Genomic DNA, 57,671 nt, shown 5'->3' with positions numbered 1-57,671 from the left:
GGAGACGCCGTCGAACATGATCACGCCGATCAAGTCGTTGGGGTCGTACTGGGCGTCGTTGCCGTTGAGGTAGTCATCGGCGACCGCGGTGGCGAAACCGCCGCCCGCGGAGTGCCCGGTGAGCACGAACTTCTCCGGCAGCGCGGTGCCGGTGAACCCGGCAGCTGTGGCGCTGGCCAGCAGGGTGGCCCGGTTGGGGCCGAGCAGCGCTGCGGCGTCCAACTGAGTCAGCTCGCAGGTGAGGCAGCCGCCGGAGAAGGTGATCGGAATGGACGACAGGGTCGGCGAGACCACGATGCTGTTGGTCTGCTTCGCGAGGTTCTGGGCCAGCGCCGAGTAGAACGTGTTGGTTGCGCCGAATCCGTGCTGCAGCCAGATCACGCCCTGGGCGTCGACCGTGCCGTCAGCCTGGGTCGGGAAGTACCAGTCAGCGGCGACGGTCTGGCCGATGAAGGCGCCGGGGAGCTCAAGTCTGGAGTGCCCGATCTGGACGCCGGTGACGCCGTTGGAGCCGTTGGGCAGCAGCACCGAGGAGTTCGCCACGAGTGCTGTGGTCTCGGTGGTGGACGCCGCGGTCTTGGGTGCCACGCCGAGCCCGGAGAGCAGGTTGAGCATCGCGGTGGCCAGCAGGCCCGAGGCGGGAGCGGCGGTGTTGGCGGCGCTGGCGGTCACGGTGCCGGCCGAGGCGATGATCTGATCGATCTGCGCCTGGCGCGCGGCGGCGAGCGCGGCCCGCCGCGACGTCCCGACCGCCACCGACACCGGGACGCTCTGGGGTGCGGTGGCGGCGACGGTGTCCACCGCATCGGCCGTCGACTCTGCGCTGCCGACGCTCGCGGCGGGGGCGGCGGTCTGGTCGGCGTCCGCCTCGGTGGCGGTCTTGGTGGTCGACGGCGTCGTCACCTTCGTGGTCTGGGCGTCGACGGACGACTTCGACGATTTGCGGTCCGCGGTCGACGATGTCTTGGACCCCGTCGCCGCCTTCGATGCGCGCTTGCTGCCGCCGGTGGACTTGCCACTCGAGGACGAGGAACCGCTGGACGCCTGCTGGTTACCCGAGCCGTCGTCGGTGCCGTCGGCGTGCGCCGCTCCGGAACCGGCCAGCAGCGCCGCACCCAATCCGACGACCACTGCACTCGTGCCCAACAAGACGCGCCGTTCAGCCATCCGCCCCAGCCTCTCTATTGACGTTTTCGAAAACGTACTCATGTCAAGGGCATTCGGTACACAAAACGCGTTGTCCGCTACGGACACGTCATAAGTTCGTCAGACCGCGGCGTAGGCCGGCTGCGTCGGCAGCACGATCCCGGCGGCCTGACCGAAGATGACCGCCTGGCCCGCCGCACCGTAGTAGCCGTACTGCGGATCACTCGGTCCGGCGCCGGCGTAGAAGTCGTTGATCCATCCGTTGGCCAGGGTGTAGACGGCCGCGGTGTTGCCCGGCTGCGACCATCCGCTGACCAGTTGCACGAGGGCGTCGTACAACGGGTGGGAGCCCACCATCGAGTCGAAGTGGACCCCGTTGACGATCTGAAAGCCGACGAATTCGCCGGGACGGTCGGCGATCAGCTCGTTGGCGGCCTGGTTGTTGTTGTTCCACATCGACGGCGGCGAGGAGATCTCGTACACCGGCTTGCCGTGCAGCGATTCCAAGGCGTTGCGGAACCCGTCCGGGTTGGGAGCCACACCGTCGAACATCACCACACCCAGCAGTTCGTCGGTGGCGCCCGGCGCCAGATGCTCCTCGTAATCCTGGGCGGACAGAACCGCCACTTCGCCGCCGTGCGAGTGCCCGCTCAGGACGAACGGTTCGGGCAGGGTCCCGGTGTAGCCCGCCTGGTTGGCGCTGATGTTCAGCGCGGCCCGGTCACCGAGGAACAGCTGTGCCACGCCTTCCTGGGTGGGGGTGTCCCCGAACAGGCAGGACGTGCAGAACGGAAGCCGGAACGCCACGAGCGTGGGAACCACCACGATGCTGTTGGTCTGCTGGGCCAGTGACATCGCCAGCGACGAGTACAGACCACCGAAAAGCGGACCACCGTGCTGGAAATAGATGAGCCCGCTGGCGTTGATGCTGCCGTCGGCCGACGTGGGGAAGTACCAGTCCACCGGGGCGGTGCAGGAACTCGTGCCGACCGGGATGGTCAAGGTCGAGTGGCCGGTCTTCACCCCGGTGACCCCGTTGGGCAGCGGGGTGGACGCCAGCGCCGTCACCGTGTCGGTGCTGGCCACCGGCGTCGCCGTGGGGACCGATCCACCGAAGATCAGGGGCAGGACGACGGCGGTCCAGGCTCGCATCAGCTGTTCCAGGGGACCCAGCGAATTGGCGATCGGGGTGGGCAGCACCACCGCGGCGGTGTCACCCATGATGATCGGCTGGCCCGCGTCCCCGTACAGGCCGTAGATCGGGGCGTCGGGGCCGGCCCCGGCGTAGAAGTCGTTGATCCAGCCGGTGCTCAGGGTGTAGGTCGCCTGGGTGTTGCCCGGGGCCGACCACTGTGTCACGAGCTGGGCGGAGACGTCGATCAGCGGGTTGGACCCGAGCATCGAGTCGACATGCGAGCCGTTGACGAGCACGGCGCCGACGAACTGGTCGGGGCGCAATGCCACCAGTTCGTCGGTGGTCACGCCGAAGGCATTCCAGGTCTGGGCCGGTGCGGCGATCTGATAGACGGGTATGTCGCGGGTATCGAGGCTGGTGATCGCCTGCGGCAGCGTGCCGTTCATGTTCACGCCGTCGTACATGACCACGCCGAGAAGATGGTTGGTCTCGTTCGGTTGCAGGCTGTCGATGTAGTAGCCGCCCACCGACACCGACCAGCCGCCGCCCGCGGAATGCCCGGCCAGCACGAAGTCCTCGGGCAGGGCGCCGTTGTACCCGGCGGCGTTGGCCGAGATGGTGAGTGCCGCCCGGTCACCGGTGAACATGCTGGCCGCCCCCTGTTGCAGCGGGACGCCGTAGAGCGTGCAGCCCGGGCAGCGCAGCGACGGGAACGACGGCAGCGTCGGCGCGACGACGATGCTGTTGGTCTGCTGCGCCAAGGTGGTGGCCAGCGCCGAGTAGAACATCTTGTCGGCCAGGAAGCCGTGCTGGAGCCAGATGACGCCGTTGGCCTGCACGCTGCCGTCGGCCTGGGTCGGCAGATACCAGTCCGCCGGGGCGTCATAGGACGTCGACCCGGCCGGGATGCTCAGCGTCGAGTGACCCACTTTGACGCCGGTGACCCCGTTGGTGGCGGGCGGGGCGGTGACGGCGGCGAGGCTGCGGTTGCTGTTATCGACGGTCTGTGCGGTGGCCGGGCTGGCGGTCGAGGTTGTCCGGGCGGGTGCGCCGAGCAGGGCGGCGCGGGCGCTTCGGCCGGTGGACGTGGCGGCGGAAGCAGTGGTGGCGGTGGGTACGGCTGCCTCGGTGGCGTCGACGCGCGCGCCCGAGACCACCGCAGCCGGTGCCGCACGGCGCTTACCCGCGGTCGCCGTCGAGGTGGCGTTCGACGAGGGTGACGCCGCCGGCTGCGACGACGAGCTATCGGCGTGACGGCCGCTGCCGCCGGTGCCGTCGCTGTCCGCCGAAGCGGCGCCCGCGCCGGCCAGCAGTGCCGCACCGAGCCCGAGGAAGACTGTTGCAGTCCCCCACCAGACCCGTCGGTTTACGCGCACCCGGCCGCCCCTCCCTCGGTCCGGCACACCGTATCGAAGGGGGCGGGTGGCCGACGCCGATTTAGCTGAATTGTGTCTGCGGCGCGGATTCAGGCGCGGGCCACCGCGACCGGCACTCCGGTCAGCCGCGCCATCCCGGCCAGCGGCTCGAGGTCCTCCGGCGCGCTCGACATCAAGTGATTGACGTTGGCACCGCCGGCGTTGTTGGCGGTGCTCCAGCCGCCGGTGCCACTGTGCCCCCAGCCGTGCGGGATGGCGATGACACCGGCGACGAGATCTTTGGTGACGATGACGGGCAGTTCGATCTCGCCGTACGGGGACCGCACCCGGATCCGGTCGCCGTCGCTGAGCTTCAGGTCAGCGGCATCGTCGACGTGCATCAGGGCGCTCTGCACCCGCTCGCCGCGCATCAGCAACGGAACGTTGTGCATCCACGAGTTCTCCGAGCGCAGTTCGCGCATGCCAATCAGCCGCAGCGGGTAGCCGTCCGGGTCGCTGCGGTGCCGCAGCGCCCGGATCTCGGCGGCGATGCCGTCGTGCACCAGCCGCATCCTGGCGCCGCGGTAGACCACCACCCGCGAAAGGACTCCGGCCGTGAGGTTCGGCGCGAGCACGACGCCGTGCGGGTTGTCCCGGGCCAGCCTGCGGAAGGTCAGACCACCGCGGTTCAGGCCGAACCGGTCCCCACCGGCCCCGAGCCGGATCACGGCGTCGGCCACCAGCCGCGGAGTCAGGCGTAAACCGAAGAGGCCCAGAGCTTTTCGAGTGACCTCGAGGGCGCGCAGCGCGACGGTGCGGTCGGCCAGCCGGCGGCTCAGTTCGTCGATGATCGCCCACTCCGGGCGAGCGTCGCCGGCGGGTGCCACGACGGCCTCGGTGGCTTGGCGGAACGGCGTGGGCTGCAGGATCTGGAACGGCAGCGGGAAATCGTCGCGTTCGTACATCGTGGTGGCCGGGAGCACGTAGTCACACTGTGCGGCGGTTTCGCTGACGTACAGGTCGATCGCGACGGACAGTTCGAGGCCGCGCATCGCGGCGACGAGCTCCTCACCGTTGGGCACGGACAGCACCGGATTGCCGGCGCTGACGAACAGTGCCCGCACCTGACCGGGCCCGGGTGTGGCGATCTCCTTGGCCATGATGCCGGCCGGCTCGGAGAGCAGCACCGACGGGAATCCGCCGATCCGGGAGCGCTTACGGCGATACAACAGTCGCAGCGCGCCGGCCGCGCCCTTCATCAGCCAGCGTTCTCCGGGCATGCCGAACGTGCCGAACATCGACCCGCCCGGCCGGTCGAGGTTGCCCGCGACCAGGTTGACGGCGTCGAGAAGGTAGGTGGTCAAGGTGCCGTGCCGGCCGACGCTGGTGCCCAGGCGGCCGTACACCGCTGCGCGCGGGGTGGCGACGAGATCGCGGGCCAGCGCCCGGACGGTGTCCGGGGCGATGCCGGTGTACGGCTCGGTGGCCTCGGGGGTGAACGGGGCAGCCAGCCGCTCGAGCCAGTCCAGCCCGTCGGCCTGTGCGTCGATCGCGGCGCGGTCAGAGAGGTTCTCGGCAAGCATCACCTGCAGCAGCGACAGCAGCAGGTAGGCGTCCCCGTCCGGCACGATCCCCAGCCACTCGAACTGGGACGCGGTCTCGGTCTTGCGGGGGTCGATGACCAGGACGCGGCCACCGCGTTTGACGATGTCGTGCATCTTGTCGCGGATCCGCGGCGCGGTGACGGCGCTGCCATGCGACACGATCGGGTTGGCGCCGATAACGACGAGGAAGTCGGTGCGCAGCACGTCGGGCACCGGGATTGCCAGCGGGGAGCCGTAGAGCAGCTGGCTGGCGACGAACCGGTTGTTGATGTCCTGGGAGCCGGCGGTGAACAAGTGCGACTTCAACCCCAAGCCGAGCAGCAGGACGTTGAGCCACAGCTGGTGGGAGTAGCTGAACGCACCGGGGTTGCCGAAGTACCAGCCGAGCGCACCGGCGCCGTGCCGGCGGTGGATGTCGGCAAGCCGGGCGGCGATATCGGACATCGCCGCATCCCAGCTGACCGGTTCGAACGCGCCGTCCCGACGTTTGCGCAGTGGGGTGGTCACCCGGTCCGGGTCGTTGTGCAGCTCGGCGAACGCGATGCCCTTCGGGCAGGCGAAACCCTGCGAGACCGGGTGGTCTTTGTCAGGGCGCAGCGCAACCAGCTTGCCGTCTTCGACGGTCGCGACCATGCCGCACAGCGGCTCGCAGATGCGGCAGAACGTCAGCGTGTGCTGGGTGCCGGTCATCCTCCCGCTGTTCTACGCGCTGGGGTTCAGCTGGTGCTGTCCTCGGCGTGCGAGGCGTGGGCCGGCTCGCCCGCGAAGGTGTGGGTCGGCAGCTTGTGGGTGCCTTCCAGGTCGTCGAGGATCGCCTGCTGAGCGGCCGGCGGCAGCGTGTGCAGGATCTGACGCACCCGGGCCTGACGACGGATCACAGCCTGGCGCTCGGGCAGACCAGGGGTGGCCTGGATCTGCGGCGGCACGCCTTCGATCTCTTCGACGCCGCCGTCGTGGTGGCCGGCGTCGGCCAACGCCTGCTCCTCGGCCATCGTCGACTCGTCCTTCTCTTCCGACATACCGATCGGGCCGATACGGCGGCCGTTGAGGAACTGCTTGACGACGGGCTCGTCACTGGTCAGCAGCACCTCGCGGGGACCGAACATGACCAGGTGCTTGCGGAAAAGCATGCCCATGTTGTCGGGCACCGTGCGGGCGATGTTGATGTTGTGGGTCACGATCAGGATCGTGGCGTCGATCTGGGCATTGATGTCGATGAGCAGCTGGCTCAGGTAGGCGGTACGCACCGGGTCCAGACCGGAGTCCGGCTCGTCGCAGAGGATGATCTGCGGGTCGAGCACCAGCGAGCGGGCCAGACCGGCACGCTTCTTCATACCGCCGGAGATCTCGCCGGGGAACTTGTTCTCGTCACCGCCGAGGCCGACCATGTCGAGCTTCTCCATGACGATCTGGCGGATCTCGCTTTCCTTCTTCTTCGTGTGCTCACGAAGGGGGAAGGCGGTGTTGTCGAAAATGTTCATCGAGCCGAACAGCGCGCCGTCCTGGAACATGACGCCGAACAGCGTGCGGATCTCGTAGAGCTCCTTGGCCGAGCACTGGATGATGTCCGTGCCGTCGACGATGATCTTGCCGCGCTCGGGGCGCAGCAGACCGATCAGCGACTTCAGGAACACCGACTTACCGGTACCGGACGGACCGAGCAGCACGCTGACCTCACCCGCGGGGATATCAAGCGTTACGTCCTCCCAGATTCGCTGAGATCCGAACGACTTGGTCAATCCCTCGACCTGAATAGCAATGCCCACGCGAGATCCTTCCGCCCACACCGGTGTACCACTGGCTCGACGGCCTGTGGTTTGAGTCACTGTAGCGCACCAGGTTAGCGCCCACTCAGTTTGTGTACCTACCCGTGATCGAGCTGTGCACATTGCGCCCGATGCAACTAAATCCCCCGCGGGCACAGTGGCCCGCGGGGGATTCGTGAAGGCAGAAACTACTTGACGGTGACCGTGGCGCCGGCGGCCTCGAGCTTGGCCTTGGCGTCCTCGGCGGCCTCCTTGGCGACCTTCTCCAGCAGCGGCTTGGGAGCGCCGTCGACCAGATCCTTGGCTTCCTTCAGGCCCAGGCCGGAGACGATCTCGCGGACGACCTTGATGACGCCGATCTTCTTGTCGCCGGCACCCTCGAGGATGACGTCGAATTCCGACTGCTCCTCGGCGGCCTCGGCCGGAGCGCCGGCAGCGGCACCCGGGGCGGCGGCAACGGCGACCGGAGCAGCGGCGGTGACGTCGAAGGTCTCCTCGAAGGCCTTCACGAACTCAGAGAGCTCGAGCAGGGTCAGTTCCTTGAACGCGTCGAGCAGTTCTTCGGTGGACAGCTTTGCCATGGTGGTTCCTTTTCTTTATGGGTTGGTGGTGGTTGATCAGGCGGCGGGTTCTGCCGAACCCTCTGCGGCCTTCTTCTCCTGAAGAGCCGCAGCAAGGCGCGCGACCTGGGACGCGGGCGCTGCGAACAGCGCTGCGGCCTGGGCCTGCTTTGCCTTCAGAGCGCCGGCGACGCGCGCCAGCAGGACCTCGCGGGACTCGAGGTCGGCGATCTTCTCGACCTCGGCCAGAGTCAGCGGGCGGCCGTCCATGTAGCCGCCCTTGATGACGAGGGCCTTGTTGTCCTTGGCGAACTTCTTGATCGCCTTGGCAGCGTCCACGGGCTCGCCGTTGACGAACGCGATAGCGGTCGGACCGGCGAACAGTTCGTCGATGCCCTCGATGCCGGCTTCAGCCGCGGCACGCTTGACCAGCGTGTTCTTGGCGACCGTATAGGTGGCGTTACCGGCCAGCGAGCGACGGAGCTCGGCCAGGCTGGCCACGCTCAGACCGCGATACTCGGTGACAACGGTGGCCGTTGAGGCCTTGAACTGTTCGGCAATGTCGGCAACCGCGGTGGCTTTGTCAGCCTTGGCCATACATGCCTCCTTGTGGTGGTTACACCGCCGGAGGGCCTTGAACAGACGAACGCCCCGGCGCAGATGGGCCGGGGCGCAGAAAAACCGCAGGTAAACAACGGTCAAGCCTCGTCCTCCTGCGTGGGCCGCCTGGATGTCCAGGACCTTCAACCGATTGCTCGGTGACCGACGGTCTTCGGTGGAACGGGTCAAGAATAGCCTGATCCCCCACGATCAGCCAAAACGCCCCAGGAGGGCTCGCGGGGTTACCCCTCCCGCAGCAGCGCGGCCGCGCCGACCAAACCCGCGTCACCACCGAGCGCGGCCGGCACCACCTGCAGCCCGGCGATGAAGTCCAGCCGGGCATAGGTGTGCAGTGCGGCGGTCAGCGGTTCGAAGAGCACCGGCCCGGCCTTGGCCACTCCCCCGCCGATCACCACCAGGTCCAGATCGCAGGTCGCCCCGACGGACGCGATCATCGCCGCGATCGCCGTCGCACCCCGCCGGAACGCCCGCAGCGCAATCGCGTCCCCGCCGGCGGCGGCCTCGGCAAGCTCCTTGGCGTCGGCACCGGCCCAGCCCTGGTCCTGCGCCCAGGCCGCCAGATGCGGCCCGCTGGCGATCGCCTCGACACAGCCCCGCGCGCCGCAGCTGCAGGGCGGGCCCTGGGGGTCGACGATGACGTGCCCGACGTGGCCCGCGTTGCCTGTCCGGCCGTCATACGGAGCCCCGTCGAGGACCAGTCCGCCGCCGATGCCGGTGGAGACGACCATGCCGAGCATGAATTCTGCGTCCTGCCCGGCGCCGCGCCAATGCTCGCCGAGCGCCATGCACACCCCGTCACCGGCCAGGCGTACCGGAACCCCTGGGACCGCGGCGGAAACCCGGTCGCGGACCGGGAAGCCGCGCCAGGCCGGGATGTTGATCGGGCTGATGGTTCCGTCCGGGAGGTGAATCGGGCCGGCCGACGAGATCCCGACCCCGGCCACCGATCCGCCCGCCTGGTGCAGCGTCGCGGTGATCGTGCGCTGCGCGGCCCGCCACACCACGTCGGCGTCCGTGGAGTGCGGCGTGGGTTCGCGGGTCTGGAAAGTCAGCTGCCCGTCGGAGTCGACCAGGCCCGCGGCGATCTTGGTGCCGCCGATGTCGAGAACCAGAGTGTCGGCCATCAGTGTTTGTGGGTGTTGTCGGGTTGACGAGGGTCGCCAGGATGTTCGTAGCCGGGTGCCAGCCAGACCAGTTCGGCGGTGCGCGAGGCCAGCCACAGCCGGAAGGCGCGGCGGCGGGCTGCTGCACGCAGGTGCGCGGCGAGGTCGTCGCGGCTCGGGAACCGGCCAGGGTTTCGGCGTTCGTAGTCGGTGACATCGGTGTCGGTGACGTCGACGTGCGCGGTGACATGAACGAACACCGCCCGCCCCAGGGGCTCGGCCAGTGCGGCGGCGGTGATGCTGCCGATCTCCAGTCGCGCCGTGAGATCCGGCAGCAGGCTGTCCTCGGTCGGGGTGACGCGGTCGACAGCCACGCCCAGCCTCTGGGCCTCGCGCGCGATGACGCGCTCGGTCACCAGCAACTGGGTGAGCCAGCGGCGCAACTGCCGGCCCTCGCTGGTGCCGGGGCGCGGTAGCGCGGCGACCTGGGGCGCGCCGCGCAGGGTCGCTTCGCGGGCATCGATATCCCTGACGTCGACTGGCTCGCCCGCGACGGTGGCTGCCACGGTCATCGGACCGTCACCCCCACCGCCGGTGTGTAGAGCAGCCGTCCGGCGCAGCCGATCCGGACCAACGCCCACCAGTGGCCGGGCTGCTGGCCCGGCGGCGGCGCCACGTCGAACTCGATCTCGAGAGTCGATCCGGCACGCAGCACGGCCCCGCGCACCGCGGGACCGATCCACTCCCAGGTTCCCCACGGACTGATCAGATGGGCCTCCAGAGCAAGGTCGCCGCGTGCGAGGGACTCGACTGCGACGGCCAACCTGGCGCGCTGCCCGGGAGCGACGATCACGTCCGCGGGTTCGGCGGCCAGTCGCAGGAGTTCCCCACCGGGTTGTCCCCCGACCGTCACCACGCAGACGTCCTCGACGGTTTGCCGCCACGCGGACGGCACCCTGCCGCGCACCGTCAATTGGGCGCGCACCGGGTAGTCGCCCGGCTTGGCGCCGGCGGGTACGACCACAACCACGTCGAAGGCGTCATGTCCGCGCGGCGGCAGCTCGAATGTGAACTCCGCAGATTCGGCCTTCCATCCTCGCGGAAGCCGAAGCCGCACAGACCCTTTCACCGTCTTGTCGCTGCAGTCGCTGGCCACGGTGAGACGCAGGCGGATCGTCTCGCCGGCCTCCGCGACCACCGTCTCGGGGTGCAGATGCGCGACGGCCGGCAGGCCGCCCAACGGCGCCGGGCCCCGGTTGTGCAGCCAGTAGCGGGCGTAGAGCGGCTGGGCTTCTTCGGCTTCTGTTGCCAGAGTCGCGCCATCGTCGTCCAAGACGGGCCGGACGTCCAGACGCGCACGCAGAGTGGCGATCTGGTAGCCGTGCAAGTTCAGATCCGCCCCGTCGCGACGCTCCTCGAGCAAATCGGCGGCCGCTATCCCCGAGACGGAGCCGACGTCGGATGTCATCTCGACATCGGCGGTCCTGCCTCGCGTTTCGACCAGCCGAACCGTCACGTCAGCGGGGTCGACGGTGGCCGCACTGCCGACGGCGGTCGGGTTGCCCGCCGGTTTGAGCGCGGCGAGGTGTGCCGCTCCGGCAGGTTTCACGCGCAGCAGCGAGCCGTCCGGGGGCAGCACACCGGTGGCGTGCTCGGCCGACACCACCACCAGCGGGTGGTTGAACTCGGCGCTGCGCGAAGGCACGTCGCTGGACCGCCAGTCACCACCTCCGGACACCAACGCGAAGTCGAAGTCATGGGTCCAGTGCTGCAGCTGGAAGTTCGAGCCGTCCGGTGCTGTGCGCCGAGGCGGATCGATCCACACGCCCGAGGGCCATCCCGTGCAGGACCGCATCAGCGAGGTGTGCAAGGTGTGGTCAGGTTCGACCGCGAACCCCGGCACCCCGCGATTGATCAACGCGACGGTGCGCGCCGCGAAGTCGCCCATCCCGCCGGGAACATCCTGGCTGACAGTGATCTCCGCATCATCGAGATCGTCGACCAGGGCCGCGACGGCGTCGGCGAGCCCGCCTGCCCAATGCCCGGCCACGATCAGCACCGGAAGCGCCAGCACATCGCGCAGGTCGGCGTCAGGTTGCCAGACCTGATCCAGCGGAACGGACGCGGGAACGAACACCCTGGCCTGCCCGCCCGCGGCCAGTTGCCGATGCATCTCGGCGGTGTAGGCGTGGTCGGCGGCCGCGAGAACTGCTGCGGTGAATGCGTTCTCGTCGGGTCCGCCGAGCGCGATCCGGGTATCGGGCAGGTTGGAATCGACCTCGAGGTGTCCGTAGCGGGGACGTGGCGCGCTGCTGCAGGTGGCGGTCACCCCGGCCCGCACCAGGGCGACCATGAGGTCACGTGCCACGTCGGCCGCAGAGGTTTCCGAGGGGGCGACCACTTCGGCGACCGATACCGCCTGGGTGTGGGCACCCACCCGCACGCGCACTGCCGAGGACAAGCCGAACCAGCCGTGGGCCGGGTTGTCCAGCGTCCACGGGTGCTCCGCGGTGTCCGCGGCGCGGTCCTCACCGGAGGCGTGGTCATGCAGCAGCCCGAAGCCGCGGCCGATCACCGCGTCACCGACTTCACTGACCGGCAGCGCACCGGGTACCGGGCAGGGCCATCTCAGCCGTACCAGCTTGTCGGCTCCGGTGAACTCCTCGATCGTGGTGCGGCAGTCCACCCGGTCGATGCCGTACCACAGGGTCAGCACCTGGCGGTAGCGCAGTTCGTCTCCGACGCTGCCGCGCAGCACAATTCGCTCACCAAGCGAGCTGCGATAGGCCTGCACCGAATCGGCTGTAAATGCCGACGAGCAGACGACCGGACCTTTGGGCAGCAGATGCCAGGGCCCCTCACCAGCCTGCGGATGCGCCGGATACTCGTCGTAGACGGCCAGCTCATTACCCACTCGCCCGGGTGCGATGAGTTCGGTCCCCGAGCCCACGTCGTACAGCGAGGACACCCCACCGCCCCGGGTGGGGTCCACCGCTAGGCGATGGTGCTCGTTGGCGATCTCATGGCCGGCCACCGGCTCCCACGACGAGGACACCGCGCTTTCCCGCAGGTGATAGGTGCGCCAGCCCACCGACCCGACGCCGGTGGCCCGCCAGCTCACCTCGTGCCCGTCGTCGGAGACCACGGCGGGCGAGGGCACACCGTCGGAGTCCGTCACCGTCACACCACCGCTCACCGGCTGGTCCAGCCGCACCGAGACGATGTCGGTACGGTTGTGCGCCAACGGGTTCCACACCACCAGTGAACCGTCCGACGGTGCCGCCGCACGCGACAACAGTGCCAGCGCACCGGAACGAGCTGCCCGTCCGATCTCCCAGGCATCACGCCAGCCCGTCAACAGGTCGAGGTACACCTGATCGGATTCCGACCCGGTGATCGCGTCATGGTGCGCACCGTAGGCCAACTGCACCCACGCCTTGGCCAGCGCAGCCTCCGGGTAGCGGGCCCCGGTCAGCAACGCGGCGAACACCGCGAACCGTTCCGCCCCCAGCACCGCGTCCTCCGCGGCGCGGTTGGCCTGCTTGGTGTCGATGTAGGAGACGTCCTTGCCCGTATAGATCGGGTTCATGTCCCGGGTCTGCGGCGAGGGCGCGATCCCGCGCGCCGCGGTTTCGGCCCGCACGGCCGCGAAGAACTCGCTGGGTACCGCACAGATGAATCGCGGCCAGGTGTAGCGGGCATTCCAGTCGCGGTGGATCTCGGTGACCCAGGCATTGGGCGGGGTGTAGTCGGTGCCGACCGGAAGTAACACGTTGCGCGTCAATGCCACTGACTTCAATCCGGCGAACAGTTCGTAGGTGGCTCGTTCGGCTTCCTCCAGCGTCGCCGAAGAATCCATCCACCACCCGGCGGAGTAGTGGGCGGGCATGTAGTGGGTCAGCAGGCCCAGCCCGGACGGTGCGATCCACTCGAATTCGCTGCTGAACTGCATGCGCCGCGGATCGCCGTCCCCGGCCATCGGGCCCCACTGGTGGTGCGGGCCGCGGGCCCACGAACTCGACGTCAGGCCGGCGTCGGCTGCCATCCCTGGAAACTGCGGGTCGTGCCCGAACACGTCGAGCTGCCACGCGGTCGCGGGGTGAGCCCCCAGCACGTCGCGCTGAAAACCGATGCCGTGCACAAAGTTCCGGATCGATGTCTCGGCGCCGGTCAGGTTCGTGTTCGGTTCGTTGTAGGTGCCGCCCATCACCTCGACGCGGCCCTCGGCGACGAACCGGCGCAGATCAGCCCGGTCTTCGGGGTGGGTGTCGAAATAAGGTTTGAGGTAGTCGACCTCGGCGAGCACGAACTTGTAGTCGGGATCGCGCCGTGCCATCTCCAGATGTGCGGCGACCAAGGCGAATCCGTTGTTCTGCTTGGCGCGGCCGGGCGGGTCCTCGTGCCACACGCTGGTGTAGGCGGCCTGGGTGTTCCACCACACCGGGTCGTAGTGGAAGTGGCTGATCATGTACATCGTCCAGCCCGGCTCGGCCACCACGAACTCGAAGGCGACCTCACCGGCCCGCGCCGCTCGCCGCTCCCCCACCACCGGGTTCTCGACGGTGACGTGCACCTCGATGAACCCGTCACCGGCCACCGCGGTGGCCTGCCCGGTCAGGCCGGCCCCGTCGACCTCGACCAGCTCGGCACCCGTGGCACCCTCATAGCCGACCCGTACCACCTGTAGCGGCGCATCGGGAGGCCCGACGAACAGCTCCGTCGATTCCGCGGAGGTCACACGCACGCGGCCAATCTACGGTGCCAACGGCCCTCGGCGCGGCCAGACGCCGAGGATCAGTGAGCTCAGCGTCTGACCGCTGCTGCCAACAACGCCGCCGACGCTGCCGCCGCCTCGGCAACCTCGGGATCACCGAGCACCTCGAATGCGATTCCCGGCATCGCCAAGTACAGGGCTATCCGCTGCGGGTCGTCGGCGCCGGTGTGCACGACGCAGGCGTCCGGTCCGTCCTCGGTGATGGTCACTGACGCCGGAGAGAAGTGCTGGGCGACAATCTCTTTGGGCGCGCGATAGCGCACGGTGGCAGTGAACCGATAGGGCGCGACGCTGATCGCCCGGCTGACGTAGTCCGCGGCGTCGGGGGCGTCGCGGGCGGTGAAGGTGGTGCCCCGGGCGCGGACGGCAGACATCCGGTCCAGGCGCAGACTGCGCCAGTCCTCGCGGTCACGGTCGTACGCCAGCAGGTACCAGCGGCGCCCGGTAGTCACCAACTGGTAGGGCTCCAGGCGGCGGCTGCTGCCCACCCCGCCTCGGTCGACGTACTCGGCGTCCACGTGTTCACGGTCGCGGCAGGCCCGCGCCAGCGTCATCAGGGCGTCCGGGTCCACCGGGGTCTCGCTGGTCGGGGTCAGGGTGACGGTGGCGCCACGCAGGGCCCCGACCTGAGCGCGCAGCCGCGCCGGCATGACCTGGTCGAGCTTGCTCAGCGCGCGCAGTGCGGCCTCCCCCACGCCCGCGACACTGCCCCCGGCAGCCAGCCGCAAGCACACCGCCATGGCGACCGCCTCGTCGGAGTCCAGCAGCAGCGGCGGCAGGGCGGCACCGGCCCCCAGCTGATAGCCGCCGCCATGACCGGTGCTGGCGTGCACCGGATAACCGAGGTCACGCAAACGCTCCACATCCCGGCGCACGCTGCGCGTCGTCACTCCGAGACGCTCGGCCAGCTCCGGGCCCGTCCACACCCGCCGCGACTGCAGCAGTCCCAGCAGCTGCAGCACCCGGCTCGTCGTCTGCGCCATGCCCCCAGTGTCGCGCACTCTGCGGACAGAAATTGTCCGCTAGTGATGACAGCGTGGTGACATGATCTGGACGACCGACCTCGCCGACCAACTCGACTGGCACTGGCAGCAGCAGCTGCGCCCGCGGCTGGACGGCCTGACCGACGACGAATACTTCTGGGAGCCGGTGGCGAACTGCTGGACGGTCCGGCCCGGGCCGGGGCAGGTCACCGTGGACTTCCAGTACCCGCCACCACAGCCCGAACCGTTCACCACCATCGCGTGGCGGCTGGCCCACGTCATCGTCGGCGTGCTCGCCATGCGCAACCACGCCCATTTCGGCGGTCCCCCCGCCGACTATCAGAGTTGGCACTACGCCGCCAACGCGCCTACGGCGCTGGCCCAGCTCGATGACGCCTACCGGAATTGGATCGCCGGTGTCCGCTCGCTGAGTGAGGATGATCTGGGCCGGCCGTGCGGCCCCGCCGAAGGCGGCTACTCCGAGCACCCAATGTCCGCACTGATCCTGCACATCAACCGTGAGGTGATCCATCACGGTGCCGAAATCGCTTGTCTACGAGACCTGTACACCCACTCGCACTGAACAGGAAGGCTCCTCATGCCCACCCTCGCCCGACCCGTCCGCGACGAGCGCCACGCCCGGCGCGAGTTCCTCTCCTACCAGCAGAGCGCGCTCGTCGCGGACGGGTCGGGCGACCGTGAGGTGATCCATCACGGTGCCGAAATCGCTTGTCTACGAGACCTGTACACCCACTCGCACTGAACAGGAAGGCTCCTCATGCCCACCCTCGCCCGACCCGTCCGCGACGAGCGCCACGCCCTTCGCGAGTTCCTCTCCTACCAGCAGAGCGCGTTCGTCGCCGTGGCCTACGGTCTGACCGACGAACAGGCTCGGGCCACCCCGACCGTCAGCGCGCTGTCCGTCGGTGGCCTGATCAAACACGCCACCGGGATGCAGCGCAGCTGGATGCAGCGTGTTGCGGCCGCCCCGAACGAGCCGGCCGCCGACACGCGGTCCTTCGAGGAGCGACAGAAGGAGTACGAGGACGAATACGTGATGCGTCCCGACGAGACGTTGACGCAGGTTCTCGAGGTCTATGCCCGCCAGAGCGAGTCCACGTTGGAGCTCATCGACGCGGCCGACCTCGACGCCGCGGTGCCGGTGCCACGCGACGCGCCGTGGTTCCCGCAGGATGTCGACGCGTGGTCGGTGCGCTGGGTGTTCCTGCACGTCATCAGCGAGTTGGCCCGGCATGCCGGGCACGCCGACATCATTCGCGAGAGCATCGACGGCGCCACCATGTACGAACTCGTCGCGGCCGTCGAGGACTGGGAGCCCCAGCCGTGGCTGACGCCCTGGACTCCGAAATAGGCCACTGCCAGCAAACTCGGCTGTGTGACCGGCGTCGCTGCGCTGCCGTGAAATTGGTGGTAGTGGGGACCTTTTTGGCACACTGGCAAGAATGAGTTCGACCAAACACCGCGAAGTAGCCAAGCTCGATCGGGTTCCGCTGCCGATCGAGGCGGCGCGCATCGGTGCCACGGGTTGGCAGCTCACTCGTACCGGTGCCCGCGTTCTCACCAAACTGCCCAGCCGCGGCCCCTGGCAGGACAAGGTCATCAAGGAGATTCCGAAGACCTTCGCCGAGCTCGGCCCGACCTACGTGAAGTTCGGCCAGATTATCGCGTCGAGCCCCGGCGCCTTCGGCGAATCGCTGAGCCGTGAGTTCCGCGGCCTGCTGGATTCGGTGCCCCCGGCCGACACCGCCGAGGTGCACAAGCTGGTCAAACAGGAGCTGGGCGGTGATCCCGCCGAGCTGTTCGCGCACTTCGAGGAGGAGCCGTTCGCGTCCGCCTCGATCGCGCAGGTGCACTTCGCCACCCTGCACAGCGGCGAGGATGTCGTCGTCAAGATCCAACGCCCGGGGATTCGCCGCCGGGTGGCCGCGGATCTGCAGATCCTCAAGCGCTTCGCCCAGATCGTCGAGTTCGCCAAGCTGGGCCGGCGACTGTCGGCGCAGGACGTGGTAGCCGACTTCTCCGACAACCTCGCCGAGGAGCTGGACTTCCGCATCGAGGCCCAGTCGATGGAGGCCTGGGTGTCAGGGCTGCACGGGTCCCCGCTGGGCCGCAACATCCGGGTCCCGCAGGTGCACTGGGAGTTCACCAGCGAGCGGGTGCTGACGATGGAGCGGGTACACGGCGTCCGGATCGACGACGTCAGGGAGATCCGCAAGAAGGGCTTCGACGGCACCGAACTGGTCAAGGCGCTGCTGTTCTCCACGTTCGAAGGTGGACTGCGGCACGGCCTGTTCCACGGCGACCTGCACGCCGGCAATCTGCTCGTCGACGACGACGGCAAGATCGTCTTCCTGGATTTCGGCATCATGGGCCGCATCGATCCGCGAACCCGCTGGCTGCTGCGTGAGCTGGTCTACGCGCTTCTGGTCAAGAAGGACCATGCCGCGGCCGGCAAGATCGTGGTGCTGCTCGGCGCGGTCGGCACCACCAAGCCCGAGGCGCAGGCCGCCAAGGATCTGGAGGCCTTCGCCCAGCCGCTGACGCTGAAGACGCTGGGTGACATGTCCTACGCCGAGATCGGCAAGCAGCTCTCCACGCTGGCCGACGCCTATGACGTCAAGCTTCCGCGCGAGCTGGTACTGATCGGCAAGCAGTTCCTCTACGTCGAGCGCTACATGAAGCTGCTGGCACCCAAGTGGCAGATGATGAACGACCCGCAGTTCTCCGGGTACTTCGCCAACTTCATGGTCGAGGTCAGCCGGGAACACCAGAGCGACGTCGAGGTCTGAGGCCTTGGAGATCCGCACAGGCACGGCCAGGGTTCCCTGGGGGCAGGAGCGCAGCGACTCGGGGGACGACCGGGGCAAAGACCTTGAGATCTACTACGAGGACATGGGAAACCCCGGCGATCCGCCGGTACTGCTGGTGATGGGTCTCGGCGCACAACTTCTGTTGTGGCGCAATGGCTTCTGCGAGCGGCTGGTCGACCAGGGCCACCGTGTCATCCGCTACGACAATCGCGATGTGGGGCTGTCGTCGAAACTGCACGGACAGCGGGCCGGCGGTGCGCTGGTACCAAATCTGTTGCGGTCCTTCGTCGGTAAGCCCAGCCAATCGGTCTATACGCTTGAGGATCTGGCCGACGACGCGGCCGGCCTGCTGGATCATCTCGAGATCGACCGGGCTCACGTCGTCGGCGCGTCGATGGGTGGCATGATCGCGCAGATCTTCGCCGCCCGCTACGCGCAGCGCACTAATGCCCTGGGAATCATCTTCTCCTCCAACAACTCTGCATTGCTGCCGCCGCCGGCGCCCAAGGCACTGCTGTCGTTGATCAAGGGGCCGTCACCGGACTCGCCGCGTGAGGTCATCGTCGAGAACTCGATCCGGGTCAGCCGGATCATCGGTTCCCCGGGGTACCCGGCACCGGAAGAGAAGTTGCGCGCCGAGGCGATCGAGGCCTATGAGCGGGCCTACTACCCGCAGGGCATCGCGCGACATTTCGGGGCGGTGCTCGGCAGCGGCAGCCTCAAGCGCTACGACAAGCAGATCAGCGCTCCGACCGTCGTAATTCACGGCCGCGCAGACAAATTGATGCGACCGTCAGGCGGACGGGCCATCGCATCGGCGATTCCGAATGCGCGGCTGGTGATGTTCGACGGGATGGCCCACGATCTGCCGGAGGCATTGTGGGACGACATCGTGGGTGAGCTGAAGACCACGTTCTCCCAAGCGGGCTAGGCACAGCTTGCTGGGCTATGCTCGGCCCTGCAACACAGCGGTGATCGCTGATCCCGTCGGGGGGGATACGTGGTTGCTGCCTTAAGCATTCTGCGAAAGGCGCACCGAACAATGCCCAAACGGCTCACACCTCATTTCGACGACGTCCAGGCCCACTACGACCTGTCCGACGAGTTCTTCCGGCTTTTTCTCGACCCCTCCCAGACCTACAGCTGCGCTTACTTCGAGCGCGATGACATGACGCTTGAGGAAGCCCAGCTGGCCAAGATCGACCTGGCCCTGGGCAAGCTCGGTTTGCAGCCGGGGATGACCCTGCTCGACGTCGGCTGCGGCTGGGGCGCCACCATGCTGCGCGCACTGGAGCGCTACGACGTCAACGTCATCGGGCTGACGTTGTCGAAGAACCAGCGCGACCACGTCGCCCGGCTGTTCGCCGAGTCCGACAGCCCCCGCGCCAAGCGGATCGAGCTGATGGGCTGGGAAGAGTTCGACGAGCCGGTCGACCGCATCGTGTCCATCGGCGCGTTCGAGCACTTCGGCTTCGACCGTTACGACGACTTCTTCACGATGGCCGTCAAGGCGCTGCCCGACGATGGGGTGATGCTGCTGCACACCATCACGGCGCTGACGTTGCCGCAGATGACCGAGCGGGGCATGCCGCTGACCATCGACGTGGCCAAGTTCGTCAAATTCATCATCACCGAGATCTTCCCCGGTGGACGGCTGCCGACGATCGAGAAAGTGGAGCAGCATTCAGCGGCGGCCGGCTTCACCCTGACCCGCATGCAGTCGCTGCAGCCGCACTACGCGCGCACGCTGGACCATTGGGCCGCAGCGCTGGAGAGCAACCGGGACGAGGCCATCAGGGTGCAGTCCGAAGAGGTCTATGACCGGTACATGCACTACCTGACCGGATGTTCACATGCCTTCCGGGTTGGGTACATCGATGTCAACCAGTTCACGCTGGAGAAAGAGCCGCGACAAACACACAGCTAGCGCGCCATTTCTTCGGATCGCCGGTGGGGCGAGAGGGTATGGTGCGCGTCACATGAGGCATACTGACGCACACACACCACCACACGCGGGGGCCGTGGTGCAAGGAGAATGAGGAAGGTTTTGACATCCATGCCCGAGGCAACCGACACCAAGGACATGCGGCCCCATTTCGAGGAAATCCAGGCGCACTACGACCTCTCGGATGACTTCTTCGGGGTGTTCCAGGATCCGACGCGCAAGTACAGCTGCGCCTACTTCACCGGACCGAACGTCACGCTTTCTGAGGCCCAGATCGCCAATGTCGACCAGCACCTGGACCGGCTCGATCTCAAACCCGGCATGACCCTGCTCGAAGTGGGCTGCGGCTGGGGCCTCACGTTGCAGCGCGCAATGGAGAAGTACGACGTCAACGTCATCGGCCTGACCCTGTCGAAGAACCAGAAGGCCTACTGCGAACAGCTGTTGTCCAAGGTGGACAGCGAGCGCACCTTCGACGTGCGGCTCGAGGGCTGGGAGCAGTTCCACTCGCCGGTGGACCGGATCGTCTCGATCGAAGCGATCGAGCACTTCGGTTTCGAACGCTTCGACGACTTCTACAAGACGTGCTTCGACATCCTGCCCGAGGACGGCCGGATGACCATCCAGAGCAGCTGCGGCTACCACCCGTACGACCTGCAGGCCCGCGGCAAGAAGCTGACGTTCGAGCTGGCGCGCTTCGCCAAGTTCATGGCCGAGGTGATCTTCCCCGGTGGCCGGATCCCGAGCACCAAGATGCTGGTCGAGCACGGTGAGAAGGCCGGGTTCGTGGTGCCTGAGCCGCTGTCGCTACGCAACCACTACATCAAGACGCTGGGGATCTGGGCGGCTCGACTGGAGCAGCACAAAGATGAAGCGATTGCGGCCGCCGGCGTCGAAAGCTACGACAACTACATGCGGTATCTGACGGGATGCCAGTACTACTACGTCGATGAGGCGCTCGACGTGAGCCTGGTGACCTACCTCAAGCCGGGGGCTGCCGCGTAGTTTTCCCCCGGGTGTCGGATCGGGGTTTCGCCGTTCGTCAAACAGGTAGAGAGTGGGACGACAGGTTCTGCTCCTGACTGGAGGACGAGACGATGTACTACTTCGCGCTTAACCAGGTACCACAGCGTGACCTGACGCCTGAGCAGTCCCAGGCCGAGATGCAGGCCTACAACGACTTCCATGCGCGCGCACACGCGGCCATCAAGGGCGGCGATGCCCTGACCTCGGAGGCTGAAGGCATCCGCGTGCAGGGCGGCCCCGACCGGCCGATCGTCACCGACGGTCCCTTCGCCGAGGGGGCCGAGGTCGCGGGGGGCTTCTACGTCTTCGAGGCCGAGAACCTCGATGAAGCCCTCAAGCTGGCCGAACAGGTGCCGGCGGCGCAGTATGGCGGGGTCGAGGTCTGGCCGATCGTGCACTGGAACGCCCCCGAAGAGCCGACCACCGGATCGGATTGGCTGGCTCTGTTGCTGGAACCGGCGGACGCGGTCACCGTGCCGGGCAGCGACGAATGGAATGCCGTAGCCAGCCGGCACGCAGAGTTCGGCGCTGCGGTGGGTGCCCACGTTCTCGGCGGCGCTCCCCTGCATCCGCCGAGCACCGCAACCACGGTGCGGGTGCGCGACGGCGAGGTGGTCCTCACCGACGGGCCCTTCGCCGAGGGCGCCGAAGTGGCCAGCGGGTTCTACCTACTGCGGGCAGCCGACCGGGACGAGGCGACCAAGATCGCCTCGATGATCCCGGCGACTGCTGTTCAGGTACGCCGTCTGGTCGGCGTGTCCCTCCTCTAGCGATGCAGCCTCTGGACGGCGTCTTCCGGCGCGAATGGGGTCCGACGGTGGCCGCGTTGGCGCGGTGGTCCGGTGATCTGACTGTCGCCGAGGACGCCGTCCAGGAGGCATGCTCGGATGCTCTGCGTGCATGGTCTCGCGATGGATTGCCCGACAATCCCGGAGCGTGGCTGATCACGGCCGCGCGCAACCGCGCCCGCGACCGGCTACGGCGCGAATCGCTGCGTCCGGGAAAGGAATTGGCCGCCGTGGTCGATGACATTGTGGCCCGCACGGACAGGGCTGACGTGCATCCGGTGCGGGACGACGAGCTGCGGATGATGTTCACCTGTGCCCATCCGGCCCTCGAGCGCACCTCGCAGCTGGCGCTGACACTGCGCTTGGTGTCGGGCCTGACCGTTCCCGAGATCGCGCGGGCGCTGCTGCAGAGCGAGTCAGCAGTCGGTCAACGAATCACTCGCGCCAAGAACAAGATTCGGCATGCCAATATCCCCTTGCGTATTCCCGACGCCGAGCTGCTGCCGCAGCGGACACCGCACGTCCTGTCTTGTATCTACTCGGTGTTCACCGAAGGCTACTGGTCGACTGGCGGGCCGTCGGCGATCCGCGATGAACTATGTGACGAGGGGGCGCGACTTGCCGGTGAACTGTGCACGCTGATGGACGGTGAGTTGGAGGCTCATGCGTTGCATGCCCTTGTTCTGCTGCATGATTCGCGGCGTGCTACCCGTGTCGACCCCTCCGGCGCTCTGATACCGCTGGAGGAGCAGGACCGTCGTCGGTGGGATCGCGGCAAAATCAGCCGTGGGCTCGCCGCATTGCGACATGCAGAGGGGTCGACCGGACCGTATCTCCCCCAGGCGGTGATCGCCGCGGTGCATGCGACCGCACCGGACTGGGACCACACCAACTGGGTGACGATCTGCCTGGCCTATGACCGCCTGGTCGAACTCACCGATTCACCGGTGGTGCGGGTAAATCGGGCACTGGCGATAGGGCTTCGGGACCGTCCCTCCGACGGGCTGGAGGCCCTGGAGAAGGTCGCCCACGATCCACGGTTGGCCCGGTCGAACCTTGCCGCCACGGTGCGCGCCGACCTCCTGCGTCGGGCCGGACGTCATCGCGAGGCTGCGCAGTGGTACCGGAACGCGCTGGAAATCAATGGCTCTGAACCCGGGAGGGCATTTCTCCGACGGCGAATTTCCGAATGCAAGGGCTGACGGCGACTAGAGTCAGCTGATGCTTGCTGGCCGACTCGCTGACCCCAACTGCACTCTCGGGACCGATCCCCGGTCCGATCCCCGAATGGTGGCGGCGTTCGCACCGCTCGGATTGGCCGACGCCCTGCCGGAGGCGCCGCTGTCGGTCGACTCCCCGATCGAGCACCGGCTGGCTTACGCGGCGGCCGCCGAGGAGGCCATCGGGGCGGTGTTCGACACGCTGGCCCTCGCCGCTCCGGCACCAGCCGGAGTCACGACGACCACGGTGACGATCAGCGGTGGGGACGGCAACGAACTGACACTGTTCATCAGTCGCCCCGACGCGGCGGCCGGCCCACTGCCGGCCGTCGTGCATTTCCACGGGGGCGGCATGGCAATCGGTAGTGCGGCCGACGCCGCCTACCGGCATCTGCGTGAGTCGTTGGCAGCCACCGGGCTCGTGGCGGTCGGCGTCGAATTCAGGAACTCAGCCGGACGTCTGGGAGTGCACCCCTACCCGGCAGGATTGAACGACTGCGCCGCAGCTACGCGGTGGGTGTATGCCAATGCCGCCGAACTCGGAGTGACCCACCTGATCGTGGCGGGCGAGTCCGGTGGCGGGAACCTGACACTGACCGTCACCCACAAGGCCAAGCGCGAGGGCTGGCTCGGCGAGATCGCCGGCGCCTACGCGCAATGCCCTTACATCTCTAATAGGTGGCTGGACTATCCCGAGGAATTCCCGTCGTTGCGGGAAAACGACGGTTACTTCATCAGCTGCCAGCAGGCTGCGCTGTTGGGATCGGTGTATGACCCATCTGAGACGTATGTGAATGATGTGACATGCTGGGCCGGAACGGCTTCCGACGAAGATTTGATCGGATTGCCACCGCACGTCATATCGGTCAACGAGCTTGATCCGCTGCGCGATGAAGGACTTCACTACTACCGCCGACTGCTGGCGGCGGGCGTACCCGCGGCCGGACGAGTAGTCGTGGGCACCTGCCACGGCGGTGACCTGCTGTTTCCCGCCGTGATGCCGGACGTGTTCGGTTCAACGGTGCGCGATATCAGCGGGTTCGCGTATTCGTTGATTTCGTAACGACTTTCACTTCAGCGGCCCGTTATTGTCGCGAGTGAAGATCAATTTCTTTCATCGTCAATAACTGATTTGCGGGTCTGCGCGTTCCGGTTGACAGCCCCTATTGACGGTGAGACGCTTACGCCAGCTATCAGGCTATTCACAGGGGGTTCGGGGACATGTCCACAGCTGCGACGCTTCAATTCGGCGCCAAGAAGTTGCAGATTTCGACCGCAGCATTGGCGGTCGCTGCAGCTGCCACACTCACTCCGGTCGTCGCACATGCGGGACCAAGTCTTGCTCCATTCGCAGAGAACATTGGCAGTGCGGCCTCGCTGGTGGTCGATCCGGTCATCGTTCCTTCCGCTAACGCCTCCGCGTCCGCGGTCACCGATCCGTGCGCCACGGCCAACTTCAAGCTGGGCTGCTACACCGTCGAAGGGGCGATCGCCGGCACTCAGGCCATCGTCCGGGGCGTTGTGGTGTATGTCGGCACCGTCGCCTATGTCTTCGTCGAGGCAACGGGAGAGCTTCTCAAGTTGGTCGGCAACATCCTGCCTGGACCGGTGGGAGACTTCTTCACCAACGTGGGCGACGGCGTGAGTGCCTTCGCCACCACCATCGCCCAGACGTTCCACGTCGGCCCCTACCTCACCGGCCAGTAGCTGAATCACGACAACAACTCGCCAGTCAATGCCGATCCGGCAGCTGGCGAGTTGTTGTACATTCACCATGTGCGGTGATGTCCCGGGGAGGGGCCACCCGCATCGGAGTACGGGGGGATGTTCTTCGTGGGGGTTTTTTCACGGCGTGCGTCGAATGACGACGAGACCGGTCTGACTGATGATGACGACGACGATGAACGGCGCCGGCAACGGCGGCGCAACGCGTCGTGGATAGCGCTTGGGGCGCTCGCAGTACTGATCGCGTTCGCATCTTGGCTCGGCTTTCAAGCACACCAGGCGAAGACCGGGCTGGAGCAAGCACGGAACGCTGCCCAGCAGGCCAAAGATGCACTCCTAAAGGGTGATACAGCTGATGCTTCGCGGCTTGCCACGGAAGCACAGTCCCACGCCCGGGCCGCCAATGATGCAACACACTCGCTGCCGTGGAGCGTGGCCTCCGCGGTTCCCTGGTTGGGAAGTCCATTTCGCACCGGTCAGCAGATCTCGAACGTGGTACTGGGGCTAACGTCCGACGTACTGAAGCCCACTGCCGATGCTGGGGTGACGCTCGCACCCGACCAACTGCTCGCGAACGGCCGACTGGATGTATCGGCTCTGCGGAAAGAGGAGCCCGCGCTCACCAAGATCGCCGCCGACGCGAGCCGAATCAACGCCGAGGCCAAGGCGATTTCCGAGCCGGGATACATCTCGATGCTCGGCGACGCTCGAACAACGCTGCAAGCGCAGACTTCCGACGTCGCCCGGATGCTGGATTACACCGCCTTGGCTGCCCGGCTGGCCCCGTCCATGATGGGCGCCGATGGACCGCGCAGCTATTTCATGGGCTTCCAGACGAACGCCGAAGCTCGTGGCACCGGGGGCCTACTCGGCGGGTTCGGAGTCCTGCGATTCGACAACGGCAAGCCGACAGTCGACTCACTGGGCCGTAACAACGAGCTCGACAAGAAGTTCGCTCCAATGCCCATCAATCCGGATTTCGATCAGCAGTACGGCTTTACCAATCCGACAACGGATTTTCGCAATAGCAACCAGAGTTCACACTTCCCGTACGCCGCCCAGATCTGGAAGTCGATGTGGGAGCAGCAGTCCGGGGAGAATGTCGACGGCGTTCTAGCCATCGATCCGATCGCGTTGAGCTACATCCTCGGAGTTACCGGACCCGTCAAGATGCCAGACGGCGAGACGGTCACCAAGGACAACGTCGTCGAGTTGACTGAGTCGACGGTATACACACGCTTTCCCTCGAACCAGTCTGCGAGAAAGCAGTACCTCCAGGACATCGCCACCGAGGTGGTGAAGAAGGTTACCCAACCGGTGGAGTCACCTCGCAAGTTGCTCGAAGCCCTAGGACGGGCGGTCAGCGAACGACGTATATCAGTCTGGAGTGCTTCGCCCACTGATCAGAAGCTGCTCGAGGAAACTCCACTGGCCCATGCGATTCCAGATGATCCTGCGCCCTACGCCGAGGTTGTCATAAACAATCTCGGCGGCAACAAGATGGACTACTACTTGGACCGCCAGATCGAGTATGTCGCCGATGGTTGCGATGGTGATACGCGGATGTCAACCGTCACTGTCCGACTGACTAACAGACTTGCCGATCCCGGTCCGCTACCTGACTACGTTGCGGGGCGATTGGGCTTCTTTCCTGCTCTCGCGGAGAACATCCCACGGGGAGCAATGCTGACATCGGTACGTCTTCTCGCGACAAAGGATGCCCAGATCATCAGTGTTCTGGTAAATGGCAAACGGATTCGCGTGTTCGGGGCAAAGGAACGGGGTCATCCGAGTTTCGAAGCCCAAGTGGCGATAGCGCCTGGAAAGACCGCCGAACTGACATTCCGGCTGTCCGAACCGACCTCGCCTGGGGTTCCCCGCGTACCGGTACAACCACTCGTTGACGCAGTTACACCGCAACTGTCCGTACCACAATGCGTGGGCTGAAATGCCTTCGCCGCGCGTGATCGATTGCAGGACCGGTTGGATCGCCGCCGGTTCGTCACTCGATTTCGCCAGCTCTAAACAACAACAAAGGTATGCTTCCGCAGATCACCAGCAGTGCTGGCGACGTGCTGAAGAAGCACTATCAGCGGCAAGGGGGGTCCGTTGAAAATTCAAGACCTGGCAAGGTTATTGCGGTCTCGATGGAGCATCGTCGCTGTTACGACACTGCTCGCTGTCATCGCCGCATTGGCGTACTCATGGCTGACTACGCCGCTGTACCAAGCATCGACAAGGCTTTTCGTGTCAACCACTGCTGGCGCTTCTGCGGCGGACCTGTATCAGGGAAACCGTCTTTCGCAAGAGAGGGTGCTCTCCTACACGGAGTTGCTCATGGGCCAGACCCTCGCCCGCCGTACAGTCGACAAGTTAGGCCTCGAAATCGATCCGGCGGAGCTGCGTACTCGCATCAAGGCAAGTGCCAAGCCAGACACCGTTCTGATCGATGTCAAGGTTCTCGACGAATCACCAGTCCGGGCCCGCGATATTGCGAACGCCCTCTCCGACGAGTTCGTCACCATGGTGCGGGAATTGGAGACGCCCAAACCAGGAGCAACACCCGATGCACGAGTTGTCGTGGAAGAGCGCGCTTCAATACCCGATACTCCCGTCATCCCACGAACTTCTCTCAATGTCGCCATCGGCTTCGTCCTGGGGTTGGCATTGGGTACCGGACTGGCAATCGTTCGGGATCAGTTCGACAACACCGTCAAAGACCGCGAGACTCTCGAGGAGATCACCGGGGTCGGCTTGGTCGGCACAATCCCTCTCGACAAGGACCGCCGCAAAGATGCGGCAATCTCCTTCGACAACGCCAACTCACCGATAGCTGAGGCCTTTCGCAAGCTCAGAACGAATCTGCAGTTCCTCGGTGTGGACAATCCTCCACGGGTCATTGTGGTGGCAAGCTCGGCGCCCAGCGAAGGCAAGTCAACGACGGCCATCAACATCGCACTCGCTCTGGCGGAGGCCAATCATGAAGTGGTACTCGTCGACGGTGATATGCGAAGGCCATCGCTCGCCCATTACCTGGACCTCATCGGGTCGGCGGGGTTCAGCACGGTACTGAGCGGGAGAGCCTCGCTGTCCGATGTCCTTCAGAAGACCCGATTCCCACGATTGACGGTCATGACCTCCGGGACCATTCCGCCCAATCCGAGTGAGCTGCTGGGCTCCTTGGCAGCACAAAAGATCCTGGGCGAGCTGAGAACACAGTTCGATTACGTCATCGTCGACTCTTCACCGCTACTCGCTGTCACCGATGGCGCCATCCTCGCTACCAACTCCGACGGCGTCCTCACTATCGCGAGACATGGTCACACTCGTCGGGACCAGCTAACGCATGCGGTCAAGAGTCTTCACGATGTGGGCGCCAACGTGCTCGGGGCGGTCTTCACCATGGCACCGGGTCGTGGGACTGGTTCATACAGCTACAACTATGGCTATTACGGCGTAGAAGAAAAGAAACGACAGGCATCGACCGCTGATCAAAGTGTTGACCTCGATGCGCCCATGGCGGCCGACCGTGTCCACGAAACGTCCGAGTAGCAATCCCAGCAGTATCTCTGCCGCGTACGTTCGGCCACTGTCCCCCAACGTATCTGCGGCTCCGTACCCCAAAGTCACAGGTCCAGTCGCCGAGCACACACGATGCCCATGAACAGGTTCCTGGGCCCCGTGGCGGCGCGGTACGCATCGATAGCCGTTCAATTCGGCGTCGTTGCTGTGATCACGCGCGCACTTGATCAGCATGATGCCGGCAACTATTTCGTCACCATGGGATTTGTCACGGCGACGTATTTCATCGCAGGCCTCGGGCTTCCAGATGGCGTCGTAAGGTACGCGCCAGCGCTAATGGCAACGGGCAGAGAGTCGGAGGGGCGAGCTCTGCTCCGAGGTGGTTTGAGGTACTCCCTTCTCACCATCCCCATCGGCGCTGGGATCACAGGTTGCGCGATCGGAATCTATCTCGGTGCTACCGATGTCGGAATTCTCAGCGGTGTGTGGTGGGGCTGCTACGGCGTGATCTTCGTTTGTGCGCAATCACTTGTCGCCAGCTCGCGGAGCGAACTCGGAACTGCGGTGTTCTACTCAGCTGCAAGCGCCGGACAGCTGCTGATCAGTGTCCCGATGATCGTTCTGGGTCACCTTGACCGACTCGACAGTGTGTTGATGGCCATGGTCCTGGGAACTGCCGCAGCGGCTTGTGTGAGCGTGGCGATCGCATTGCGCCTCCGAGCCCACGCATCGGGGGCCGCAATAGGCCCTGAGACACTGCGAGGCGTTTGGCAACAGGGAATGCTGATTGCTGTCGGAAGGGTCGCTCAGTCCTGCCTGATCTGGTCACCGGTGTGGGTCGTCAGCATGACGCTCGGCGCTTCAGACGCGGCATTGGTAGGTCTGGCCTCCAGACTTGTCAATGCTGTCGCTGCAGTCCTGGCAGCTGTCCGCTTCTCTATTCGACCATCGCTGGCTCAGGATGCTGCACAGGGGAACTGGCGCACGATCGAGACCCAGTCGTCACGGATCGCCGCATTTGCGACGACACTCTCGGTCACAGCGGCGCTCGCCATGGCGACGATTGGCGAACCGTTGATCGCGTTTCTCTTCGGTCCCGCCTACCGCGGGGTCGGGATAATCACGGCAATCATGCTGATTAGCACTATCGGCGAGAGCCTGGGCGGTCCAGTCGACGAGGTTCTCAGGATGTCCGGCCATGCCAGGGAAGTCATCCTCGCCCAGCTCGTCGTTCTCGTTGTCGCGTTCGCTGCCCAAGCGTTCGTAGCATTGCACGCCGGCCTGCATGCCGCGGTCGCCACATACGGACTGATGTATGTGGCGCTGTTCGCCATCTTCATTGGTCGCCTTCACCGCCTCCACGGAATACTCATCGCACCTCGGCTCTTAGCGATTCCCAGGTGACAGCGAACGCCGACCAGGGAGGAAATGCCCGGATGACACCCGTCAATGACTCCTGGCAGACGGTACTACGACGATGTGCGGCAGCTCTTCACAATCACGGTGTTGAGCCAACACGGTTGAGCGGCAAGGTGTTTCTCCTCGTACAGATCGTTGCCTATACCGTGTGGCTGAGGGCGGTCAATACCTGCTCACGCCGTCCAGTCATCGGCCATGGCGATGTAGATGTGTCGTTGACTACCTACGGACAACGTACCCGTCGCGTCTGGCGGACTCTGGAGACAATCGGCCATGGTGACGTGCTGCCCCGGAGGCTGATCCTCTGGCACGAAGACGAGTCCGTCGTGAGGAATCCACCCCGCCCCCTCCGCCGTCTTCAACGACGCGGTCTGACGATCAAGCATTGCACTGACTACGGTCCCCACAAGAAGTACTTTCCGTACGTGGTGGACGAGGTCGTCGAGCGTCCTCTGGTGACGGCAGACGACGATGTCCTCTACCCATCCAACTGGCTGACAGGACTCCTGGCGGTGTATCGATCCGACCAGGTCGCAGCCTACAGGGCGCGCGCCATGAATCCCGGGCCCTATGCGTCGTGGCCGCTCTGCTCAGACACGGCGCCCTCCTTCGACCTGATGTCGATGGGGGTTTCTGGTGTCATCTATCCGCCGAAAGTACTTCTTGCCCTGCGGGAAAGAGGCGATGAATTCATGGCCGTCTGCCCCAGAGCAGATGACATTTGGCTGCACTATGCGGCTGTGGCATCGGGAATACCAACCCGTCAGGTATCGCCGAATCCAGCGAAGTGGTGGCCCGTGCGACCCAAGGAGCGTGGTTTATGGCATGAGAACCTGGCGCAAGGCGGAAACGATGCCGTCGTCGGAATCGCGTCCCGGGTATGGCTGGGTGGTGGAGACGATGCTCGAGCGTCCATTCTCGTTCAGCGACAGGCCGATTCCGCCGATTCATCATATGGTCACGGTTAGACGCTCGATAATCAGCATGTTCATTGAGGTAAGGGGGGCGAATGAAGCAAGAGGATATCGCTAGGCGGGTGCCGCCGAAGCTCAGAAAGCTCTTGGGCTCAGTCAAGTACGCGGTGTTCGGCCGTCCGGACTTCCAGTCTTCGGCCACCTACTGGGAGGACCGCTATCGGGGAGGCGGGACTTCGGGGGCGGGCTCTTACAATAGGCTGGCGGTCTTCAAGGCGGGTCTTATCAATGATTTCGTCGCCGAGCACGGCATCCAGACCGTCATCGAGTTCGGATCCGGCGACGGAGCCCAGCTGAAGCTGGCCCGGTATCCTCACTACGTCGGTGTCGATGTCTCACGCACCGTTCTTGACGCCACTCGCCCGAAATTCGCGAACGATCCGACGATCCGGTTCATCCACACCAGTGAGCTAGGCGCCGATGACAGGGCCGAGCTGGCGCTGTCCCTCGATGTGATCTATCACTTGGTTGAGGATAAGGTCTTCGACGACTACATGGACCAGCTGTTCAATGCCGCGACCCGCTTCGTCATCGTCTACTCGAGCAATGACGAAAGGCCGAGCCCAAGCCCACATGTTCGGCACCGGGAGTGGCTATCTTGGGTTGCGAACAACCGCAGGGATTTTCGACTCCTGAAGCGGGTTCCCAATGCTTATCCGTACTCCGAGCGAGACCCGGACAACACCAGTTTTGCAGACTTCTACATCTTCGCTCGATCCGACGACTGAGCAACCTGACGACAAGAGTCAGCGCACGTAGCGTTGAATCAGTCTGCGTAGGTACTTCAACGAGGTGCGCTCAATGGCGTAGTAGGACATGGCGCCCAAGAGCATCACCATCAGAAGAGCGATGAACAAGAAGAGAAGCAGGCTCGGCGCGCCAGCCATCGGTAGTGGTCCATGACGCCACAGCGTCCTGAGTAGAGCCACCGGAAACCCATGTACCAGATATATGGAGTAAGAGGCGTCGCCGGCGAACTGTAGCAGCGGGACTCGGATCGATCGGACTCCACCTTCAAAAGCCAAAGCGCCTACCACGATAGCCGCCGCGGGGAGACCATAGACGAGAGACCGATTTGCAGCGGTGTAGATCGGATCGAGAGCAAACATCGCGACGAAGCCAGCAACAGCGACGACCGCGCCGAAGCTCGACCTCAGTCGTTCCAGCAGACCATTCAGGAAGGCCTGAGCGATAAGCATGCCGAACGCAAACTCCAAAACAATGTTCTGGAAGTAGAAGTCTGCGGTTCCGAGCGAAATACCCGCAAACAGCATCCAGTATCCGACGACGGCGAATACAACCAGAACCCCAACCGCATACGACACGCGTCGGCGTGCGGAGAAGGCCATCGCGATCGCGAAGAGGACGTAAAAGAACACCTCGTAGTTCAGCGTCCAACCTTGCTTGATGATGGGTGAAACACCAGCAGATGCGGTCTCATGGGGCACGAAGAGTAGCGACAGGACGACATGCCTCACGCTGAGCTCGTTCGCCCGAAAAATGCTCGGTATCAGTAACATCAGCAGCGCCGCGGCCAGCGTATAGAACCAGTAGACAGGGATGATGCGAGCGGCCCGCATAGCCAAGAACTGCGAAGCTGAACGCTCCCGGTCCACAGTGACATAGACCATGACAAAGCCACTGATCACGAAGAACAGATCGACACCGGCCTGGCCGGCCTGCGTCGGGAGAATCGCCCTGAAACCATCGGACTGATCCAGTACGTGGTGGAACACGACCATCAGAGCTGCCATCCCGCGCAGGATCTGTATCGTGACCAGACGTCGTGCGGTGAACTCCGTCGGTATTGCGAGCGATTCCCGCTGACCGCCCTGATGGGATAGCTCTAGCGACCGCGTCGCGTCGCTACCCGAAGTAGGATCCACCATTTACCTGAGGCAGAGCCACGCCTACACAATCAACAATCATCCACACGTCGTACCCCCTGTTGCTCGACGAGTAATGCGACTCTAGCTGATTCGCTGTTCGGACATCTGCGCTTCGAGCACCGTCATCACATAATCATCGTGGGGTTCGATGCTGAGGCTTGTCGCAGGCATTGCGCTCATAGACCCATCAAGAAAATGCCGAGACGGACGAAGATCCGTGATCCTTCCTGACCGCACCGACAGGATCACCGTAGAACCGTCGTTGTGGACGAACTCCACCCGCTCATCGCAGGTGTTCTGGGTTTGCCAATCGCCAGAGATGAGGAAGTGCAGAATCCGCGCCTGCGTTGGCGCGCCAGACCATCGGTCCTCAATTCGGAGGAGCCCGTTGACATCCAGGAGGACGCTGCGACTCACACCTATCCCCCAAGCCCGATAGCCGTCACAGACTCCGCGCAGCCCCATCACGTCAGATCGATCGCGATCGACAGGATCGAACCACGCCCTCGCGCGCCGGCCGACCTTCCATGCACCGATAAACTCCGCAGGTTCGCACCCCCGCAGCGTAGGCCCGTTGTGCGAGGCGGCCGAGCGGGTCCAGTATCGGTCCCCGTCATTTGTTAGCGATGCGACACCTGGGTCGACAATGAAACGATGCTTTGCCACACTCACCTCGATGGAGAGGAAGTCGGCGTGGCCGTGAGCAATTCCTGCATCCGCCCCCATTGCCCCGGCATCCATGATCACGACAGTGCCTGCCGCAGACAACCGTCCGTATCCGGCATCAAGAAGTGCAATGCTGCTCGGAGATGGCGGCTCCTTCCAGCCGACCGCCGCCGGGGCCGGTGCATCGGCGATCGCGGCATCGTTGAACATCGCAATCTCGCCGTCGGGATGGACAACTGCGGCCAGAGCTTCGCGCATTCGGCTCGTGAGGCGACCTAGGCGTCGATAGAGCTCGGACTTGCCGTCCAGCATGGCTTGAAGCGCATCACCCAGAACGAGCATGTGGATGTGATACGTGGGTGACCGCTCAGCCCACATGCCGTCCGGCAGAGTACTGTCCTCCAGAACCAAGACTGCGTCCTCGAGCCGACGAGCTGCCTCGTCCCTACGACCCTGCAGGTAAAGTCCTACTGCCAAGCCGGATTCGGTGAATGCAGCGTGGTTGAATCCCAAGTGACGCTCAACCATGAACCTGAGCATCTCGGTGCACCTCCAGAGGTGCTGGCCGATGGTGTGCACCGCACGTGACTGCCGGGTCAGCGCTGCCGTCGAGCACAAAGACAGGGCCGTCGTCAGGGACATGATCCGCACTGCGACAGCAATTGGCGACCACTGAAGCTTCCGGATCCCGGCGCTGTCCTCCAGCAATCGGGTATCCAGATCGCGCAGCATCGAAGCAACGGTCTGCAGACCTCTGTCCTCGTCAGCATCAATCAAGGGAATTGCAGCGAAGAAGTATGCGAGGTCGAAGCGCCAACGTAGGTGCTTTGCTGGAATGGTGTCACTGTCCCAAATGGCCCCACGGTCCAGTGGATAAGAGACCCGGTTCGACACGAAACGTCCTTGGTGGAGTTGGTCGCAGGTATCGGCGAATCGTTCACCGTAAACGCGGAATACCGCTGCGAAGTCGGCGAGTTCCGGATGTGCGAACGCGGCGCACCAATCGTAGTGAGGCGGCGGCGCCGCCGTAACCGCACGCGGGACTCGCAATCGCGCGTCGAGAGAATGGCGCGCCTTCCCGATCAGCATTCGGGGGGGCAGGTAGCGGAGATAGCGCAGCAATGCCGGACTGACGAGGCGTGCCACTTGTCCGGTAGCGCCGTCAACCATCCAGACTCCGGCGGCGGTCGAAGGAGAACGCGAGACCAATCGCGCACCAGGCAGGCACCACAACGAGAGATGAGTTCTGGAACATAAAGACTTCTGTCGAGTTGTGCAGGATGAGCATGATGAAGAGCGCTGAGCCGAAGCGTCCAACAGCCGACCGCGCTTGCACAAGAACCCTCCACGTGGCCAACAGAAAGCAGACCAGCAGCACAAGCCCTACGACGCCGACTTGCATGAACACCTGGATGTAATAGTCGTGCGCGGAGAGGCTGGTGCTGACCACGTCGCGCGGACGTGTGCCTGCTCCGAGGCCAAAGACCGGGCTCTTCTGCGCCACATAGAGCAGGTATGGGTACAGCACGTCACGTCCCGTCGTGGCGTGACGGCCAGTTATCTCCGCAATCTTGTACCCGATTTGTTGGGCGATTCCGCCGCGGCTGATGTTCAGGAAGAACCACACCACCAGCGGTATCGTGATCGCCGAAACGATTACGCCAGAACGGAAGTACCATTTTGCGCTGAGGCGGTTGGCTAGAAAGAACATCACCAGGAACAGCACTGCGCAAGCGACGAGGAACCTCATACTCAACGCCACCGACAGGATCAACCCCGCGACAGAGAAGGCGGCGGCGGCCCACCACCCGTTGGTCTGCGAGTTGCGGATGAGAATGACGAGTGCCAACGCGCACAGGTATACAAGCGCACCAGCGGTCGTATTCTTCGGAAGTCCAGCCTGATAGACGCCGACGACATCGACGGCGATCGCGACAGCGGCCGCGGGGACAAACCATGCAATGTCGAAAAGCTCTGATCCCCATGCGGCAAACGTGAGAAAGACAACTCCCGTACAGCCCAGGGTGATGGTGTGACGAATCCCCTGGGCAGCGTCCTCCTCGGAGGCGCTACTGAGCGCGTAGAGCACGACGAAGGCCAGTAGCCACAACGATGGCCACGCCATCGGTTCAAGGCGCCCGACAATAAGCGGCAACAACAGCGCGCACACAGCGACAAGAATCGTGTTGCTTCTCTCGGGCGAGAAACTCGCGATCGCCGGGAACGCCAGCAGAACGATCGCGAGGGGCGCCACGGCCAGCGCAGCGCCGGGCCGCGACGGTCGGACAAACGACCTGCCCGGCTGGTTCGGCACTGTCCCACTCGTTGTGGGCGTGTCAGCTCGAACCGTCATTACGTCATCCCCGACACGCTCATGTCCGCCGATGCTCGTCCGCCGAAAGAATTCTGAGCGCCGCGTGTTGCCATGTTGACTCCACACCAATTGATGTCGAGTTCTCGCCTCTGCACACAGACATGGCCGACGACATCGATTGGAGTGTTCCCCCTCCCATAGATAACTCTAGCGACTGTCGAGTCGACGCAGAACTGGTTCGCGCAGAATCGGCCAGACCAGCTCCCTCGCCCCGTCTAGCACGGTTATCATGAGTCGGTCAGATCAGGGGGGATCTAGTGCTACGTGATGTTTTGCGCCGAGGGCTTCGCCAGCTGCCACCTCGTGCCGAGCGGCTGCTGCGAGTGACAAGAAGCAGGCACATGCTCGGCGGCTTCTACGAACCGGGATCAGCACTTTCGGCGCTGGTACCGGCAGGAAAGCTCGCAATCGACGCCGGTGCAAACGTTGGCACCTACTCGTACTGGATCGCGCGATCTGCGACCCGAGTCGTGGCTTTTGAGCCACAACCGACGCTCGCGAGGCGATTGGAAGCCAGCGGCATTCCGCGGCTCACAGTGCACAACGTCGCGCTCTCCGACACGCCCGGGGTGGGCGAACTGCACGTTCCGCGTGCTCACGGAGAAGCCAGCCTGAGAGTCCTCGACGTACCCGTAGACGCCGTGAAAGTGCCACTGCGAACGCTCGACTCGTTCGAGATGTCGGACGTTGGCTTCTTCAAGATCGACGTCGAGGGGCACGAAGAGCCGCTACTGCACGGCGCTGTCGAGACGCTGCGCCGTAGTGACGCCACGGTGTACATCGAAATCGAGGAACGCCACAATCCCGGTGGCCTCGAGCGGATCGTCTCCTGGTTCGGCGAGCTCGGCTACACCGATGTGCAATTCCGCCAGAATGCGAAGATGCACCCGTACAGAGACTTCCATCTCGAGCGCGATCAGCTGCATCAGAGCCCTCGCACTCCAGCTTACGCAAACAACTTCTTGTTCCGGCGCGGGCGCGACTGATCCAGACCAGGGATCAGTCGCCGGCAGGCTCAACGACACGCCGCGCCGCGAGGTCGGCAAGCTTTGCGTCGAGGACGAGATAGTGCGCCTCCCAACTCCATTGCAGCTGAGCGTACTCTCGTGCGCGCATTCCCATTTCTTCTGCGGCCGTAGGATTCTGAAGAAGGTAGACAATCTTGTTTGCGAACTGCTGCGCATCGTCGGCCAGTTCGAGCAAGGTGTCCGGAGCCTGAATGCCCTCATTGGCTATGCCCGTTGCGACGACCGGCCGACCGGAGGCCAGGTACTCAATCAGCTTGTTCTGCATTCCCCCAGCTGCCCGTACGGGGTTGACACACACCGCGGAACGAAGCATGTATTCGGACAGGTCCGGAACACTGCCAATGACATCGACTCCTTCGGTCGCCGAGGCCAGCGACATGACTTCCTGGGTAGGCTCGCGCCCAACGATGTTCAATTGCGCATCGGGGATCTGCTGGCGGACAAGAGGCCAAATTGCCTTAACTAGCCACACCGCCGCCTGAATATTCGGCGGGTAGAACAACGTCCCCGCGAACAGCACGGTCCCGGGTACGGGTGTAACTCCGGTCCTGGGTCGGAAGCGCTCGATGTCCGTACCGTGCGGGCTGTAGAACCAGTTGTCGATCGTCGGCAGACCTTGCGATCGGCATTGAGCAGCGATCGCTTCCACGTCAGCTGGCCCGATCAGCGCAGTTCGCTCGAACTTCTGCCAGATCCGGGCCTCGTAGCGAGAGACGAGCCACGATTCCAGTCCGAAGACCAGTCGGGTGGCGAAGTTGGTTGCGTTGTCACGGATCCGGCGCGTGTTGAGGGTCTGCGACAACTGCATCGCGAGCACCTTGGGCACCAGTTGGCCGTGTGGTCCTGACCGCTTCACCGCATTGATGACCGTCTCGGCACTCCGGAAGTAATAGGCGTAGAGCACGTCATACCGGGTCGTGTCGAGTGCGTGCGACAACTCCCTTGCCAGATGACGGCTGCTGAACCAGCCAACCTGCAGCGGCTTCCCGCCCAGGAGCGCCACGGCGGCCCCAGCTAGGGCGCGGCTTCGACCTCGCCGGACATGCACGATCCTTGAGCATCGAGACTCGAGCCAGGCGAGATCCGCGGCAGACAGAGTATTCTCGTTGCTGCGGCCATCGTTTTCGAAGCAGTAGAGATCGACGATATGTCCACGTGCCCAAAGGAATTCGATCAGATGGGCGACGGTGATCTGATCTGCATTGCGCATCGGGAGCGGATTGCGGCAATACACGACTGCGATCCTCATCGGATGCTCCGTGTGCTCGACATCCCCGATAAACGGTCGATCCTCGATCACATCGTGCTCCTTAATGAATGGCCTCCAGCCGCGCGATGGTCACGGCAGCTGATTGACATCGATGATTCGTTCCGCCGCGAGCGAGTACCCATCCGCAGAGCCCCTTGAATCCACGACAAGGTCCCACTCAGTGCTCTCGACAATGGACTTGTCCACGAGGAGATCACGAATGAACGGCGAGTTAGACAGGACTCCGAGGTTCTGGCCGATCAGGTTTTGGGGAGCGACGAAAGGATCATGGATTGAAAGTTGGTATCCCGCAGTGATGAGCATCCTGGCCAGGTCGATGTTCGGACTTTCCCGCAAGTCGTCGCTCGCGTTCTTAAAGGCGATTCCGAGCAGCAAGACCTTCGCACCGAACTTCAGATCGCGCGTCACGTGCTCGTACAGGAACGACTTGTGTGCGTCATTTGAACTGATCAACGAGTCCAGGAGATGAGTGAAGGCACCGGATGTGCGCGAGATGTACTGAAGCGCGCGAACATCTTTGGGGAGGCACGATCCCCCGAAGGGCCCTCCTGGTCGGAGGTAGTATGGCGAGATATTGAGCTTGGTATCGGACACGAAGATCTTGTGGACTTCAGCAGCGCTGACGCCTAGCTGGGAACAGATTCTTCCGATCTCGTTGGCAAAGACAATCTTCACCGCATGAAATGAGTTGTCCACGAACTTGGTGATCTCGCTCTCGCGGTACCTGACATAGAACACCGGAGCCTCAAACTTCTCTGTGATCTTGTCCACCACCGTGCATCGATCCCCATTTCTGGTACCGACGACGATCTTGGGCGGCGAGAAGTAGTCCTGGACAGCCGAGGACTCACGAAGAAATTCAGGGTAGTAGACCAGCTCTATCCGCGATGCCTCCTCGCCGAGGATTGCGTCGAAGATGGGGGAGATCAGCTCTTCCATGGTTCCCGGGCGGACCGTTGATCGGTAAGCAACAGTGAGGTTTCCATCTGGATGAAGCTTGACGAGCTCAGCCAGTTGACGGGACACCTCCGCCACGTAGGTCATGTTGTGCGATCCGTCGGCAGCGCTTGGCGTCCCAACGCAGACAATGGCGAGCTCGCATTGTGCAACTTCGGGCACGAGCGTCGTGTACGCGGTCAGCAACCCCTCGTGCCGGGCAGTCGCCACCAGGTCCTGAACCCCGGGCTCGGTGATTGGTGACCGGCCGGCAAGTACAGCGTCAACCTTTGTCTGGTTCGGATCGATCCCGATGACTTCATGGCCCTCGCTGGCGAGGCAAGCGGCAGCAGTCATTCCGACGTAGCCGAGGCCCAAAATGGCAATCTTCAACGGTTACCCCCCAATAACCCATATCGACGGCACCTGATCCCGCCCCCATGTTCACGAGCTCAGGTGCTTCGGTGCCGAAGTCTAACCCCAGATCTCGTCGATTGATCGGGATACGACCAGGATTAGTCATCCTCCCGAATGCCGACGGAATCCAATCTCGACTAGTCGCGAGACAGTTGGGCTCGATAGCATTTGAAAAGCTGTTCTTCTGGCGGAGAGTGAGGTCCAGCTCTGAAGCTGTTATTTGTTTGCACCGGCAACATCTGTCGATCACCCTCAGCCGAAAGATTAACTGCGTGGTATGCCACTCGAGCTGGATTGTCCGGCCTCGAGGTACACAGCGCCGGCACCAGGGCCATGATTGGGCATCCGATCCATCCATACGCGGCGCGCACTCTCGAGCAACTCGGAGCTGACCCGACGAATTTCGCCGCCCGACAGCTCAGTGCGGCGATCGCGAGCGATGCCGACCTAGTCATCACGATGACCAAGGCACAGCGCGACGACGTCGTCGAATCAGCCCCGCAACAGCTCCACAAGACGTTCATGCTCAGTGAGATTTCCCGGATCGCCTCGCGCTATCACCCGAAGGACCTCAGTGAGCTAGCAGTTCTACGACCACAACTACCTACGCAAGACAGGTTCGACGTCGCAGACCCCATCGGACGGAGCCAGGAGTTCTTCGACTCTGTGGGCACTCAGATCGCCGATCTGGTCGATCCACTGGTCCAACTGTGCGTGGACCACTCCGCATAGGCGAAATGTCCGGAGCCCTGCGGACCTCAAAATACGGCGTAGAGAGAGCGAATCCGCAGCTGTCGCGCCCGGAGTGCTTTACCGGGAAAGCATCTCGGCGATAGCTGTCGTCGGGCTCTTCGTTCGCAGCGCACACACAGGTTCGATATGACAGGCTATGCACCGTCGCGTTTCTTTGGGGGATAGAACGTGCCGGGGGGATACATGACTACTGTCAATGACAGACTCGCTTCTACGAGCGAATTGGCGTTGCCGGGCGTTGCGCCCATATGGCAGCACAGTTACTCGCGCCGACTCGTGGTGGTGGACTTCATTGGCATCTGCTTCGCCATTGGGTTGGCCCAATGGTTGCGATTCGGTGGCCTCCCCGGTACGGGAACTGTTTACCGCTCCACGAATTACTTCCTTGTCTCAGTTGTCATTGCAATTGCCTGGATGCTTGCATTGGCGATTAATCACTCGCGCTCACCTCGAGTTATCGGCTCAGGTGCCGAGGAGTATCGAAGGGTATGGCTGGGCACCGCGACAGTGTTCGGTGCCGTCGCGATCGTCTCTATGCTCTTCAAGCTGGATATCGCGCGGGGATACCTCATGATCGCACTGCCCGCCGGAATAGTTCTTCTAGTCCTCGCACGCTGGGGTGCCCGCCAACTGGTCGTCCGCACCCGGCAGAAGCACGGTCGTTGCATCACGCGAGTTCTTGTCGTGGGCTGCGCACCAGCGGTTCGGGACCTCACGCAATCCCTGGCACGCGAGAGGTGGTCCGAATACGAGGTTGTGGGGGCTTGCATTCCCGGGCCGACAACTCGAACGGAATTGGTAGTACCTGGCGCCGGTACGATTCCGGTTTTCGGCGACGAGTCCAATGTGGTCGGCGCGGTGACGCTGACAAACAGCCAAGCCGTTGCCGTCACGGCCACTGAGCGCCTTGATGGACGTGGATTCCGCGACCTGTCGTGGGAACTGGAGAAGCTCAACATCGATCTGCTGGTGGCCCCGGGGGTCGTCGACGTCGCGGGGCCCCGGCTGCAGATGCGCCCGGTCGCCGGCCTCCCGCTGATCCATGTTGAGAAGCCGCAATACCACGGCGCCAAGAGGTTTCAGAAGCGGCTGTTCGACGTCGCCTTCTCTGGGCTTGTTCTCTTCCTGGGGTTGCCCATCCTGACCGTGATTGCACTTGCGATCAAGCTGACCAGCAAGGGGCCGGTGTTCTATCGGCAGGAGCGAATCGGTCTCGACGGCCAGGCATTTCGGATGATCAAGTTCCGGACCATGGTTGACGGCGCCGACAAGATGCTCGGTGACCTCGCCGCACTCAACGAAAGCGACGGTGGGGTTCTCTTCAAGATTCGCAGCGATCCGCGGGTGACGCCCGTCGGCCGCTTCCTGCGCAAGTACAGCCTCGACGAACTGCCACAGTTCATCAATGTCTTCAAACGAGACATGAGCGTCGTCGGCCCCCGTCCACCGCTGGCCAACGAGGTCAAGTCCTACGACGACTACGCCCGGCGGCGCCTGCTCGTCCGCCCCGGCATCACCGGCCTGTGGCAGGTAAGCGGGCGCTCGGACCTGTCGTGGGAGGACTCGGTCCGCCTCGATCTGTTCTACGTCGAGAACTGGTCCATGGTTGCCGACCTCTTGATCGCCATCAAGACGGTGAGAGCCATCTTGAGCCACAGTGGCGCGTACTGAACCGCTGCTGCAGTTCACCCGGCTGGTAACGTGCCCTCAACACGGAGGCACTAGGGGAAGGCCGGCCCGTTGTCACGCACGATCCGCCGTGCTCTACTCACAACGTTCGCTGTCCTCGCCTCGCTACTGGCAGCCCTGGCCCTAGTCGCGCGTACCCAACCGATTGCGAACATTCCCACTCTGATTCTCGCGGTGGGCTCGCCCTATGCTGCCGTTGCCGCCTTGGTCGCTCTCGCCGTTGCTGTGTCATGCCGCAGAGTGGCCGCCGTTGTTCTGGCGGTGGTGGTGCTCGCCGCCAATCTGGCCGTCCAGGTGTCGTGGTACTTCCTTGGCAATCCCACGAACATTGCTGCGCACCAGACTATTCGAGTCCTCTCGTCCAATCTCCGCTACGGGCAGGCCGACCCCGCCTTCATCGTCGACCTCGCCACCAGCAGCGCGGACGTCATCACAGTTTCGGAGCTGACATCTGAGGAAGTTCGACGCCTCGAGCAGGCCGGGATCACCTCAGCATTCCCCTACTCGCATCTGATCCCCGCACCGGGCGCCGGCGGGATCGGCATGTGGAGTCGGTACCCGCTGACAGTCCTGTCGGCCACCCGACACCGTGGTATTTCGATCCCGGCCGCACGCCTAGATGTCCCAGGCCTCCGATTCGAGCCCCTACTCGCCAGCGTCCACGTCACCTCCCCCGTCGCCCGGGATACCAACACCGTCGCCGAGTGGCGAAGCGGAATGGCTGGCGCCAAAGCACAATTGGACAACTTCGCCCAGTCTGCTGGCCCCGCCGCCGTCATCATCGGCGGCGACTACAACAGCACCCCGGATATGCGTCAGTTCCGCGATCTTCTCACCGATGGCTATCGCGACGCTGTCGACCAGCTCGGCGCGGGATTCTCCCCCACCTTCCCGTCCAACCGGTGGTATCCGCCGCTGATCACGATCGACCACATTCTGACCCGTAATGCCGCCGCCGCATCGATCCGCACCATCGAAGTGCCGGGCTCCGACCACCGCGCATTACTCGCGACCATCCACGTGCCCACTGAGTGACGTGCGCACCGCCACCTTGATCATCGGCCTCACCGGCATAGTCCTTGCCGCCGTTGGTCTCACGACGCGTTACCTGCCGATCACGAACCAAGTAACACTCGCCCTGGCCGCGCTGTCGCCCTACCTGATGGCAGTCGCACCCATCGCCGCGCTACTCCTTGTCGTCACGCGTCGTTGGCTCACCGCCGCACTGGCTGCAGCCCTCACCATCGCAGCCATCGCAACGCAACTTCCACTCTTCGTCGCCAACCCACCGCCCGCCACCACCAACGACATCAGAGTCCTCACCGCCAATGTCCTTGAAGGCCGGGCTAACCCGCGCGAACTGAGGCGGGCCGCAGAACGTGCCGACATCCTCGTTGTCCAAGAGCTCACGGCCGAACTAGCCGCCAACCTCACCGCAATCGGTATCGACAAGGAACTCCCCTACCAGGCAACCGAACCCGGGGATCACGGCTACGGCGTCGGCATCTGGAGCCGCTACCCCATCACCAGCAGCACCGGAATCGACGGCTACCGCCTGCACATGCTCACCGCCGACATCGACACACCCGGAGCCACAAGCGACACCACCATCGTCGCCATCCACCTACCCGGTCCGTGGCCACAGCCCATCGACGGCTGGCGCGATGAAATCCGCGAGCTTCCCATGACTCTCGCCGAGATCGCCCGCGAGGCCGGCGGCGTCGTCATCGCAGCCGGCGACTTCAACGCCACCTACGACATGGCGCCGTTCCGCAACGTGCTCACCAACGGATACCAAGACGGAGCCGACCAGGCCGGCGCAGGACTGCTCAGAACCTTCCCCGCCGACAAACCCCTGATCGGCATCGACCACATCCTGACCTACCGCGGCACCGCCACACACGTTGAGACAGTGCGCATTCCAGGTTCCGATCACCTCGGGCTACAGGCGACAATCCGCCTTCAGACAACCCCGTGAACGACGAATGGCCACCTACCGCAGTAGGTGGCCATTCGAACGAAAAGCTTTTAGGACTCTTCGGTGAAGTTGCGCGTGACGGCGGGATCGACCGGGATGCCCGGGCCGGTGGTCGTCGACACGGTGATCTTCTTGAGGTAGCGGCCCTTCGACGAGGACGGCTTGGCCCGCAGCACCTCGTCGAGCGCGGCACCGTAGTTCTCGACGAGCTTCTTCTCGTCGAACGACGCCTTGCCGATCACGAAGTGCAGGTTGGCCTGCTTGTCGACGCGGAAGTTGATCTTGCCGCCCTTGATGTCGGTTACGGCCTTGGCCACATCGGGGGTGACGGTGCCGGTCTTGGGGTTCGGCATCAGACCGCGCGGGCCCAGCACGCGGGCGATGCGACCCACCTTGGCCATCTGGTCGGGCGTGGCGATCGCGGCATCGAAGTCCAGGAAGCCGCCCTGGATCTTCTCGATCAGGTCGTCGCTACCGACGACGTCGGCGCCGGCAGCCAGGGCCGCCTCAGCCTTCTCGCCCACCGCGAACACCGCGACGCGCGCCGTCTTACCGGTGCCGTTGGGCAGGTTGACGGTGCCGCGCACCATCTGGTCGGCCTTGCGGGGGTCGACGCCGAGGCGGATCGCCACCTCAACGGTCGCGTCCTGCTTCTTTGACGAGGTTTCCTTGGCGAGCTTGGCCGCCTCGAGCGGGGTGTAGAGCCGGGTCTTGTCGACCTTCTCGGCAGCTTCCCGGTATGCCTTGCTGGTCTTGCTCATTGTTCTTCTCCTAGTTGAGAGTTGTGGTTGGCGAGCCGAAGCGGGCTCTCCCACGTCCTACTTCTCGTTGAGATAGAACCTACGCAGAGGGTTACTCGAACTTCTCCTGCGTCAGTTCTGACTCGACGAAATCTATTCGACCGTGATGCCCATCGACCGGGCGGTGCCGGCGATGATCTTGGCGGCCTGGTCGATGTCGTTGGCGTTGAGGTCGGCCTTCTTGGTCTCGGCGATCTCGCGCACCTGATCCCAGGTCACCTTGGCGACCTTGGTCTTGTGCGGCTCGGCCGAACCCTTCTGCACACCGGCAGCCTTCAGCAGCAGCCGAGCGGCGGGCGGGGTCTTGAGTTCGAAGGTGAAGCTGCGATCCTCGTAGACGGTGATCTCGACGGGGATGATGTTCCCGCGCTGGTTCTCCGTCGCAGCGTTGTACGCCTTGCAGAACTCCATGATGTTGACGCCATGCTGGCCGAGCGCAGGGCCGACCGGCGGGGCGGGGTTGGCCTGCCCGGCCTGGATCTGCAGCTTGATCAGCCCGGCGACCTTCTTCTTGGGGGCCATGGGTGTTCGATTTCCTTACTGTGCTTTTTCTTAGTGGGCGCAAGCGCCCGATTACTAGATCTTGGCGACCTGGTTGAAGGTCAGTTCAACGGGCGTCTCGCGGCCGAAGATGGACACCAGCACCTTGAGCTTCTGCTGCTCGGCGTTGACCTCGCTGATCGAGGCCGGCAGCGTCGCGAACGGACCGTCCATGACGGTGACCGACTCGCCGACCTCGAAGTCGACCAGGATCTCCGGACGCTCCAGCGTCGCCTCCGAGGAAGCAGCCGCCGCGGTCGACGCCGCCTTGCCCGGCTTCTTCGCCGCGCCCTGCGGCAGCAGGAACTTCACCACGTCGTTGAGCGACAGCGCCGTCGGCCGCGAGGTGGCACCGACGAAACCGGTGACACCCGGGGTGTTGCGCACCGCGGCCCACGAATCGTCGGTCAGGTCCATGCGGACCAGGATGTAGCCGGGCAGCACCTTGCGGTTGACCTGCTTGCGCTGGCCGTTCTTGATCTCGGTGACCTCTTCGGTGGGAACCTCCACCTGGAAGATGTAGTCGCCGACGTCGAGGTTCTGCACGCGAGTCTCGAGGTTGGCCTTCACCTTGTTCTCGTAACCGGCGTACGAGTGGATGACGTACCAATCGCCCGGCTTGCTGCGCAGCTCAGCCTTCAGCGCGTCGGCCGGGTCGAGCTCCTCGTCGGCCTCGCCGGCGGCTTGCGTCGCCTCAGCATCAGGCGCCGCCTCCAGCTCAGGTGCCGTCTCGTTGTCCGATGTCTCCGCCGGAGCGGCTCCATCGATCACGTCAACAAGGGCGTCACCCGTGGGCGTATCGCCTTCGGGGGTTGTCACGGTAGTCAGTCCTCTCTCACAACTTCCGGGTCAGCCGAATACCAGCAGCACTAGCTTGGCCAGACCCAGGTCCACGCCGCCGATCAGGGCCACCATGAAAGCCAGGAACAGCAGCACCACCGTGGTGTAGCTGACCATCTGCTTGCGGTTGGGCCAGATCACCTTGCGCAGTTCGGCAACCACCTGCTTGAGGTAGTTCCACACGAACACGAAGGGATTGCGCGACGGTCCGGTCTTGGCCTTCTTCGGCTTCGTGGCCTTCTTGCCCGGCTTCTTCTCGTCGACGCCGAGTTCCTCGGCGCTCGACTCGGCTTCCTCCGGCTCGGCCAGCGCGGTGGCACCGGCACGCTGCCGGGTCCGCTTGCCCGTCGGACGCGCCGGACGGCTCACGACGTCCGATGTGGGGTCGCCTGCGGCGTCAGCACTGTCGCGCTCGTCGCTCACCGCATGCTCCTTTATGTCGAGTCCGGATGGGCTGAGTATCCCCAGCCCGGTGTGCACCCTCCAGTGTCCACCATTACCTATTCAGTTGAGCAGGGGCGACAGGACTTGAACCTGCAACCTGCGGTTTTGGAGACCGCTGCTCTGCCAGTTGAGCTACGCCCCTCTGCTTGGGCCCCCACATAACTCGCGCGCTCCCCGTTCGGTCAACCCGAACCGACGGACAGCGCGCTTACGTGGGAAAACCCCGAGGTCCGAGTGTACAACGGCACACCGAGCAGGTGTTAATCCGCGTCGTCATCGTGGCGGACAGGCTTGCGCAAGACCTGCCCGGTCTCCGGGTCCCAGCCCGCCGAGATCGAGTTGTCACCCTCGTGGCCCATCAGCGTGGTGAAGGCCACCAACACCGGCTCGCCGGTCTTGTCATCGGTGAGCACGTTTCGGGAGGTAACGATGTCCGCTCCGAACCGCTCGTCGACGGAGTCGATGTACATCGTGGCGCGCAACACGTCGCCCTCCACGATGGGCCGGAGGAACTGGAACTTCTGATCCACCTGGACGATCTGCATCGTCTCGAAGCCCACGTCGACATGCTGGAAGAAGTGTCGCTGAGTCATCACCGCGATGATCGAGACAAACGTCAACGGCGCGACCAGGCCGTCGTATCCCATGGCGGCCGCCGCCTCCGGGTCGACGCTCACCGGATCGTTGGCTTTGACCGACTTGGCGTACTGGCGGATCTGCTCACGACCCACCACGAAGGGGTCGGGGTAGGCCCAGACCATGCCGCGGATATCTGTCTTCAGCGCCATGACTACGCCAGCTTCGCGATCGCGATGGCGCGGCCGAAGATCTTCTTGCCGTTGTGGGTTCCGGTCAACGCGATAGTCACGGTCTTGTTGTCCTCGTCGACCGACTTGATGCGTCCGTTGAACACGAGTTCAGCGCCCACGCCGTCGTTGGGGACCGGCACGATCGCGGTGAAGCGCACGTTGTACTCGCTGACGGCGCCCGGATCGCCGACCCAGGAGCTGACGTAGCCGCCGCCGAGGCCCATGGTCAGCATGCCGTGGGCGATCGCGGTGTCCAGGCCGACCTGCTTGGCGATCTCGTCGTCCCAGTGGATCGGGTTGAGGTCGCCGGACACGCCGGCATAGTTGACCAGGTCCGCCCGGGTCAGGGTGATGACCCGCTCCGGCAGCTCCTCGCCGACCTTGACTGAACTGAACTCACGCAGTGCCATCGTTGAAGCCACTCTCTCCGTTTTCCTCGGTTCGCCCAGCCAGGGTGGTGTAGGCCGCTTGGACTACGGTGCCGTCCTGGTTGGTGACGATGTTCTTGGTGACGATGATGTCGGTTCCGTGCGCCTGCCGGATCGAATCCAGGTAGACGTCGCAGTAGAGCTTGTCGCCGGCCGTAACCGGGGCGAAGAACTCCAGCTTCTGGTCGATCTGGACGATCTGGCGGTCGGAGATACCGATATTGGCGTGCTCGAAGAAGGCCGTCTGCGCGACGTAGCTGAACACGCTGATGAAGGTCAGCGGAGCTGGAAGAGCGTCATAGCCGAGTTCAGCGGCGGATTCCTCGGACAAGAACACCGCGTCGTCGTTCTTGACGGCCCGCGCGTACTCGCGAATCTTCTCGCGCTCCACCGCATAGTGATCGGGATAGCGGTAGTGCGTTCCGACGAGAGTCTGGGACAACGCCACGGGCTAGAACCTACCTACTTACATTTCTCCGGCCGCCGCGGCGGCCGGGCGCAATCAGCGCGACTCTTTGTGCGGCTGATGCGTGCCACAGTTCGGGCAGAACTTCTTCAGCTCCAGCCGATCAGGGTCGTTGCGGCGGTTCTTCTTGGTGATGTAATTGCGGTGCTTGCACACCTCGCAGGCCAAAGTGATCTTCGGCCGGACGTCAGTACTGGAGGCCACGGTTGTTGCCCTCTTTCACGCTCTCGTAGTTCGTTCCTGTAGCGGTGGGGAGGCTCGATCTCCCGACCTCACGATTATGAGTCGTGCGCTCTAACCAGCTGAGCTACACCGCCCCGATAGGCGCGGGCGGCGCTCCGCTCGCGTCCACCGAGCCCCCTAACGGAATCGAACCGTTGACCTTTTCCTTACCATGGAAACGCTCTGCCGACTGAGCTAAGGGGGCCTGACCCGCGGACTCGGACGAACCGCGCCGTGGGCCTTGAAAAGGGTACAGCCTGCGGCTCGGCTCAGCCAAACCGCTCGTCGAGGGGCGAAATTCAGCGCCCTGTTCCGACGCCATAGGCTGAGGTCATGTCATCGACGGACCGGCTGTACTTCCGCCAACTTCTCTCCGGCCGAGACTTCGCGCCCGGCGACATGATCGCGCAGCAGATGCGCAACTTCGCCTATCTGATCGGTGACCGGGAGACCGGTGACACGGTGGTCGTCGACCCCGCCTACGCCGCCGGTGACCTGCTGGACGCCCTGGAAGCCGATGGCATGCACCTGTCGGGGGTCCTGGTCACCCACCATCACCCCGACCATGTCGGCGGAACCATGATGGGCTTCACCCTCAAGGGCCTGGCTGAGCTGCTCGAGCGGGTCAGTGTCCCGGTGCACGTCAATACCCACGAGGCGCTGTGGGTGTCGCGGACCACCGGCATCCCGATGAGTGAGCTGACCACCCACGAGCACCGCGACAAGGTCGCCGTGGGCGATATCGAGATCGAACTGCTGCACACCCCTGGCCACACACCGGGCAGTCAGTGCTTCCTGCTCGATGGCCGGCTGGTGGCCGGTGACACCTTGTTCCTCGACGGCTGCGGACGTACCGACTTCCCCGGCGGCGACGTCGACGAGATGTTCCGCAGCCTGCAGCAGCTGGCTGATCTGCCCGGCGACCCGACGGTGTTCCCCGGGCACTGGTATTCGGCGGAGCCCAGCGCGGCGCTGTCCGACGTCAAGCGGTCCAACTACGTCTACCGGGTGTCGAACCTGGATCAGTGGCGTTCGTTCATGGGCGGCTGACCCGCCGCCAACGCTAGGCCGCGTTGCGCGCGCTGTGGCCCACCGACTCGTGACGCCCGGACGGCGACGACGTCGTGGTGTCGGCCGCACCCGCCGCACCACCACTCTTCGTCGACGACGCGCTCAGCGGTTTGCGTACGGCCGAGGCCGACCGCGGGGTCGCTGCCGCCGCACTGGCTCTGACCGATGAGGCGACACTGCGCAGCGGCGTGGCAGCCGCCGGCGCGGCCGCACCTGCCGGAACAGTGGCGCCCGTTTTGATGTCCTCGATGGCCTGGTTGATGCCCTGGCCGACGGCGTTGACGAAGTCGACAGCAACCTCCAGTGGGTTGACCCGCGGGATCAACCGGAAAGGCGTGTAGACACCGGGATTGGTGGTCCTGTCATAGCCGGTGTCGATGAGAACCCGCAGCGCGGGCGAGAGCAGGTCCACGATGGGCGTGGTGATTCTGCCGAGACCGGTGGCCGCCCCCAGCAGCACCAGTGGCTGCATGATCGGCAGGATCTTCGTCGGGATGGTGACGTAGGTCGTGTCGTTGTAGTACTTGAAGTTCTCCGGATGCTGCGCCGGATCCAATTGCGCTGCTAGTTCGGCGGCGGTGTATCCGTCAGGCAGTGCCGTCGGGCTGGTCTTGCTGTTGGGCGCGATGTAGGTGGTGTGGATGAAGATCAAACCCATCACCGCGTTCACCGTGGCCAGCAGGTTGAGCGGATAAGCGGGCGCATCACCGACCGGGTCGTACTCGAAGGCGATGTCGGTGACCGGAAAACCGGTGTCGGTCGGTGTCGCATCACCGGTCTCGACGTCGAGGATCGGAATGTAGCTGAGCGGTCCGAGACGGGTCCAGATGCCGCCGTTGGGCCGATCCGGGTTGCCGGCGACGACAACCTGCAGACGGTTCTTGATCGAGCTGTCCAAAGTCAGCAGGTTGGTGATCTCGTTGGATACCACCGCTGCGCCCTGCGAGAACCCGAAGATGACGATCGGGTCGGTGGTCGAGTCGAGCGTGTTGATCAGCGCGCTGTTGAGGTGCCCGACGCCGGTGGCTACCGACTGGTCCCATTTGGGTGCGGTCAGGCCGCCCACCAGCGGCCACAACGACGCCGGGTACGGGATGCCGGTCAGCACACAGCTCGGCGCCGTGCAGGAGGTGTCGCCCAGGTAGTAGGTCTGGACGTTCGTCTTGAAATTGGTGACGGCATCGGCGTCGGGGGTTCCGGTCCCGGGCACGATCAGCGCGGTCGTCGCGGCCAGCGTCACCGCCGACGTGAATATCGAGGCAACGCCGAGAACCACGGCGCTGAACAGTGCGAGCAGGACTGCGGCCAAACGCCGGAAGTTGCGCATGCGACAAATTTGACCATGCCAGCGCCAACTCGCGCGCGGGAACACCCGATCGGCGTGGCACGCTGGAATTCGTGGCCGACACCCTCTACGCCGACGTTTCCGAGTGGCAGGTCGGGGTCAACGACACCTACCCCTACCCGGTGTTGTGCATCCGGTCCAATGACGGCACCTACCGCGACCGCCGGTGGGTCAATAACTACGGCTGGTGTCTGCGCAATGTCGACAACGGGCGCCTGGTGTTCTTCATCGCCTACTTCGTCTGGCGGACCAACTGGCAGCAGACGGTGGCGACGTTCAGATCCCAAGTGCGAGCACCACATCCGCGGATGGCGGTGATGATCGACGTCGAGTCGTGGGGCGGGCAGATCACCGGTGACCAATCCGCGGGAATCAACGCGGCCTACCGGGAGGTGGGCGCCTACGTTGGTTCGACGGCCAAGGTGATCGGGTACGGCAACGTGGACGATCTGAACCGACTGTGGCCGGACAAGCCGCCAGGCATCCGCTTGGTGGTCGCCGCCTACGGTTCCAACCCGCCGCATCCGGGCAAGGTCGCCCACCAGTACACCGACGGCCAGGGGTACGGCGGCGGGCTGCCCGAAGGGGCGTCGCCGTTCGGCCGGTGCGACATGAACTCCGCCGACGGCCTGACCGCAGAGCAGTTCGCGTCCGCGTGCGGGATTTCTCCGGTGCTTCCGGTCCAACTCGCCGCACGGCGCCGCCGGGCTTTACTACAGGCCAGCCCGTACGCTGCGCAGCGCCGACTCGCCTGAGCCCCAATATCTTTCACTATCGTCAATACTGAAACGTTCGGCTGACCGTGATATAAGCGGTGGGTGGAAAACGCGAGCACGCTCGCGGATCTGTGGGGAGATGTAACCGGGGTCGGGGCCGGAACGTGGCTGGTGGTAGCCGCCTGGGCAGCTGTGCTGCTGGGGTTGCTGGCGCTGCTGTACACGCATCGGCAGATCCGTCGGCAACAGGACAACACTGACAAACAGCTACGCCCGCACGTCGCGGTGTTCATGGAGTCGCATGCGGCCGACTGGCACGTGATCGAGTTGGTCGTGCGCAACTACGGCACATCGGCGGCCTACGACGTCGAACTGGCCTTCAAGACTCCGCCCACGGTGGCCCGCTACGAACAGGCCGAGGACGGCTTCGCCGATATCGTGGAACTTGCTCTCCCGCAGAGCATTCCAGAGCTCGCACCGACCCAGGAGTGGCGCACGGTCTGGGATTCAGCGATCGACCGCGAGCAGATCGGGTCGTCGATCGGGTCCCGGTTCGACGGCGCGGTGACCTACTACGACCGGACCGCCGCACCGGGCTGGTGGAGCCGGACGTTTGGCCGCAGACGCCGCGTCTACCGCAGCAAGATCTCGCTGGACTGGGCAACTCTGCCGCCGGTCCGCCGCGTGGACCTGCTCACCAGCCACGATCTGGCCAAACGGGAACGCGAGAAGCTCGAACTGCTGCGCACGTTGCTGGACTACTTCCAGTTCGCCTGCAAGGAAACCCGGGCCGATGTGCTGCGCGCGGAGATCCAGCGGATGCGGCGGGCCGCCGAGGAGACCCAGAGCCGTTGGCGTCGAAACCAATTCGAGCCCCCGACCGAGGTGGTTCGACTCCCCCGCCATGGCTGATCCGGATTGCCTCTTGGCAATCGGAACTTTGTTACGTAACGTCGATCCGCATTGACGCTGCGACGAAGGAGCTTCCATGAGCGGGCCGGTGAGTTATCGCAAGGACGACGCGATCGCCGTGATCACACTCGACGACGGCAAGGTCAACGTGCTCAGCCCGAGCACGCTGCAGGAGATCAACACCGCCCTTGACCGCGCCGAGGCCGATGACGCCGGCGCGGTGGTGCTGGCCGGCAGTGAGCGGGTGTTCAGCGGCGGCTTCGACCTCAAGGTGTTCCGCTCCGGCGATATCAATGCCTCGATCGCGATGCTGCAGGCTGGCTTCAACCTCTCTCATCGCCTGCTGTCGTTCCCCAAGCCGGTCGTCGCTGCCATCACCGGGCATGCCATCGCCATGGGCGCCTTCCTGGCCTGCAGCTTCGACCACCGGATCGCCGCCCACAGCTACAACTTTCAGGCCAACGAGGTCGCGATCGGGATGGTCCTGCCCTACCCGGCCCTGGAGGTGATGAAGCTTCGGCTCACACGATCGGCCTATCAGCAGGCGGTCGGGCTGGCCAAGGTGTTCTTCGGCGAGACCGCACAGGCCGGCGGCTGGGTGGACGAGATCGTGCTGCCCGAGCAGGTGCTGCCCCGCGCGCTGGAGGCTGCCGCGGAGTTCACCACCCTCAATGCGGGTGCGCATCTGGCGAGCAAGCTGCGGGCCCGGCAGGACACCCTGGACGCCATGCGGCACGGCATCGACAACATCCACTCCGAGTTCGGGATGTAGCAGTCCGTGCCGAGGGTCAAGCAGCGCACCCCTGAGCTGCGCGACCGGGTGCTCGATGTCGCCGTCACCACGCTGTGCGACGACGGCCTGTCCGGGTTCACCACGCGCCGGGTCGCCGAGCGCGCCGGAACCTCGGTGCCCGCGGTCTACGAGTTGTTCGACGACAAAGCAGGCCTGCTGCGGGCGGTGTTCTTCGAGGGGTTCCGACGGCTCGGCCGCCAGCTCGGCGAGCTGCCGGACACCGACGATCCGCTGGCCGACCTGAAGGCGGTGATCCCGGTGTTCCGCCGGTTCTGCCTGGACTATCCGCCGCTGGCCCGGGTGATGTTCAGCCGGCCGTTTCAGGATCTCGATCCTGGTCCCGAGGAGGTCGGCGCCGCGCCGACGGTCCGCGAGGTTCTCGTCGGCAAGGTGCAGCGCTGCCGTGAGGCTGGCGCGCTGGTCGGTGATCCGGTGGATATCGCACATGTATTGCTCGCTCTGGCACAGGGTTTGGCGGTTCAGGAGGCCGGTCGGTGGTTGGGCACCTCAGCCGCATCGGTGAACCGGCGCTGGGACGTGGGGGTGCAGGCCGTGCTGGCCGGGTTCAGCCGGTAGCGTGCCGCGCATGGGACGCGTCGAGGGCAAGGTCGCACTCATCAGCGGTGCGGCCCGCGGAATGGGCGCCTCGCACGCCCGTCTCCTGGTCCGCGAGGGCGCCAAGGTCGTCCTCGGTGACGTCCTCGATGACGACGGCACCGCGGTCGCCGAAGAGCTCGGCGACGCCGCCCGCTACGTCCACCTCGACGTCACCGACGCCGCCGACTGGGCCGCTGCGGTCGACGTGGCGCTCGCCGAGTTCGGCAGCCTCGACGTTCTGGTGAACAACGCCGGCATCGTCTATCGCCGGACCCTGCGCAATCTGGAGCCCGAGCGTTGGCAACGGGTTCTCGACGTCAACCTCACCGGCACATTGCTGGGGATCAAATCGGTGATCGGGCCGATGACCGCGGCCGGCGGCGGGTCGATCATCAACATGTCGTCCATCCAGGGCATGCGGGGCACACCGGGCAACCACGGCTACGTGGCGTCCAAATGGGCGATCCGGGGTCTCACCAAGTCAGCGGCATTGGAGCTGGCGGCCAACAATATTCGGGTCAACTCACTGCACCCGGGCATGATCCGGACCCCGATGACCGCGCACATGCCCGAAGATCTGGTCGCCGCCCCGATGGGTCGCATCGCCGACCCCGAAGAGGTGTCGACGTTCGTCCTGTTCCTGGCCAGTGACGAGTCATCATTCGCCACCGGCGCGGAATTCGTGATGGACGGTGGCTTGATCACCGATGTACCGCACAGGATGTGACCATGGGACGCTTCGAGAATCGAGTCGCCATCATCACCGGTGCCGGCGCAGCCGACGGGATCGGGTTCGCGGTAGCACGCCAGCTTGTGGCCGAGGGCGCCCGAGTGGTGATCGGCGCGACCAGCGACCGGATTCACGACCGTGCTGCTGAATTGGGCTCTGCTGCAATCGGTGTGGTCGCAGACCTGACGGTCGACGGTGCCGCCGACGAGGTGGTGAAGACCGCGACCGATGCCTGGGGCCGGCTCGACATTCTGGTCAACAACGCCGGGATGACCTCGGTGACGAGCGGCTGGGACGCCGATGACGAGGTGGCGCAGCTATCGCTGCAGGACTGGGACGCAGCGATCGCCCGCAACATGACGACCGCGTTCCTGATGTGCCGGGCCGTGGTGCCGGTGATGACGTCAGCCGGTTATGGGCGGATCGTGACGGTGGGCTCGACGACGGGCACGGTGAACGCGATGCCCGGTCAGGCCACCTACACCGCAGCCAAGGCGGGGCTGGTGGGCTTGAGCCGTGCTCTCGCGCTGGAGGTGGTGCGCCGCGGCGTGACGGTCAATGTCGTCGCACCGGGCTATGTCGCGACCGGCTCCCAACTGGAGTTCGAGGCGTCCGCTGCCGAGACAGGCCCGTTCGGGCGCAGTGGCACAGCCGACGAAATCGCCTCGTGTGTACTGTTTTTGGCGCACGAGACGGCCTCGTTCGTGACCGGCGCCGTGTTGGTTGCCGATGGTGGCCACAACCTGCCCGAAACCTGGACATAAGTCGGTGGGGACCATGCGGTCCCCACCGACAGTGTGCTGGTCTGGCTCAGAAACCCAGATGCTGGTCGAACTGGTTGTGCGAGGACAGGTCGGTGGCCGCCTGGGCGTGCGAGGCCGACGAGTCGTGGCCGGCGTCGAACAGCGAGTGGCTGGAGTAATCGGCCGCAGTGTGCGACGACTGGTCGACCGCGGAGTGATCCGTAGTCGGAGCCGCCACGTGGGTGGAGGAGTCGACAGCCGCGTGCTGGTCGACGGTGCTCGACGCATGGCTGCTGCCAGCCGACGCCGTCCCGGTGGCCGCGCCGCCACCCTGCGCGCCGGTGATCACGGATGCGCCCTGCGAGCCGGCCGCGACCTCACCGCCGCCAGAGGCCGATCCACCGGTGTTGATGACAGCGCCCTGGCCGGCCGACCCGGTCTGTGTGTGCGTTCCCGCGCTGGCGCCGCCGCTGACGGTGCTGTGCCCGCCGAGGGCGGCGCTGTCCTGCCCGAGGATGTCAGCACTCCCGCTGACGCTGTTGTGGGCGTCGACATTTCCACCGACCGTCGTCTGGCCGGATGACGTAGCGGCAGCAGCTGTCCCACCGGTGTGCACGGTGCTGTGCGCGCCGAGGCTTGTTGCCTCGTGGGTGAGGAAGTCGGCATTGCCGCCGGCCGTCGCACCCGCGGCAACGTTGGTGTGCCCACCGAGAGTGGCGCCGGCCACCGGGGTGGAGACCTCGGCATTGGTGTGGCCGCCAAGGGCCGCACCGATGTTGGTCTGCCCACCGAATCCGCCACCGGTATTGGCCTGCGTGCCGAAACCACCGCCGGCGTTGGCTTGCCCACCGAATCCGGCGCCAGCGTTGGCCTGTGAACCGAAGCCTGCACCGAAGTTGGTCTGGCCCGCGACGCTCGACTGACCGCCGAGGGCTACGCCTTCGTTGTGCAGGAAACTGGCTGCCGCGGTGTTGGTGGCTGCTGCCTGCGTGCTCAGTGCGGCGCCGCCGAGCGGGCTGACGACGCCTGCGGTGGTGGCGCTGCTGATGGCGGTGTTGCCCGCCGCGCCAAGGCCTGCGCCGCCGAGTCCAATGGCGCCGCCGCCCGCTGCCGCGGTCTGATTGGCGAAGCCTGCACCGCCGAGCGGGGTGCTGAATCCAGCACTCGAAGAGCTGGTGAAGGTGTCCTGGGCGCCGATCCCGGTGTTCACCGTGGGTGCGCCGGAGTTGGCATTCAGGTTCACGCGGCGTTCCGCGTCGATACCGCTGTTGGCCGAGAACCGGCCGCGGTCAACGGCTTCCGCACCGGCACCCGCCGCGAAGGTCGAGCCGATGTTGGCTCCGGCGTTGGCCCCGCCACCGATGTTGGCGCCGCCGCCGACGTTGCCGCCGAATTGTGTTGCGCCACCGAGTCCGGCGTTGATGCCGCCACCGATGTTTCCGCCGACACCGAGACCGGTGCCGATGCCGCTGTGAGCGCCTGCGCCCAGGTCAGCATTGAATCCGCCTCCGACTTCAGCGCCACCGCCGACACCGAGGCCCGAACCCAGGCCGATTTCAGAACCGATTCCGCCCTGGAATCCGCCGCCCACTTCGGCGCCGCCGCCGATGCCGAATCCGGTGCCCAAGCCACCACCGGCACCGATTTCGGTGCCCACGCCGGCGTTGAAACCGCCACCGACCTCCGCACCGCCACCAACACCGATACCACTGCCAAAGCCAGTGCCGAGCCCAACCTCAGTACCCAGACCGGCGTTGAACTCACCGGCGACCTCGGCCCCGCCGCCGATGCCGAAACCGGTGCCCAAGCCAGTGCCGAGCCCAACCTCAGTACCCAAGCCGGCGTTGAAACCGCCACCGACCTCAGCACCGCCACCAAAACCGATACCACTGCCAAAGCCAGTGCCGAGCCCAACCTCAGTACCCAGACCGGCATTGAACTCACCGCCGACCTCGGCCCCGCCGCCGATGCCGAAACCGGTGCCCAGGCCAGTACCGAGACCAACCTCAGTACCCAAGCCCGCGTTGAAACCGCCACCGACCTCGGCCCCGCCGCCGATGCCGAAACCGGTGCCCAGGCCAGTACCGAGACCAACCTCGGTACCCAGACCGGCATTGAAGCCACCGCCAACCTCGGCGCCCCCACCAATTCCAAGCCCAGTGCCCAAGCCAAGTCCGGTCTCCAGGCCCGTTTGCAGACCACCACTGAGTGCGGTGCCCAGGCCGGCGCCGATTCCTTCGCCGATCCCGGCGGCAAGACCGCTGCCGGCGTCGGCACCGATCTGCAGAGCCTGATCGCTGACCACCGCGGCGTCGCCCACCGGTGCGAATCCGTATTGGCTGGACACTGCCTGAGCCAGACCCGCCACGGGGTCGGCTCCGGGCAGCTGCAGGCCGGGAACCGCCGATGCAGCCACCGATTGCAGCTGCTGTGGGCTGACGTCGGCCAACCCCGCGCTCGCCAAGGCGGCGCTCGGGTCGGCAACAAAGGTCTGCGCGGCGTTCTCGTCGGCGAACAGATCGAGAATGAACTGAAGCAGGGTGTCCATGAAGGAGTGCCTTTCGTCTACGGAAAAACCTGTATCGCCGGCCCCGCCCGGTGACTGATAGCCACGCTATGGACAAGTTCCAGCCCCCAACATGGGGCGCAGTCCCCTACTGAATAGGGCCCCTACCGGGATATCCCAGCAATCCCCTTTAGGGGATTAGGGGATCGGTT

53 protein-coding genes and 3 tRNA genes (1 of these 56 running past the window's edge) are annotated in these 57,671 nt (G+C 64.7%); 28 read left to right on the top strand and 28 right to left on the bottom strand.

Annotated elements, in window-relative coordinates; translation table 11 throughout:
* The 10 genes from BN3385_RS07220 to BN3385_RS07175 all read right to left on the bottom strand — a co-directional run.
* On the bottom strand, positions 1 to 1,167 hold the 5' portion of the coding sequence (locus BN3385_RS07220; RefSeq protein ID WP_059015879.1) for a lipocalin family protein. It extends 1,941 nt beyond the left edge of the window; 1,167 of the gene's 3,108 nt are visible here — the first part of the coding sequence; its start codon is at positions 1,165 to 1,167; its stop codon lies off the left edge, out of view.
* Positions 1,168 to 1,266: 99 nt separating this feature from the next.
* Positions 1,267 to 3,657 carry a hypothetical protein gene (locus tag BN3385_RS07215; protein WP_059015878.1) on the bottom strand — a complete coding sequence of 797 codons (2,391 nt, stop codon included), beginning with the start codon at positions 3,655 to 3,657 and terminating at the stop codon, positions 1,267 to 1,269.
* An 89-nt stretch (positions 3,658 to 3,746) separates the two neighbouring features.
* Positions 3,747 to 5,930, bottom strand: coding sequence for a molybdopterin-dependent oxidoreductase (locus tag BN3385_RS07210; RefSeq protein WP_059015877.1), 2,184 nt, complete (start codon positions 5,928 to 5,930; stop codon positions 3,747 to 3,749).
* A gap of 26 nt (positions 5,931 to 5,956) precedes the next feature.
* Positions 5,957 to 7,006, bottom strand: coding sequence for an ABC transporter ATP-binding protein (locus tag BN3385_RS07205; RefSeq protein WP_059015876.1), 1,050 nt, complete (start codon positions 7,004 to 7,006; stop codon positions 5,957 to 5,959).
* A gap of 188 nt (positions 7,007 to 7,194) precedes the next feature.
* Positions 7,195 to 7,587, bottom strand: coding sequence for a 50S ribosomal protein L7/L12 (gene rplL, locus BN3385_RS07200; protein ID WP_059015875.1), 393 nt, complete (start codon positions 7,585 to 7,587; stop codon positions 7,195 to 7,197).
* A gap of 36 nt (positions 7,588 to 7,623) precedes the next feature.
* Positions 7,624 to 8,163, bottom strand: a complete 540-nt coding sequence (rplJ, locus tag BN3385_RS07195) for a 50S ribosomal protein L10 (protein ID WP_059015874.1) — start codon at positions 8,161 to 8,163, stop codon at positions 7,624 to 7,626.
* A gap of 245 nt (positions 8,164 to 8,408) precedes the next feature.
* On the bottom strand, positions 8,409 to 9,311 hold the full coding sequence (locus BN3385_RS07190) for an ROK family protein (protein WP_059015873.1): 903 nt from the start codon (positions 9,309 to 9,311) through the stop codon (positions 8,409 to 8,411).
* On the bottom strand, positions 9,311 to 9,862 hold the full coding sequence (locus tag BN3385_RS07185; protein WP_059015872.1) for a DUF7158 domain-containing protein: 552 nt from the start codon (positions 9,860 to 9,862) through the stop codon (positions 9,311 to 9,313). Before BN3385_RS07185 ends, BN3385_RS07190 begins: the two co-directional genes overlap by 1 nt.
* The gene (locus BN3385_RS07180; protein ID WP_059015871.1) at positions 9,859 to 14,034 is read right to left on the bottom strand and encodes a glycoside hydrolase family 38 N-terminal domain-containing protein; all 4,176 of its coding nucleotides are present in this window, start codon (positions 14,032 to 14,034) and stop codon (positions 9,859 to 9,861) included. Before BN3385_RS07180 ends, BN3385_RS07185 begins: the two co-directional genes overlap by 4 nt.
* Positions 14,035 to 14,093: 59 nt before the next feature.
* Positions 14,094 to 15,047: a helix-turn-helix transcriptional regulator gene (locus tag BN3385_RS07175; protein ID WP_059015870.1), complete on the bottom strand. Its 954-nt coding sequence runs from the start codon at positions 15,045 to 15,047 to the stop codon at positions 14,094 to 14,096.
* 61 nt (positions 15,048 to 15,108) lie between these two features.
* On the opposite strand from BN3385_RS07175, the gene BN3385_RS07170 reads away from it, so the two are divergent.
* From BN3385_RS07170 to BN3385_RS07100, 16 genes are all read left to right on the top strand, one after another.
* Positions 15,109 to 15,630: a DinB family protein gene (locus BN3385_RS07170; protein WP_059015869.1), complete on the top strand. Its 522-nt coding sequence runs from the start codon at positions 15,109 to 15,111 to the stop codon at positions 15,628 to 15,630.
* A gap of 15 nt (positions 15,631 to 15,645) precedes the next feature.
* On the top strand, positions 15,646 to 15,810 hold the full coding sequence (locus BN3385_RS28040; protein ID WP_156432617.1) for a hypothetical protein: 165 nt from the start codon (positions 15,646 to 15,648) through the stop codon (positions 15,808 to 15,810).
* 15 nt (positions 15,811 to 15,825) lie between these two features.
* Positions 15,826 to 16,419 (top strand): DinB family protein, encoded by a 594-nt coding sequence (locus BN3385_RS07165; RefSeq protein WP_059015868.1) that lies wholly within the window; start codon positions 15,826 to 15,828, stop codon positions 16,417 to 16,419.
* Positions 16,420 to 16,510: 91 nt separating this feature from the next.
* On the top strand, positions 16,511 to 17,857 hold the full coding sequence (locus tag BN3385_RS07160) for an ABC1 kinase family protein (RefSeq protein WP_059015867.1): 1,347 nt from the start codon (positions 16,511 to 16,513) through the stop codon (positions 17,855 to 17,857).
* Between the two features lie 103 nt (positions 17,858 to 17,960).
* Positions 17,961 to 18,809 (top strand): alpha/beta fold hydrolase, encoded by an 849-nt coding sequence (locus tag BN3385_RS07155; protein ID WP_059016479.1) that lies wholly within the window; start codon positions 17,961 to 17,963, stop codon positions 18,807 to 18,809.
* A 111-nt stretch (positions 18,810 to 18,920) separates the two neighbouring features.
* A complete protein-coding gene (locus BN3385_RS07150) occupies positions 18,921 to 19,805 on the top strand; it encodes a cyclopropane mycolic acid synthase family methyltransferase (protein WP_059015866.1) in 885 nt (294 codons plus the stop codon).
* 129 nt (positions 19,806 to 19,934) lie between these two features.
* A complete protein-coding gene (locus BN3385_RS07145) occupies positions 19,935 to 20,828 on the top strand; it encodes a cyclopropane mycolic acid synthase family methyltransferase (RefSeq protein ID WP_156432616.1) in 894 nt (297 codons plus the stop codon).
* Positions 20,829 to 20,920: 92 nt separating this feature from the next.
* Positions 20,921 to 21,619, top strand: coding sequence for a YciI family protein (locus BN3385_RS07140; RefSeq protein WP_059015864.1), 699 nt, complete (start codon positions 20,921 to 20,923; stop codon positions 21,617 to 21,619).
* 2 nt (positions 21,620 to 21,621) lie between these two features.
* Positions 21,622 to 22,839 carry an RNA polymerase sigma factor gene (locus BN3385_RS07135; RefSeq protein WP_059015863.1) on the top strand — a complete coding sequence of 406 codons (1,218 nt, stop codon included), beginning with the start codon at positions 21,622 to 21,624 and terminating at the stop codon, positions 22,837 to 22,839.
* Positions 22,840 to 22,858: 19 nt separating this feature from the next.
* On the top strand, positions 22,859 to 23,920 hold the full coding sequence (locus BN3385_RS07130; RefSeq protein ID WP_059015862.1) for an alpha/beta hydrolase: 1,062 nt from the start codon (positions 22,859 to 22,861) through the stop codon (positions 23,918 to 23,920).
* Between the two features lie 158 nt (positions 23,921 to 24,078).
* A complete protein-coding gene (locus BN3385_RS07125) occupies positions 24,079 to 24,564 on the top strand; it encodes a hypothetical protein (RefSeq protein ID WP_156432615.1) in 486 nt (161 codons plus the stop codon).
* Between the two features lie 117 nt (positions 24,565 to 24,681).
* On the top strand, positions 24,682 to 26,529 hold the full coding sequence (locus BN3385_RS07120; RefSeq protein WP_082690316.1) for a DUF4012 domain-containing protein: 1,848 nt from the start codon (positions 24,682 to 24,684) through the stop codon (positions 26,527 to 26,529).
* A gap of 162 nt (positions 26,530 to 26,691) precedes the next feature.
* Entirely contained in the window at positions 26,692 to 28,134 is a 1,443-nt protein-coding gene (locus BN3385_RS07115) for a tyrosine-protein kinase domain-containing protein (RefSeq protein ID WP_059015860.1), read from the top strand.
* Positions 28,135 to 28,242: 108 nt separating this feature from the next.
* Entirely contained in the window at positions 28,243 to 29,508 is a 1,266-nt protein-coding gene (locus tag BN3385_RS07110) for a lipopolysaccharide biosynthesis protein (protein ID WP_156432614.1), read from the top strand.
* A complete protein-coding gene (locus tag BN3385_RS27505) occupies positions 29,505 to 30,491 on the top strand; it encodes a hypothetical protein (protein WP_156432613.1) in 987 nt (328 codons plus the stop codon). Before BN3385_RS07110 ends, BN3385_RS27505 begins: the two co-directional genes overlap by 4 nt.
* 41 nt (positions 30,492 to 30,532) lie before the next feature.
* Positions 30,533 to 31,225, top strand: coding sequence for a class I SAM-dependent methyltransferase (locus tag BN3385_RS07100; protein WP_059015857.1), 693 nt, complete (start codon positions 30,533 to 30,535; stop codon positions 31,223 to 31,225).
* Positions 31,226 to 31,243: 18 nt separating this feature from the next.
* Here BN3385_RS07100 and BN3385_RS07095 read toward each other — a convergent pair whose 3' ends face one another.
* The 3 genes from BN3385_RS07095 to BN3385_RS07085 form a co-directional block, all read right to left on the bottom strand.
* Entirely contained in the window at positions 31,244 to 32,386 is a 1,143-nt protein-coding gene (locus BN3385_RS07095; protein WP_059015856.1) for an acyltransferase family protein, read from the bottom strand.
* Positions 32,387 to 32,467: 81 nt separating this feature from the next.
* The gene (locus tag BN3385_RS07090; RefSeq protein WP_082690315.1) at positions 32,468 to 34,222 is read right to left on the bottom strand and encodes a heparinase II/III family protein; all 1,755 of its coding nucleotides are present in this window, start codon (positions 34,220 to 34,222) and stop codon (positions 32,468 to 32,470) included.
* On the bottom strand, positions 34,215 to 35,366 hold the full coding sequence (locus tag BN3385_RS07085) for an O-antigen ligase family protein (protein ID WP_156432612.1): 1,152 nt from the start codon (positions 35,364 to 35,366) through the stop codon (positions 34,215 to 34,217). Before BN3385_RS07085 ends, BN3385_RS07090 begins: the two co-directional genes overlap by 8 nt.
* Before the next feature lie 401 nt (positions 35,367 to 35,767).
* Between BN3385_RS07085 and BN3385_RS07080 the strand changes: the two genes are divergently transcribed.
* The gene (locus tag BN3385_RS07080) at positions 35,768 to 36,412 is read left to right on the top strand and encodes an FkbM family methyltransferase (RefSeq protein WP_082690314.1); all 645 of its coding nucleotides are present in this window, start codon (positions 35,768 to 35,770) and stop codon (positions 36,410 to 36,412) included.
* Positions 36,413 to 36,425: 13 nt separating this feature from the next.
* Here BN3385_RS07080 and BN3385_RS07075 read toward each other — a convergent pair whose 3' ends face one another.
* Both BN3385_RS07075 and BN3385_RS07070 read right to left on the bottom strand, forming a co-directional pair.
* A complete protein-coding gene (locus BN3385_RS07075; protein ID WP_082690313.1) occupies positions 36,426 to 37,754 on the bottom strand; it encodes a glycosyltransferase in 1,329 nt (442 codons plus the stop codon).
* A gap of 39 nt (positions 37,755 to 37,793) precedes the next feature.
* Positions 37,794 to 39,053 carry a nucleotide sugar dehydrogenase gene (locus BN3385_RS07070; protein WP_059015851.1) on the bottom strand — a complete coding sequence of 420 codons (1,260 nt, stop codon included), beginning with the start codon at positions 39,051 to 39,053 and terminating at the stop codon, positions 37,794 to 37,796.
* Between the two features lie 231 nt (positions 39,054 to 39,284).
* On the opposite strand from BN3385_RS07070, the gene BN3385_RS07065 reads away from it, so the two are divergent.
* The 4 genes from BN3385_RS07065 to BN3385_RS07050 all read left to right on the top strand — a co-directional run bounded on the left by BN3385_RS07065 (position 39,285) and on the right by BN3385_RS07050 (position 43,497).
* Positions 39,285 to 39,809 (top strand): arsenate reductase/protein-tyrosine-phosphatase family protein, encoded by a 525-nt coding sequence (locus BN3385_RS07065; RefSeq protein WP_059015850.1) that lies wholly within the window; start codon positions 39,285 to 39,287, stop codon positions 39,807 to 39,809.
* Positions 39,810 to 40,013: 204 nt separating this feature from the next.
* Complete coding sequence (locus tag BN3385_RS07060) at positions 40,014 to 41,501, top strand: sugar transferase (protein WP_059016477.1); 1,488 nt, start codon at positions 40,014 to 40,016, stop codon at positions 41,499 to 41,501.
* Between the two features lie 69 nt (positions 41,502 to 41,570).
* Complete coding sequence (locus BN3385_RS07055) at positions 41,571 to 42,554, top strand: endonuclease/exonuclease/phosphatase family protein (RefSeq protein ID WP_231748655.1); 984 nt, start codon at positions 41,571 to 41,573, stop codon at positions 42,552 to 42,554.
* A 1-nt stretch (position 42,555) separates the two neighbouring features.
* Complete coding sequence (locus tag BN3385_RS07050) at positions 42,556 to 43,497, top strand: endonuclease/exonuclease/phosphatase family protein (RefSeq protein ID WP_059015849.1); 942 nt, start codon at positions 42,556 to 42,558, stop codon at positions 43,495 to 43,497.
* Between the two features lie 50 nt (positions 43,498 to 43,547).
* Here the strand turns inward: BN3385_RS07050 and rplA are convergent, their stop codons facing one another.
* From rplA to BN3385_RS06995, 11 genes are all read right to left on the bottom strand, one after another.
* Positions 43,548 to 44,258: a 50S ribosomal protein L1 gene (rplA, locus tag BN3385_RS07045; RefSeq protein WP_059015848.1), complete on the bottom strand. Its 711-nt coding sequence runs from the start codon at positions 44,256 to 44,258 to the stop codon at positions 43,548 to 43,550.
* A gap of 132 nt (positions 44,259 to 44,390) precedes the next feature.
* A complete protein-coding gene (rplK, locus tag BN3385_RS07040) occupies positions 44,391 to 44,819 on the bottom strand; it encodes a 50S ribosomal protein L11 (RefSeq protein ID WP_059015847.1) in 429 nt (142 codons plus the stop codon).
* Positions 44,820 to 44,873: 54 nt separating this feature from the next.
* Positions 44,874 to 45,605 (bottom strand): transcription termination/antitermination protein NusG, encoded by a 732-nt coding sequence (gene nusG / locus BN3385_RS07035; protein WP_502688057.1) that lies wholly within the window; start codon positions 45,603 to 45,605, stop codon positions 44,874 to 44,876.
* Positions 45,606 to 45,686: 81 nt separating this feature from the next.
* Positions 45,687 to 46,100 carry a preprotein translocase subunit SecE gene (gene secE, locus BN3385_RS07030; protein WP_059015845.1) on the bottom strand — a complete coding sequence of 138 codons (414 nt, stop codon included), beginning with the start codon at positions 46,098 to 46,100 and terminating at the stop codon, positions 45,687 to 45,689.
* A gap of 90 nt (positions 46,101 to 46,190) precedes the next feature.
* Positions 46,191 to 46,263 (bottom strand) — tRNA-Trp (locus BN3385_RS07025).
* 118 nt (positions 46,264 to 46,381) lie between these two features.
* Positions 46,382 to 46,909 (bottom strand): (3R)-hydroxyacyl-ACP dehydratase subunit HadC, encoded by a 528-nt coding sequence (gene hadC / locus BN3385_RS07020; protein WP_059015844.1) that lies wholly within the window; start codon positions 46,907 to 46,909, stop codon positions 46,382 to 46,384.
* A 2-nt stretch (positions 46,910 to 46,911) separates the two neighbouring features.
* On the bottom strand, positions 46,912 to 47,340 hold the full coding sequence (gene hadB / locus BN3385_RS07015) for a (3R)-hydroxyacyl-ACP dehydratase subunit HadB (protein ID WP_059015843.1): 429 nt from the start codon (positions 47,338 to 47,340) through the stop codon (positions 46,912 to 46,914).
* Positions 47,327 to 47,806 carry a (3R)-hydroxyacyl-ACP dehydratase subunit HadA gene (hadA, locus tag BN3385_RS07010; RefSeq protein WP_059015842.1) on the bottom strand — a complete coding sequence of 160 codons (480 nt, stop codon included), beginning with the start codon at positions 47,804 to 47,806 and terminating at the stop codon, positions 47,327 to 47,329. Before hadA ends, hadB begins: the two co-directional genes overlap by 14 nt.
* A gap of 54 nt (positions 47,807 to 47,860) precedes the next feature.
* Positions 47,861 to 48,028: a 50S ribosomal protein L33 gene (gene rpmG, locus BN3385_RS07005; RefSeq protein WP_059015841.1), complete on the bottom strand. Its 168-nt coding sequence runs from the start codon at positions 48,026 to 48,028 to the stop codon at positions 47,861 to 47,863.
* 39 nt (positions 48,029 to 48,067) lie between these two features.
* Positions 48,068 to 48,141 (bottom strand) — tRNA-Met (locus tag BN3385_RS07000).
* A gap of 37 nt (positions 48,142 to 48,178) precedes the next feature.
* Positions 48,179 to 48,251, bottom strand: a tRNA-Thr gene (locus tag BN3385_RS06995).
* A gap of 128 nt (positions 48,252 to 48,379) precedes the next feature.
* Here BN3385_RS06995 and BN3385_RS06990 point away from each other — a divergent pair.
* The gene (locus tag BN3385_RS06990) at positions 48,380 to 49,096 is read left to right on the top strand and encodes an MBL fold metallo-hydrolase (RefSeq protein ID WP_059015840.1); all 717 of its coding nucleotides are present in this window, start codon (positions 48,380 to 48,382) and stop codon (positions 49,094 to 49,096) included.
* Between the two features lie 13 nt (positions 49,097 to 49,109).
* On the opposite strand, the gene BN3385_RS06985 is transcribed toward BN3385_RS06990, so the two are convergent.
* The gene (locus BN3385_RS06985; protein ID WP_059015839.1) at positions 49,110 to 50,444 is read right to left on the bottom strand and encodes a PE-PPE domain-containing protein; all 1,335 of its coding nucleotides are present in this window, start codon (positions 50,442 to 50,444) and stop codon (positions 49,110 to 49,112) included.
* 71 nt (positions 50,445 to 50,515) lie between these two features.
* Between BN3385_RS06985 and BN3385_RS06980 the strand changes: the two genes are divergently transcribed.
* The 6 genes from BN3385_RS06980 to BN3385_RS06955 all read left to right on the top strand — a co-directional run bounded on the left by BN3385_RS06980 (position 50,516) and on the right by BN3385_RS06955 (position 54,974).
* Positions 50,516 to 51,217: a glycoside hydrolase family 25 domain-containing protein gene (locus BN3385_RS06980; RefSeq protein WP_059015838.1), complete on the top strand. Its 702-nt coding sequence runs from the start codon at positions 50,516 to 50,518 to the stop codon at positions 51,215 to 51,217.
* Positions 51,218 to 51,280: 63 nt separating this feature from the next.
* The gene (locus BN3385_RS06975) at positions 51,281 to 52,090 is read left to right on the top strand and encodes a DUF8453 domain-containing protein (RefSeq protein ID WP_059015837.1); all 810 of its coding nucleotides are present in this window, start codon (positions 51,281 to 51,283) and stop codon (positions 52,088 to 52,090) included.
* 76 nt (positions 52,091 to 52,166) lie between these two features.
* Entirely contained in the window at positions 52,167 to 52,862 is a 696-nt protein-coding gene (locus BN3385_RS06970; RefSeq protein WP_059015836.1) for a crotonase/enoyl-CoA hydratase family protein, read from the top strand.
* A gap of 6 nt (positions 52,863 to 52,868) precedes the next feature.
* Positions 52,869 to 53,459, top strand: coding sequence for a TetR/AcrR family transcriptional regulator (locus BN3385_RS06965; protein WP_059015835.1), 591 nt, complete (start codon positions 52,869 to 52,871; stop codon positions 53,457 to 53,459).
* 10 nt (positions 53,460 to 53,469) lie between these two features.
* The gene (locus BN3385_RS06960; protein WP_059016475.1) at positions 53,470 to 54,207 is read left to right on the top strand and encodes a glucose 1-dehydrogenase; all 738 of its coding nucleotides are present in this window, start codon (positions 53,470 to 53,472) and stop codon (positions 54,205 to 54,207) included.
* A 2-nt stretch (positions 54,208 to 54,209) separates the two neighbouring features.
* Positions 54,210 to 54,974, top strand: a complete 765-nt coding sequence (locus BN3385_RS06955; protein WP_059015834.1) for an SDR family NAD(P)-dependent oxidoreductase — start codon at positions 54,210 to 54,212, stop codon at positions 54,972 to 54,974.
* Between the two features lie 46 nt (positions 54,975 to 55,020).
* On the opposite strand, the gene BN3385_RS06950 is transcribed toward BN3385_RS06955, so the two are convergent.
* Complete coding sequence (locus tag BN3385_RS06950) at positions 55,021 to 57,501, bottom strand: IniB N-terminal domain-containing protein (protein WP_059015833.1); 2,481 nt, start codon at positions 57,499 to 57,501, stop codon at positions 55,021 to 55,023.
* Positions 57,502 to 57,671: the final 170 nt, after the last annotated feature.

It is taken from the genome of Mycobacterium sp. M26, from assembly GCF_001494595.1.
In the GTDB taxonomy this organism is placed as follows: Bacteria; Actinomycetota; Actinomycetes; order Mycobacteriales; family Mycobacteriaceae; genus Mycobacterium.
Note: the sequence above shows the minus strand (reverse complement) of the source record. Positions and strands in the feature narration are given on the sequence as shown.

Coding starts and splice junctions, on each gene's coding strand:
- BN3385_RS06985 (WP_059015839.1), bottom strand. CDS start 50,444: ATGCGCAACTTCCGGCGTTTGGCCGCAGTCCTGCTCGCACTGTTCAGC.
- BN3385_RS06990 (WP_059015840.1), top strand. CDS start 48,380: ATGTCATCGACGGACCGGCTGTACTTCCGCCAACTTCTCTCCGGCCGA.
- BN3385_RS06950 (WP_059015833.1), bottom strand. CDS start 57,501: ATGGACACCCTGCTTCAGTTCATTCTCGATCTGTTCGCCGACGAGAAC.
- hadB (WP_059015843.1), bottom strand. CDS start 47,340: ATGGCACTGCGTGAGTTCAGTTCAGTCAAGGTCGGCGAGGAGCTGCCG.
- BN3385_RS07120 (WP_082690316.1), top strand. CDS start 24,682: ATGTTCTTCGTGGGGGTTTTTTCACGGCGTGCGTCGAATGACGACGAG.
- BN3385_RS07170 (WP_059015869.1), top strand. CDS start 15,109: ATGATCTGGACGACCGACCTCGCCGACCAACTCGACTGGCACTGGCAG.
- BN3385_RS07150 (WP_059015866.1), top strand. CDS start 18,921: ATGCCCAAACGGCTCACACCTCATTTCGACGACGTCCAGGCCCACTAC.
- BN3385_RS07095 (WP_059015856.1), bottom strand. CDS start 32,386: ATGGTGGATCCTACTTCGGGTAGCGACGCGACGCGGTCGCTAGAGCTA.
- BN3385_RS06970 (WP_059015836.1), top strand. CDS start 52,167: ATGAGCGGGCCGGTGAGTTATCGCAAGGACGACGCGATCGCCGTGATC.
- rplK (WP_059015847.1), bottom strand. CDS start 44,819: ATGGCCCCCAAGAAGAAGGTCGCCGGGCTGATCAAGCTGCAGATCCAG.
- BN3385_RS07175 (WP_059015870.1), bottom strand. CDS start 15,047: ATGGCGCAGACGACGAGCCGGGTGCTGCAGCTGCTGGGACTGCTGCAG.
- BN3385_RS07160 (WP_059015867.1), top strand. CDS start 16,511: ATGAGTTCGACCAAACACCGCGAAGTAGCCAAGCTCGATCGGGTTCCG.
- BN3385_RS07090 (WP_082690315.1), bottom strand. CDS start 34,222: ATGGTTGACGGCGCTACCGGACAAGTGGCACGCCTCGTCAGTCCGGCA.
- rplJ (WP_059015874.1), bottom strand. CDS start 8,163: ATGGCCAAGGCTGACAAAGCCACCGCGGTTGCCGACATTGCCGAACAG.
- BN3385_RS06960 (WP_059016475.1), top strand. CDS start 53,470: ATGGGACGCGTCGAGGGCAAGGTCGCACTCATCAGCGGTGCGGCCCGC.
- hadC (WP_059015844.1), bottom strand. CDS start 46,909: ATGGCGCTGAAGACAGATATCCGCGGCATGGTCTGGGCCTACCCCGAC.
- BN3385_RS07100 (WP_059015857.1), top strand. CDS start 30,533: ATGAAGCAAGAGGATATCGCTAGGCGGGTGCCGCCGAAGCTCAGAAAG.
- BN3385_RS07080 (WP_082690314.1), top strand. CDS start 35,768: ATGCTCGGCGGCTTCTACGAACCGGGATCAGCACTTTCGGCGCTGGTA.
- BN3385_RS07165 (WP_059015868.1), top strand. CDS start 15,826: ATGCCCACCCTCGCCCGACCCGTCCGCGACGAGCGCCACGCCCTTCGC.
- BN3385_RS07155 (WP_059016479.1), top strand. CDS start 17,961: ATGGGAAACCCCGGCGATCCGCCGGTACTGCTGGTGATGGGTCTCGGC.
- rplA (WP_059015848.1), bottom strand. CDS start 44,258: ATGAGCAAGACCAGCAAGGCATACCGGGAAGCTGCCGAGAAGGTCGAC.
- BN3385_RS07125 (WP_156432615.1), top strand. CDS start 24,079: ATGTCCACAGCTGCGACGCTTCAATTCGGCGCCAAGAAGTTGCAGATT.
- BN3385_RS28040 (WP_156432617.1), top strand. CDS start 15,646: ATGCCCACCCTCGCCCGACCCGTCCGCGACGAGCGCCACGCCCGGCGC.
- BN3385_RS07135 (WP_059015863.1), top strand. CDS start 21,622: ATGCAGCCTCTGGACGGCGTCTTCCGGCGCGAATGGGGTCCGACGGTG.
- BN3385_RS07140 (WP_059015864.1), top strand. CDS start 20,921: ATGTACTACTTCGCGCTTAACCAGGTACCACAGCGTGACCTGACGCCT.
- BN3385_RS07110 (WP_156432614.1), top strand. CDS start 28,243: ATGAACAGGTTCCTGGGCCCCGTGGCGGCGCGGTACGCATCGATAGCC.
- rplL (WP_059015875.1), bottom strand. CDS start 7,587: ATGGCAAAGCTGTCCACCGAAGAACTGCTCGACGCGTTCAAGGAACTG.
- BN3385_RS07190 (WP_059015873.1), bottom strand. CDS start 9,311: ATGGCCGACACTCTGGTTCTCGACATCGGCGGCACCAAGATCGCCGCG.
- BN3385_RS07210 (WP_059015877.1), bottom strand. CDS start 5,930: ATGACCGGCACCCAGCACACGCTGACGTTCTGCCGCATCTGCGAGCCG.
- BN3385_RS07130 (WP_059015862.1), top strand. CDS start 22,859: ATGCTTGCTGGCCGACTCGCTGACCCCAACTGCACTCTCGGGACCGAT.
- BN3385_RS07185 (WP_059015872.1), bottom strand. CDS start 9,862: ATGACCGTGGCAGCCACCGTCGCGGGCGAGCCAGTCGACGTCAGGGAT.
- BN3385_RS07145 (WP_156432616.1), top strand. CDS start 19,935: ATGCCCGAGGCAACCGACACCAAGGACATGCGGCCCCATTTCGAGGAA.
- BN3385_RS06955 (WP_059015834.1), top strand. CDS start 54,210: ATGGGACGCTTCGAGAATCGAGTCGCCATCATCACCGGTGCCGGCGCA.
- BN3385_RS07060 (WP_059016477.1), top strand. CDS start 40,014: ATGACTACTGTCAATGACAGACTCGCTTCTACGAGCGAATTGGCGTTG.